The following is a 56,248-nucleotide window of genomic DNA, read 5'->3' on the forward strand; positions in this document are numbered from 1 at the left end:
CATCCGCACGACCAGCTGTGTCATCCGCACGACCAGCTGTGTCATCCGCACGACCAGCCGTGTCATCCGCGCGACCAGCCGTGTCATGCGCGCGGTTGGCAGTGTCATGTGCGGCGCCGGCTGTGTCGCGCGGGCGGGGCGCGATCGTCCAGTGGCCGTTCTCCTCGTTGCCGAGCAGTGCCGCGAAGATGGCCCCCGAGTCGAAGCGCGGCACGCACAGCCAGTCGATGCATCCGTTGCGCCCCACGAGCGCGGCCGTCTGCGTGTCCGCGATGATCGCGTAGTCCTCGATCGGCAGAGCCATAACTGACGTCGTTACCCGCGTGCGCCTCCCCTCTACCCTGGGCGGCGATGACTTCTCTCGGACAGGCCGGCCGCGGCATGGCGCTGGCGACGCTGGCCTCGCGGGCCGCCGGCTTCGCCCGCATCCTGGTGCTGGCCTCCGCGCTGGGCCTCGGCAGCCGGCTGCTCGACGCGTACAACGTCGCCAACACGCTGCCCAACGCCGTCTTCGAGCTCGTCGTCGGCGGTGCCATGGCCAGCGTGGTCGTGCCCCTGCTGGCCCGGGCCCCCGACGACTCCCACGCGCGCCGGCTGATGACCCTGATCGTGTACGCCCTGAGCGCCGTCACGGTCGCCGCCATGCTCGTCGCGCCGTGGCTGGTGTCGCTCTACGCGCCCGGGTTCTCGCCCGATCAGCGCGCCCTCGCCGCCGACTTCGCCCGCTTCTTCCTCCCGCAGATCCTGTTCTACGGCGTGAGCGCCGTCGCCGGCGCCGTGCTGAACACCCGCGGCCGTTTCGCGGCGCCCGCCTGGGCACCCCTGGTCAACAGCCTCATCGTGATCGCCGTCGGCCTGCTTTACCTGGTGTTCCCGTCGTTCACCCTGCTCGCCGCCGGCACGACAGCCGGGGTGCTCGGCCAGATGACCCTCGTGCTGTGGGCGCTCGCGCGCAGCGGCTTCTCGTTGCGCCCGCGCCTCGACCCGCGCGGCATCGGCCTGCGCCGCATCGCCCGCCTCGGCGGCTGGGTGCTGCTGTCGGTGGTCGCCGCCCAGGTCCTGCTCGCCGTCGCCACGCGCGCCGCCTCGCTGAGCGGTCCCGGCGGCGTCACCGCGTACCAGAACGCTTTGGCGATCTTCCAGATGCCGTACGCGGTGATCGCCCTGTCCGTGATGACCGCCATCCTGCCGCGGCTCAGCCGCAGCGCCGCCGACCGCAACCACCGCCAGGTCACCGAGGACCTGTCCCGCGCCGTGCGGCTCGCCGTGGTCGCCCTGGCACCGATCGCCGCCGCGATGCTGGTGCTGGGGCCGCAGATCGCCACGCTGCTGTTCGCCCACGGCCGCAGCTCCCCCGACGCGATCGCCCGGCTCGGCCTGGTCGTCGCCGCGTTCGGCCTGGCGCTGATCCCGTTCGCCGGCTACGCCATCCTCCAGCGCGGCTTCTACGCCCTTCAGGACACCCGCACCCCCGCCCTGATCACCACCGGCGTCACAGCGGTCGGCGTGCTCGGCTGCCTGGTCGCGGGCTGGACGCTGCCGAGCGCCCACGTCGTCGTCGCGGTGCCGCTGGCGTACGCGCTGGCGTACACGACCGGTCTGATCGCCTCGGCCGTGGTGCTGCGCCGCCGCCTGGGCCGCATCGACGGTCATCGTCTGCTGCGCACCCACGCCAAGGTGGCGCTGGCCGGGGGCCTCGCGGGCGCGGTGACCGCCGCGCTGGTCGTCCCCCTGCCCGGCCCGGCGCTCGTCACCTTCACCGCGGCGGCCGTCGTCGGCGCGGCCGTCTATCTGGCGGTCGCCAAGCTGGTGCACCTGTCAGAGGTGCGGCAGCTCGTCCGGCTCGCCGTCTGACGTCAGTCGTCGTCCCCGGCGTGCCGCATCGTCATCATGATGCCGGCGAGCTCCTCCCGGCCGCTGAGCGCCGCGAGGTCCTCGCGGTCCGCCAGTTCCTCGTCGTCGTCGAAGAGCCAGCGGTCGTCCTGGGCGTCGCCGATCACGCGGATTCCCGAGCTTTGCAGCTCCGCGACGAAGTCTTGTGCTTCTGGGCCCAGGATCCGCCCGAGCCCTTCGACGCGGATCCTCTTGAGGCCGCGCATGGCCTTGAGCGTCTCGGCGTCCGGAAGGCTGTTGTTGCCGAGCAGCGTCAGGTCTCGCAGGTCGCTGTCGCGCAGTGGCCACCAGTCCCCGACTGTGCTGTTCTCGACGGCGAGACTCCGCAGCGAGGAAAGGCCGTCCAGGAAGTCGATGTCGTCGAGGAAGTGGACACCCTTGAGCCTCAGCGAATGCAGCGCCTGGCAGTACCGGACGGTCATGAGGCTCTCCAGCCGGGGGCAGTCGATGATCCAGAGCCGTCGCAGTGGCAGGTCGTCGAGGCCGTCGAGCCGTCGAAGGTCGGGGCACCAGGCGAGAGTCAGCGCCGACAGGGCGGACCGGCGCCCGCCGAGCTTCCTCGTGTTCTCCAGGCCGGAGACGTCGGTGGCCAATTCCAGGCGCCGCAGCCCGGGAAGGCGGTCGAGCAGTCCGTCGAGGTCCAGGGTGATGTTCTCGGCCGAGAGGACGCCGAGCTTGCGGAGCCTGGTCAGCGACTCGCGGTCCAGCCGCACCGGGCAGTTCCTGACGGCCAGGGTGTGCAGGGTGTCCGAGTCCAGGATCGCGCCGATGTCGCGCAGGTTCGCGCACGCTTCGACGATGACCGACGTCAGCCGCCGGCCACCGGCGAGGAAGTCCAGGGAGCCGGTCTCGTCGTCGGAGCGCAGGGCGAACGCCTCGACGGTCCGGACGTCCCGCAGCGCGGCGAGCGCGCCACCCGACTCCCCGCTGAGGTCGCATCGGACCGGGCCCAGATCCGTGACGTACGGGAGTCCGCGGATCATCTCGGCCTCCGTCACGTCGACCCGCCAGCCGCCGTCCGGGTGCGGCCCGAACGCCGCCTCGGCGAACTCCACCGCGTCGAAGAATCCCCACGCGTTCTGCCGGGCCTGGCACACCGCCGGCCGCCGGTCCTCGCCGAACCGCGCGATGATCCGCAGCGCCGCGGGACCGCCCACCAGCGCCGCCGTGTAGAGCGTGGCCGCGGCCGACGCCTCGGGCAGGCCGGCGACGTCCTCCGGCAGCGCCGGCAGCACGTCCTCGCCGAGGCCGGCCAGCACGCGTGCCGCGCGCAGATTGGCGGGCGGCACGAGCTTGCCGAGGTTTCGCATGACGCGCTGGTTGACCTCCGGCGACATGCGCAGGACGACCTCGGAGCAGCTGAGCGCGAGCAGCCGCAGCCGCGCCCGCCGGGTCCACGACATGCGGCGCCGGTCGGCCCGGTCGAGCAGCGCCGTCACCAGCCGTTCCGCCTCGTGCTGCCGCGCGTAGCCCGCCGCCATCACGATGACCTCGTGGAACTCGTCGCTCTCGGCGTGCCGCAGCAGGGCCTCGATCGCGTCGCTGTCGACGAAGCGGGCGGCCGCCAGGTATTCCTGGAACGTCTTGTGGACGAAGTCGATGCGCCCCGGCGCCGGCTCGCGCAGCACCCCTGAGCGGGCCAGCAGGAAATCGTGCACGTCGTCCGCGCTCACCCCCACGTGCGGCATCGCCGTGATGATCGACGAGATCTTGGCGCGGACCCGTGCCTCGTCGGCGTCCGCCAGGCCGTTGCTGGTGAACCAGTACGCGAGGTCCTGCAGGATGGCCAGGCGGTCGTCGTACTCCAGCCCGATGTCCACCCGGTCCGAGATCTGCCGCTCGTGGTCGCGCCGGCGCAGCAGCATCTCCAGCGCCGCCCGGTAGATCTCGATCCGCCGCTGCGGCAGCTGGGTGCGCCGCTCCCAGTTGAGCGCGCACAGCAGCGCGCAGAGCAGCGGGTTGGTCGCCATCGTGCGCAGCGGCCGGCTGCGGTCGATGGACGCCACCATCGCGCGCCGGAACCGTTCGGCCTCCTCGTCGGTGACCCGGCTGCCGGCCTCCACCTTGACCGCGGCGTGCCAGTGGCGCAGGAATGCCGCGACGTGCGCCCGGGTCATCGGCAGCAGGTCGGACTGGGCGAACCCGGCCTTGTCCAGCCACTCCGGTGCGGTCGTCCCCGGCCGCGAGGTCACCACGATCCGCGCCTTCGGGTAGTCGTGGACCAGGTCGCCGATCCACTCGTGCAGCTCGGCCCGGCGGTGCTTCGGGATCTCGTCCACCCCGTCGAGCAACAGCACCCCCCGGCCGCTGGAGAGCGTGCGAGCCACCCAGCCCGCGTCCGGAACCCGCTCGATCAGCGACCGCGACAGCCCGGTCAGGATCTTGCTGGGCCCCGGGAACTCCTGGTCGGCGAAGCGGCGCAGCTCCACGAGGACGGGAACGAGGCGGTTCCACCCGGCGAGCCGCCCGTGGTGCCCGCCCAGCGCCGACCGGAGCGCCAGCCAGCGCAGCAGGGTGGTCTTGCCCGACCCCGGCAGCCCGCTGATGTAGACGCACCGGCTCGCGGAGACGACCTCGTCGATCGTGGACTCGGCCTGGTCGTCGCGGCCCGACATCAGCAGGCCGATGTAGGCCACGTCCAGCGAGTAGCGCCGGGTCGGCCCGGCCACCGTCACCCCGAACAGCTCGACCCGGTCGAACTTCCGGATGACCTCGCGCCGGTAGTCCACCTCGAACTCCGCCTCGGCCGTGCGCGCCGACAGCACCGACCGCCGCGGCATCTGCGCCAGCACCTGCCGCAACAGGTCGATGATCTCGCTGTCCCGGGCCAGCAACTCGCGCAGCGCCCGCTGCTGGAAACTGGGCAGCGTGATGATCACCTCGACCAGGTGCGCGATCGCCTCCCGCATCATCCGCGCGAAGAACGCCTCCCCCGCCTCGCTCAGCCCGAGCCGCCGCACCTGGCTCTCGGCCGCCGGCGCGACCAGCGCCAGGAGGGCGGCCTCATCCAGGTTGGCGTCGAAGAGCACGTCGTCGCCGAACTCGGTCTCCTCCAGCGCCGCCGCGACCCCTTCCAGCACGAGCTGGCGGTCGGCCGACGGCATCGCCGCCATCTCGGCGTCCACCACCGGCTGCAGCCGATCGGCGATCGTCTCGGCAAGCTGATCCATCTGCCGAAGCAACTTCCGCTGCGGCAACAGCCCCAGCCCCCGAGCCCCGGCCAGCTCCACCAGCCCCATCCGCCGCTCGGCCGCCGACCGCCGCCCCGCGATCAGCGCCTTGCCCCCGACGGTGGCCACGGTCGTCCCGATGCGCAGCAGAATCGCTTCGACCACCATGTCCCGACGGTAGTGACAGCCCACCGCCCCACGTCAACCGTCCACACGCGCCGGCGGGCACTGATCGGGCTCAGCTGTCCGGCAGCAGGGGCCGCATGAAGGTTCGGTCGTAGCGAAGCACGCAGCCCGACTCGTCGCGGATGCGGTCGGCGGCGATGAACTCCGGGTCGGTGCCGAAGCGGGCGCGGTAGCGCTCGTACGCGGCGAGGCTCTCGAAGCTGAACAGCGCCTCGGCCCGGTCGCTGGCGCCCTCGGCGGGGAGGAAGTAGCCGTGGTGGATGCCACCGTGCTTGTTGACCAGGCGCATCCATGCGCGGGCGAAGCGTTCGAACGCCTCCGTCCGCCCGGGGTCGATGACATAGTGCACGACACAGGTGATCACCTGGCCAGCGTAGGTGCCACGCCAGGAGCCGACCGCCCGGACACAAACCGGATGCGAGTCGCGGCCGGGATCGGCGATCATCACGCCGTGACGACGACGAGTGAGGTCGGCGGGTCTCGCGCCCGGTTCGAGGACAAGGCGCGCGCCCTCGTCGGCCGGCGCCTCACCGGCATCGGCTACTGGGACATCATCGGTGACGGTTCGGATCGCGACCTGTGGGACTTCGGGGACTGGCACCACGCCGTCATGGGGGTGGAGCTCGGCACCGACGCCGACCCGGTCACGGTGACCTGGACCAACACCTTCTATCCGTACGGTGTGGAAGTCTTCGACGAGCCGATCGGCCGTCACGTCGTCGAAGACCCCGACGGCGCCCGCCGGATCGGCCCGGACATCGAGGCGAGCAGCCCCTGGCATCCAGGCAGCTGACATCACGCCCTGGAATGCCTACCCCCGGTACATAAACCGGAAGCCTGACGCGGCCGAACTCGATGCCGGAGTCCAGCCGCTGGTTCAACTCCTTGACATCCTCACCGAGCTCAAGGTGATCTTGTTGCAGGGTGGTGACGCCCAGAGTGTCTGGCGACGTCTGACCCGCCGGCATGCCGGATTCGTCCTCGAGCGGCGCCTCGTGGTCATCGAGACCTACCACCCCAGCAGGCAGGCGCTGTGGTCTCCAGATCCGGATGTCCGCCGGCGACCGCGCGAGAACAGGACAATGGCGTACCGACGGGTGGCGGACATAGTGCACGGCTGAGCCGCGGCACCGCAGGGCGGCGCAATCAGTCAGAGACTGCCGTATTGCCGTTGCCTGCTACCTTGAGTGGTCCCGAACATCCCCCCGCTGCCACAGAGCGCGAAAGGTGATTTCGATGGATGCACTGACGGCTCTCGCGGCGGTTGTCTCGGCTGTTGTCGCCATTGCGGCGGCCGCTTTCTCCTATCGGAACGCCAAGGGTGCCATGCTCAGCGCCGAGGTGGCCGACCGCGGATTCCGGCGTGCCAATGTGCTGGGTCTGTTCCACGGCTTCGACGCTGCCGGTCAGGCCACGCTGCAAAATCCGCGGCTGCTCTACGACGTCTACGGGCTCGACCGGAGCGTGCCGATCGAGGAAGCTCAGAACATCGCCCATCTGAGTCACATGCTCGACGCTTTCCAAAGCTTCTACGGCGATGCGCACGACGGCGACTTCTCGCGCATGGCCGAGGAGATGAAAAGGCAGACGACATTCCTCAACAAGATCTTGTCGGTTCCCGCCAATGAGGCGCGGTGGGAGGCGGCCAAGAGCCTCTATTACGGCGAGTTCGACGCGTCGTTCGTCCGCGCCGTCGATGACATCATCGCGTTCGAGAGGGAAAGGCGCCCGCTCCCTCAGACCCCTGTGGCGTAGAGCGCGAACGGCTCGCCGTCGGCGTGCTGCTCGGTGATCGGCTCCAGGCGGAGCCGGTCGGTCAGGCGCGGGGCCGTCATCCGGCGGCGCGGGTGCGGCCGGCGGCGGCGAGGGCGACCATCTCGCTGGAGCGGGCGTCGAGGGATCGGGTCTTGTGGTGGCCCTCGAGCTCGACCCACATGGCCAGGAAGTGCTGGATGAGCTGGCCGCGCGGGTCGGAGATGACCAGCTCGCAGCGGGTGCGGGGCTCCCAGCGGCCGTCGTCGGTCTCGCGGAGCTCCTGGAGCTGCAGGATCAGGATCTTGCGATCGACGATCAGGAACTTGTACGGGAACGTGGTCGGCGTGACGCGCAGCGAGACGTCCCGGCCGGCCGCGTGCATCTCGCACATGCGCAGGCAGTGGCGCACGAACGTGTTCTCGGCCTGCAGGCCGGGCTGGTCACCGCCGAACGGCTTCGACGTGTCCGGCACCTGGCAGTAACGGCGGTAGCGGATGCCCGCCTTCTCCACGCGGTCGAGGATCGCGTCGAGGTGCCAGGCCATCACGTTCGACTGCATCTGGACGTCGGGGCGCACGCCCTCGTCGGTGACGCGGTCGAGGACCAGGATCTCGCGCTCGGCCTCCTGGAACGCCCGGACGACCAGGTCGTCGCCGGGCGCGCGGTAGCGGTTGACGTCCTGGAGCATCTGGCAGCGCACGGTGATGTCGAGGATCTGCGACAGTCCCTCGACCGCGTGCTGGGTGCTGCGGGTCATCGCCACGACGGCGGCGCTGAGCCCGATCACGGTGAGCCCGAGCAGCCCGACCGCCATCTCCAGCGGGCGCCGAGGGCCGTTGATCTCGTTTTGCACGACCGCGCCGAGGATCGCGCCGGCGAAGGCGCTGGCGAGGGTGAGCACCACGACCGACGTACGGCCCGTCTTCTTGCCTTGCAGGTCCATCCGCGCCACCTCCCGCTGCCAGCCAGAATAGGGCGGCGGTGGCCTTTCCCCCGAGTCGGAAAGCCGACCTTGCGCGGGGGTATCTCAGCGCTGCTCGACCAGCCTGCGGGCGCGCAGCAGGTGCGCCCACCACGGGCGCTTGGCGCGGGCGGCCCGCAGCGGCGGGCGGGCGGCCCGTTTGACGCTGACCCAGCCGCCGGGTCCCATGGTCACCTGCCCGATGGCGGGCCGGCGGCGCACGGCGAGCCCGGCCGACACGCCGACGACGGCCACGGCGGCTGCCACCGCCACGGCGGTCACGTCGACGACGGGGACGAATCGGGTCCCTCGCGGGGTGGTCACGTAGGCGCCGATCTCGCGGTTGCCCCGCCGAACGGGCGCCGGCTGCGTAACGGTCATGACGGCCTCCTCTCCTCAGGGGACACCGTCCGGCCGCCCGCCTCCAGGGCCGGAGGTCCCGGCGGGACAGTCCCTCGTCCTCTGCTCCCCGGCCGCGCGGCGCGGTGTGCTGAAGGCGTCACGAAGGAGGCCACCATGAGGAAGCGTCACCTGATCGCGGCGGGATACGTCGTCTCGCTGCCGCTGGGCACCGCGGCCGTGCTGGCCGCGACCGCCGCCGTCGAGGCGATGGCCCTGCGCGTCCGCCGCCGCCTCACCCGATAGCGGGAGCGCGCGGAAACCCGATAGCGAGAGCACGCGGAAACCCGAAAGCAAGAGCACGCGGAACCCGAAAGCAAGAGCACGCGGAACCCGAAAGCAAGAGCACCCGAAAAGCAGTGGACAACACCCCCGGGCAAGACGGTAGACAGAGGGCGTGCCCCTGGCAGGTGTGCGCGTGCGACCGGCCACGGCCGGCGACGCCTATCGCCTGGCCGACATCGTGCTGGCGGCGACCGAGGACCAGGGGCGGCTGCCCGCCATGAGCCTCGAGGAGCGGGCCGAGTGGCGCGAGGGCTTCGCCGAGTGGAGCCGCCGCACTGCCGAGCTCGCCGACCCGGCCAACGCACTCTCCGTCATCACCGCGGAGAAGAACGCCGGCACACCGGACGGTGAGGTCATCGGCCGGCTGCGGGTCGTCCGCGATGCCGGCGGCCTGCGGCTGGCCGGCCTCCAGCTCGTCCCCGAGGCGCAGGGCCGGGGCATCGGCACGTCCATCGTCCGCGACTTGCAGGAGAGGGCCGCACACGAGGGCGTGCCCCTGCTGCTCGGCGTCGAGAAGGACAACCCGCGGGCCCGGCGCCTCTACGAGCGCCTGGGTTTCCGCAAGACCGGGGAGGCGAACGGGGAGGATCTGCTGCGGTGGCCTACTTAGGAACGGGACGGCCCGGGCCGTACGTGGTGCCGGCGCGGTCGCGTTCGAGCCAGCCGGTGTCGACGAGCATGCGCCGCACGCCGGCCACGTCGTCGGTGACCGCGGCCAGGCGGGCGTTGATCTGGTCCTCGTCGCAGAGGCCGTCGAGCGCGAGGTAGCGGGCGAACAGCTCTCCGATCAGCTCGTACCGCTCGCCGAGGGTGGGCGGCAGGCTGGTGAGCCGTCCGTGGGCGAAGTTGCCGCGCAGCTGCGGGTAGTCGCGCAGCAGCGGGGCGAGCGGCTGGAGCGCGTCGACGGCCGCCGCGGCCTCGCGCAGGACTCCCGGGTTCGCTCGGTAGACGCCGTTGCCGGTGCCCGTGGCCAGTCCACAGCCGACCAGGCGGGCGAGGGTCTCGCCCGCCTTCTGCACCGGCACGTCGATGGTGAACGCCAGCTCCGCTATGGTCGCGCCCTCGGTGCCGCGGCGGACCAGCTCCGCGTAGGCGGCGAGGCGCTGCGGGCTGGACAGGTGGCTGAGGATGTCGGCGGCTCGGGCGGCGTCGGCGGACATGCCGACACGGTAGGACGACGCCGCCCGGGCCGCATCCCTATTTAGTGGTCGGCGACGAAGGCCGCGATCCAGGCCAGCGGCGCGTTCCAGTTGATGGTCAGCTCGTTGGTGGACCAGGACTGGATGTCGTCGATGTAGCAGAACTGCGCGACGCAGCCGGTGAGCTTGCTCTGGGCGTACGGGTCCTGGATGGCGCTGTTCGGGCCGCCCGCGAGCGTGCCGGCGGGCGGGTTGGGCAGCGCCGGGTCGAGCTGGCGCGCGTACCAGCGGCTGTGCTGGTTCTGCGAGCTGACCTCGCCGTAGCCGGTCACATAGGAGTAGTTGAGCGCGTTGCGGCCGAACATGTAGTCCAGGCCGGTCAGCACGCCGTTGCGGTAGACGTCGCGGCCGGTGATCTCGTACGCGCCGGCGAGCACCACCATGTTGTTGAGGATGATGCTGTTCGAGCCCCAGTCCCACGCGTTGTTCGGCGGGGCGTACGGAACGCCGTACGGGTGCTGCCGCTGGATGGCCAGGTACTTCTCGGCTCCCCGGACGACCGACGCCTTGACGGACGCGAGCCCGGGCAGACGGTTCGGCACCAGCGCCAGATCGAGCCGTGCCGCCGCGGCGGTGGAGGCCCAGTCGAAGGCGCCGGCGCCGAACACGTCGGCGGTGTGCTCGGGCGACGAGAGCACATCGGCCGAATACTGCCTCTCCCCCGTGGTCAGGAACAGCTCGGCGGCCGCCCAGTAGAAGTCGTCGCTGACCTTGGTGTCGTTGTACGCGCCGCCGCCGATGTTGTCGGACTCCGGCGCGAGCAGCGCGGGGTTGGCCTTCGCGGCCGTGTAGGCGGTGCGGGCCACGGCGAGCGCGCGCTTGGCGAACGCGGCGTCGTACTTCTTGTAGACGCGGGCGGCCTGCGCGGCGGTCGCGGCCAGGTTGAGCGTCGCCGCGGTCGAGACCGGGTGCAGCTCGCGCGGCTGCGGGTCGAGGTGCGGCAGCAGCGGCAGGCCGGTCCACGCCTGGTCGTGGATCTTGTGGTGGGCCATGCCGGCGTACGGCTTGCCGGCCGGCACCTGCATGCGCATCAGGAACTCGAGCTCCCAGCGCACCTCGTCGAGCAGGTCCGGGGTGCGGTTGCCGCTCTCCGGGATGGCGAGGCCGACGCCGCGCAGCCCGCCGAAGGTCTCGTACGCGCTGAGCAGCTCCCACACCGAGATGCCGCCGTTGACGACGTACTTGCCGTGGTCGCCGGCGTCGTACCAGCCGCCGCGCACGTCCAGGGTGTAGTCGCAGACACCGGCCTGGCACGGGACCGCGCCGTCGCCCTGGTTGGGCGGCACGTCGACGTGCCCGGCGGGCCGGCCGTAGCCGGGGCGCAGGTCGTCGCGGATCTCGATGCCGCTGCGCTGGGTGTAGTAGAACTTCAGGGCGTCGGTGCGGAGCTTGTCGTACGCCCGGGAGTCGATGTCGAACGGCCGGCTGGTCTCACCGTCGGCGGTGAGCGTGTAGCCCGTACCGCGCTTGGTGTAGCGACCGAAGTCGATGGTGTGCACGTTCTGCCCGGAGGACACGTCGACGCCGCGCGGGGTGGTGGTGCCGCGCGCGACGACGGTGCCGGCGGCGTTGGCGAGTTGCCACGGCAGCGCGGTGGTGGCCTCGGTCACCACGGTCGCCGCCTTCGGGCCGTCCGGCAGGTAGGCGACCTGGTTGACGCGCACGCGCGGGCCGGTGTCGGGCTCGTACACCTCGGGCGGGACCCCGCCGACGAGCGAGACGTTGTCGAGGCAGAAGCGCCACGGGTCGGGGCTGCCGCCGAGCTGGAACGCGACCTGCCCGGTCGCGGTGTCCGCCGGCGCGGTGAACGTGTATGAGTAGTGCTGCAGCTCGCCCAGCACGGGCGACTGCTCGAAGTACGTCGTGTACGGGTCGACGCTGAGCCCGGTGATCGCGCGCACGACCTTGCCGGCGTCGCCCGAGGCGTCGAAGGAGAAGCGGTACGTCTCGCCGGCGACCAGGTCGATGTCGTTCTGCCCGACCGCGACGTCCCACTTGTTGACGGTGCCGCCGGGCACGTCCACGCAGGCGCGGCCGTCGGTCAGCGCGATGGGGCCGGACGAGGACCAGAACGGGTCCGCGGTGCCGTCGAAGCCGCCGTTGACGACCTGCTCGACCTCGGCGGCGTAGGCGGGCGTGGCGAGCAGCGGGGCCACCACGAGAGACGCCGCTAACGCGACGCGGGAGCGCTCCCAAAGAGACATGCAAACATATTGATCGATGCCGTAACGGCGTGTCAACGCGCCTGTAACGGAAAAGCCCGGCCCTTTCGCGCGAAGGGGCCGGGCCGATCGGTCAGCGGTTGAGGTGGTGCTTCCAGTCGGCCGGGACGGCACCCGCGGGGCCGGGCGCCGGCTGGTCGAGCGGGTGGCTGTCGGCGGGGGCCAGCTTGGGGCCGTTGCCGGCCTCCTCGGTGCTGTAGTCCCAGAACCAGTCCTCGCCCGGCTCGAAGGACTGCACGACCGGGTGGCCGGTCTCGCGCCAGTGCGCGGTCGCGTGCTGCGACGGGGAGCTGTCGCAGCAGCCGATGTGCCCGCACTGGGCGCAGCGGCGCAGGTGGAACCACCATCCGCCGGCGTCGAGGCACTCGACACAGCCGGTGCCGGACGGGGGGACGTGGGGCTGGATCGGGTCGTCGCTCGTCACGATCAGCAACCTACCCGAGCCACGCCGGTGTCAGGCTGCATCGTCGGTCACATCGGCGAACTGCCCGCCGAGCGCCGCGACCGCCGCGTCGGCCGGCACCCGCAGGCCCACGCCGCGCTCGCCCGCGCCCAGGCTGATGGTGCGCCCGCGGGTCCGGGAGTCGGCGATCACGGGCCAGGGGCGGGCCGAGCCGAACGGGGTGATCGTGCCGCGCTCGTACCCCGTGGCGGCCTTGGCGGTCGCGGCGTCGGGCATCGACAACCGGTTGACGCCGAGCAGGGCGCGCAGCTTGGGCCACGAGATCGACCGGTCGCCCGGCACCAGCACGAGCACGTAGTCGTCGTCGGCACGCCGTACCACCAGGGTCTTGACCAGGTCCTGGACCTCGACGCCCTGGACGGCGGCGGCCTCGGCGACGCTGGCGACGGGGCCGTGGCGCAGGATCTCGGCGGGTACGCCCAGCGCGGCGGCGGCGGAGGCGGCGGGATTCGGCATGTGATCAACCGTAGACAGCGAACAGGCCACACCCGAAGTGGATGTGGCCTGTTCGACGAAGGCTCAACGACGGTTGTCCCACGGGCCGTGGTGATCGTCGTCGTCGTCGTGGTCGTCGTCGCGGTCGACCGTCAGCTTCCAGTCGCCGCGGTGCCATCCGCGGCGGACCAGATCGCAGTCGAAGTCCACCCACCAGTCGCGACGTTCACCGCGCCAGCCGGCGCGCTCGCACTGACGCCTGGTGTCGTAGTAGCCGACCACGTCATCGTCGTCGTCCCACGGGCGCACCTGGGTCTGCGTGGTGCCCTGCGAGGACGACCCGGCGGTGGCCGCCTGGGCGGGACCCGCCATCGTCACGCCCGTGACCAGGCTCAGTCCGACGATCGTCAGGATCCGCGTAGCCGCTTTCATGTCTCACCCTTCCTCGAGCCGTTGATGTTCGCCTCAAGGCCATCACGGTGGTACGCCGCATATGCGGCAACGGCGGCCTTTGGTGCTTTCGGTCGAGCGAACCTTGGATGTCCGGCCGGATTTTGGACGATCGGCTGCGCGCGGAGAAACAATGTGCAGAGGAACTGGATCATGAGCGAAGGAGCTCCCGCATGACCGGCAAGCCCGTGCTGGAACCCGGACCGGACCACCCGATCACGATCACGCCGAACCCGGCGCACATCGTCGTGACGGCCGGCGGCAAGGTCGTGGCCGACACCCGCAACGCGCTCACGCTGCAGGAGTCGACGTACCCGCCGGTGCAGTACATCCCGCTCAGCGACGTCGACCAGTCGCTGCTGGAGCGCACCGACACCGAGAGCTACTGCCCGTACAAGGGCGACGCCGGCTACTACTCGATCCCGGCCGGTGGCGAGAAGTCGGTGGACGCGATCTGGGAGTACCGCGACCCGCGGCCGGCGGTCGCCCCGATCAAGGACCACATCGCGTTCTACCCGGACCGGGTCGACTCGATCTCGATCGAGAGCTGAGGACCGGGCGCGACGGTCGCCGTGTCCCTCCGGTCGAAGCCGAACAGAGCGGACACCGAGAGCAGGACGGCGAACAGGCGCACGAGAGACACGCACCAAGGAGAAACGCTGCGGCCCGGCTTGGTGATCAAGCCGGGCCGTCGTTACCTCGAAAGGGGTCGGCTGTTGCGCTGGCCGCTGGTCAGCCGTGCGGCCACGGCCGGCTCGCGGCGACCGGCGCGCACGGCGGCCTGGGCGTCGCCGGCGAGCTGCCGCAGCGGGCTCAGCCGGGCGCGCGCGGTGAGCAGCGCCCGGGTCGCGACCACGCCGGGCGAGGGCATCGGGCGCGCCGTCGGCTCGTAGCCGAAGCGGGCCAGCCGCGAGCCGAGGACCGCCTCGCACCGCACGATCTCCTCGGGGGTCAGCCGCTGCCGCCAGCTGCGCACCCGCCGCGTGGTGACGCTCTCGTGCGTACGCGTGTGCCAGGTCTTGTACGAGGGCACGGCCACCGCCGCGAGCTCCTGCGGCCGGGCCATCGCGGGGTCGTACTCCTCGCCCAGGAACGCGCAGACGCCCCGCAGCTGCGCCTCGGGCTCGGCGACCAGGTCCTCGTAGCGCAGCTGGAGATAAACGTCGGGCCGATAGACGCGCTGCGCCCGCAGGGACGCGTCGGCCGCGCGCGCCCACGTGTCGATGAGCGCGTCGAGCGACGAGGCCGCCCAGGGCGCCTCCTTGAGCGACGCCACGCAGTCGCGCCCGTCGCGCACGATGTTGATGATCTGCGCGTCCGGGAAGAGCCGCAGCAGCTGCGGCAGGTGGCGCAGGTACGCGGGCCGCTTGTCGCCCCAGCGCGGCTTGCCGAAGCGCTCGGCGTAGAGGCGGAAGACCGTGCCGAGGGCGGAGCCGAGCGTGGGCGGCGCGCCGACGATCGCGTCGATCACGCGGCCGGCGTCGAGGCCGAGGTCGCCGAAGTTGTCCGTGGTGACGATCCAGGCGGCGAGGTCGCGGCGGCGGGCCGGGTCGCGCAGGTCGCCGAGCTCGTGCCGGCGCTGGTAGGCGGGGAGCAGGAAGCGGCTCTCCGGCGGCAGCGCGATGCGCGGGTGGGCGTGCAGCATGAGCTGGAGCATCGTCGTGCCCGACCGCGGGCACCCGACCACGAAGATCGGACGGTCACTCAGCATCGGACAAATCACCTCAGTCTGGAAAAAGCGTCGCTCCTCCCCAAACGATCACCCGTTCGTCTGGGCACGGCCTCGGAATCAGCTGGGATTCGGGAAAAAGGAGGGATCCGCACCGGTAGCGGCCCCACAGCCTGGGCAAAGCCGGTAGACAGGCGGCGCGGGCACCGTGGCCCGAGTGCGCAGAAGATCTTTCCTGCTGGGTGTGTCCGCCGCGGCCGCCGGAGCCCTCACGATGAGGGCCACGGCCGCCGGCGCCGCCGGGCGCGGCACGAGATCGGCCTCGCAGATCCTCGCGTCGGTCAAGACCTCGACCCTGACCCCGAGACAGATCACGCCGTACGTGCCGCCGGCCGGCACGGCGCCCGCCGGGGTCAACTCGGTCGGGCGCGCCGACTACCCGTTCATCCGCGACGGCCGGTCGCTGCCGACCCGGGTCTGGTATCCGGTCGGGCCGGGGCCGTACCCGCTGCTCGTCTTCAGCCACGGCATGCTGTCCCAGCCGGACGACTACGCGGCGCTGCTGGTGAGCTGGGCGCTCACCGGGGTCGTGGTGGCGGCGCCGCTCTATCCGCACACCTCGCTCGGCACGGCCGCGTTCAACGCGTACGACGTGGCGAACCAACCCCTGGACGCGTCGGCCGTGCTGACCCAGGTCGCCGCGCAGAACACGGCGAGCGGGCCGCTGCGCGGGCGGATCGACGCGTCCCGGATGGCCGCGGCCGGGCACTCCGCCGGCGGCATCACCACGGTGGGCATGTTCAGCGCCTACCGCGACGAGCGGCTCCAGGCCGGCATCGTGCTGGCCGGCACCGACTTCCTGGCCACGCCGTTCACCGGCGCCCCGGCCGCGATGCTGTTCGTGCACGGCCGCAAGGACGACACGGTCAGCTGGTCGGCCGGGCACACCGTCTTCGAGGCCGTGCCCTGGTCACGGGCGATGCTGTCGTTCACCGACGGCGGCCACCAGACCAGCACGGCCGAGTTCCCCACGGTGAGCCGCGGCGGGGCGGCCTTCCTGCGCTGGGCCCTGTACGGCGGCACGCCCGCGCTGTCCGCCGGCTCACTGGCGACGCTGGAGGATCAGCTGAGCGCGGCGCGCACGAGCGCCGGGTCGGCGTCGTAGGGCGTGTAGAGCGAGATCCGGTCGACCAGCCCGCCGAACCGCGCCCGCAGGGTCGCCGCGACGTCACCGCTCACCGCGAAGGTGTCCAGCACGTCATCGGTGATCAGGGCGGCCATCTCGGCCCACGCCTGCCGCCGGGACAGGCCGTTGAGCCGGTCGGCGAGCTCGCCCCAGCCGTGCAGCTCCAGGACCGGCCGGTACGCGGGCGTGGAGGCGTAGAAGGCGATCTGGCCGCGCACCGCCTGCTCCGCGCGCGCACGGGCCCGCTCGTCCGCGCCGAGCACCGCCATCGCCGACAGGCCCAGCGTGAAGCCGTCCAGCTCGCCGCCGCGGGCCTCGCGCAGCGCCGGGCGGGTGCGCTCGCGCAGGTAGGCGGCGCTGGTCAGCGGATGCACGAGCAGGCCGTCGCCGGCGCGCCCGGCCACCCGGGTCATCCGCTCCCCCACCGCGGCGATCAGGATCGGCGGATTGCCGTACGGGTTGGGGCCCGGGTTGAAGAAGTCGGTCATCAGGGTGTGGCGGTAGAACTCGCCCCGGAACGCCAGCCGCTCGCCGGTGCCCCACGTGTGCCAGACGGCGCGCACCGCCCGCACGAACTCCTCCATGCGCGCGGCGGGGCGGCCCCACGGCATCGCGAAGCGGCGCTCGATGTGCGCCTGCACCTGGGAGCCCAGACCGAGCTGGAACCGGCCGGCCGAGATGAGCTGAAGGTCGTTGGCGAGCACGGCGACGCTCATCGGATTGCGCGCGAACGCCACAGCGATGCCGGACTGCAGCGTGATCCGCTCGGTGGCCCGGGCGGCGAGGGCCAGCGCCGGGAACACGTCGTGCCGCGTCTCGGCGGCCGAGAACCCGTCGTATCCGTCCCGCTCCGCCGCGACGGCGGCGGCCTCCACCTCGATCGGCGTGGCCGCGACGTCGGCGGCGAAGTCAACCAGCATGATCCTTTGATAGCACCCGCGACCTGGTCCAGCTCGCACAGGTCTCGTCGACGGTGGAGAACGGCACGCCGTACGCGTCGCGGGCGGCCTGGTCGTACTCGTTGTCCTGGACGAGCACGAGCCGGACGAACGTGAACAGCCGCCCCTCGCCGTACCGCTGGGCCATGCAGTCCACGGCGAAGTGGCTGAGCCCGTAGAACGCGTCACCGGCCCGCGACGGCGCGTCCGGCCCCGGCCGGGCCGGCACCATCGACCGGGGTGGATCGGTGCGCAGCTGCCACCGCACGCTGTCGCGGCGCAGGCTGGCCTCGGCACCACGCGGCGACCAGCCGATGTATTCGGCGATGCCCTCGCTGAGCCACGTGTCCTCGGCCGCGTCGGCACGATAGGCGCCGGAGAGTGTCACGACATGGCCGAGCTCGTGCTGGAGGGCGACGCGCAGGAAACGGGGATCGTCCTCGAACTCGCTCATGCGCAGCACCACGTCGATCGCCCACATGTTGAGCGGCACGGCGAGCCCGATCGCCCAGTCGCTGGCCTCGCCGCCATACCACGAACGCCACTGCGCCTCGCCGGCCAGATAGATGCGGTAACGCGCCTGCGGCGTCCCCATCAGCGCGGCGAACCGGTCGTCGGCGCGGGCCGCGGCCTCGGCGATCGGCAGCAGCCGCGCCAGATGCCGGCGCTCGGACGGCGCGGCGAGCAGGGTGACCCGGGAGCCGCGCAGCACGGCGAGGTCGCCGCTCTCCCACGGGGCCGGGCGCCGAGGGCCCTCCGGTCCCGCGGCGACGGCGCTGATCACATACCGCTCGCCGTGGGGTTTGAAGGTGAGGCGCTGCTCGATGCGCGGCGGCTGCTGCCAGTGCGGCCCGCGACCGCCCGGGCACATCTCGGCGCCGAAGCAGTAGGAGACCTCGGCGCGGAACTCGACGGCGGCCCGGTCGCCCTTGACCGGCCGCGCCACCCCCGGCGCATAGTCGAAACGGGACACCTCGAGGGCCCGCAAGGACCGGAACATGCTGCGGTAGCGCTGCCGCAGCCCCGGCGACACGGCCGCGAGCCAGGCCGCCTCGTCACCGCGCATCAGCGCCGCCGACTGCTCGCGAAGCGAGGCGACCGCCAACTCGTAAGGAGAAGGCGGCCGCACCGGCACCACGGCAGCGGCGAACGCGGCCGTCTCACGCTCGGGCCGCGACACCACGACGGCAAGCACCAGCAGAAGCACCCCGGCGACGAGGACCGCGACTCGGTTCCGGGTGTTCCGCATGCCTCGGATCTAAGCACGAGCCTGCGACAGTTTCTGTCGGGTCAGTTCCGGGCGGCCTCACCGCCCCGCGCGGACTCCGAAGATCGGCAGGGGCAGGCTCACCACGTCCACAGTCCACCGCTGCGCCGCACCGCACCGCCGCTGCACGGCGACATCGCCCGCCAGGGTGAGGCACTTGCGGCTGTGCACGTTCCACACGCGCGCGGTCTCCCCCGTCGAGTCCCGGAGCCGCCACAGCCGCGCGGGGTGCCCGTCACAGGCGTAGAGGCCGGCCCGCGCGTTGTCGACGGTGCCGGCCCCCACCACGGACAGGCACTTCCCGGTGGCGACGTTGAGCACCTGGAGCGCGCCGCCGCTGGACGTGGTGGGCCGCAGCCGCCACCGGAACGCCTCGCCGCGCCCGCAGGCCCGCTGCACGAGACGAGCGGTCAGACACTCACGACTGCTCGCGTTGACGAGCCGAAACTCGAGCCCGACAAGGTCAACCGGCCCAGGCCCGCCCGGCGCAACGGAGACCGCGGGCCCAGCGGGCCGGGACGGCGCAGCCTGCACCGTCCCGGGCGGCGCGAGCAGGCACACTGACAGAGCGGCGGCCAGAGCAAGGCCGGCGGCAGGCATTCTCATAGTCAGCACTTTATCCGATTTGTCCGTTTCAGAAGCGCAGGGAGTCGCATGCGGGTCGCGTTCGGTGTTCTCGGCCCCGTCACGGCCTGGCCCATGTCGCCACCGGACCCATCGCCCTTATCGGACCCAGCGTCCTTGCGCGACCCAGCGTCCTCGCGTGACCCATGGCCCTCGCGTGACCCATCGCCCTCGCGTGACCCATCGCCCTCGCGTGACCCATCGCCCGCACCCGACCCACCGCCCGCACCGAACCGCCCGCCCTCCCCGGACGGCACTCCGCACGCCGCAGCGCCCACCGAGCCGCCCGCCCCACCGTTGCCGATCGCGCTCAAGGGCCCGGCGCACCGCGCGGTGCTGGCGCGGCTCATCGTGGCGCGCGGGCGTGTCGTGCCCGTCGGCCACCTCGTCGACGATCTCTGGCCGGTGGCCCCGCCGGAAGGTGCGGTGTCCGCCGTCCGGACCTTTGTGGCCGCCCTCCGCCGCGCCCTCGAGCCCGGCCGGCCGCCGCGAACACCGGCGACCTTGCTGGTCACCGAGGGACCCGGCTATGCCCTGAGGACCGACCCGGACACGGTGGACGCGTGGCGCTTCGAGCGCGTGGCGACCACCCCCGGCCCGCTCACCGAGGACACCCTGACGACCGCGCTCGGCTGGTGGCGCGGCCCGGCCTACGCCGACTTCCCCGAGGCCCCGTGGGCCCGAGCCGACCGCGCACGCCTGGCCGAGCTGCGCCTACGCGCCGTGGAACGACTCGCCGAGGTGCGCCTGGCAGCGGGCCGCCCCGCCGACGCGGTCCCCGACCTGGACGCCCACATCACCGAGCACCCGTGGCGCGAGGACGCGTGGCGCCTGCTGGCCCTGGCCCTCTACCGGGCAGGCCGCCAGGGCGACGCCCTGGCCGTGCTCCGCCGAGCCCGCGCCCACCTGGTGGACCAACTGGGCCTCGACCCCGGCCCCGCCCTGCGCCGCCTCGAAACCGACATCCTCCAGCAGTCCCCCTCCCTCCACACCGACCCGGCCACCAGCACCACCCTCACCCCACCACCCGCCGACCACACGACCACCCACCAAGCAGCCGCCGAACACACCACCGCCCACTCAACGCCCGCCGGGAACAAGGCCCACCCAACGACCGAACACACCACTGCCCACCCAGCAGCCGACCAGCACACCGCCCACCCACCGACCGAACACACCTCCGCCCACCGAGCAGCCGACCAGCACACCGCCCACCCAACGACCACTGAAGACGTCACCGCCCACCGAGCAGCCGGCGAGCAGATCACCGCCCAGTCCACTCACGCCGAGCACACCACTACCCACCCGACTCACGCCGACGACACCACCGCCCGCCCAACTCACGCCGGGAACACCACGGTCGAAGCCGGCTCAGCCCAGCCCCGCTCGATCGAGCCCCTCGCGGCCGAGCAGAGGCCGCCCGGGCACGGCGCGGGCCGAGCGGCGGGCCGAGGCGCGGACCGAGCGGCGGGCCGAGGCGCGGACGGCGGGCCGCGGGCGGCCGGGGAGTCCGTCTGGGCCGAGGTGACCGCGGACTACGACAGGCTCGTCGCGGCCGGGGCGCGGGCCAGGCTCGACTCCACGGTAGGGCTGCTGCGCGGGCTCGCGGTCACCGGCGGTGGTGGGCTCGCCGCGGCGCGGCGGCATCGGGTGGCGGCGATCGCGGCCGCCGAGGAGCTCGGCGATCCGGTGCTGACCGCGCGGGTCATCGGTGCCTACGACGTGCCGGCGATCTGGACGCGATCGGACGACCCGGCGCAGGCCGCCGCGATCGTCGCGGCCGCCGAGCGGACCCTGGCCGCCCTGCCGATCGACAGCGTGGCCGCTCGCGCCCGGCTCCTGGCGACGATCGCCGTGGAGTCGCGGGGCACGCGCGATCCGCGACCACGGCAGTGCGCCCTGGAAGCCGAGCGGCTCGCCCGAGGGCTGGACGATCCGGGGCTGCTCGCCTTCGCCCTGAACGGCGTCTTCATGCAGAGCTGCCACCGCACCGGCCTGGCCCCGGAGCGCGACGCGATCGGCGCCGAGCTGGTCGAGCTCGCCGCGACGCACGGTCTCGTCACCGCCGAGGTGCTCGGCCACCTGATCCGCCTGCAGGCCCGGTCGGCCCTCGGCGACTTCTCCACTGCCGACACGCACGCCGAAGCCGCCGACCGCCTCGCCGCCCGCCACGAGCTGCCCCTGGTCGCGGTCTTCACGACCTGGTACCGCGCACTACGCCGGGCAGCCCACCCCGACGCGGCACAGCCGACCACTCAGCACGAACCAACCCGGCAAGCCACGCACACCGAAACGGCACAGCAGGCCACCCAGGACGAGGCGGCCCAGCAGGCCGCGCACCCGCAAGCGCCCCGACGGACGGCCCAGCCCGACGTGAGCCAGCAGCCACCACAAACCGCCCAGCCCGGAGCAAGCCGGCAAGCAACCCACCCCACAACGCTCCAGGACGTCGCGGCGGCTTACGAACAAGCGGCGAAACAACTCGACGGCGCCGGCATGCCGGGCCTCGAGGACGGCCTCCTTCCCCTCGCGCTTCTCTGCCTGCACATCGGACGCGGCGAACCGGCGCCCACAACCCACGCGGACTACGGACCCTACGAGCCGTGGACCCGCCCGCTGGTGCTGCTCGCACGCGGCGACGTGATCCGCGCACGAGCAGCCCTGCGAGCGGCCCCCGAGCCACCCGCGGACCTGCTGGCCGAGGCGCTGTGGTGCCTGCTCGGCACCGCGGCCGCCGCCCTCGGCGAGCGAGCCACGGTCGAGCGGGCACGGCAAGCCCTCACCCCGGCCCGCGACGAGATCGCCGGCGCCGGCAGCGGCTTGCTCACCGCCGGCCCGGTGGCGGCGCACCTGGCCACACTGGAAGCGCCCCCTGCGGCGGCCAGCGGCCGGCAACAGAGGAAGCGCGGCTGAGCGCAACGGGAACGCGGCCGGCAACAGCGGTAGCCATGCCCGCGAGCTTCCTCGCCCCGTACGACAACAATTGCCCCTGAGACGATCACCGGAGAGCCGAAAGCCAAGCTCAGCCCCGGGATGTGCCAGTCCTAGGCCGGCGTCTCGGTGCCCGTGTAGAACGCGTACGTCCGATCCGCCCGCTCCTTGGCGTCGGCCGCGGGCGTGCCGTCGGCGATCGAGGCCTCGGCCCACGCGTCCGTGCTGAGGCGCATGAAGGCCTGGCCCTCCGGCGTCGTGTGCCAGGTGGCCATCTTCTCCTGGTCCACCGGCTTCGACGGGTCGCTCAGGTAGGTGGCCAGCCCGTACAGCCCGAGGTCCCAGCCCACGCCGGTCGCGCCGGGGCCGTACACGTCCCAGAACTCGTCGGCCACGTGGGCGACGTGCTCGAGCTCGAACCTCGTACCGCCCTGCGAAGGGCTGAGCCGCACCTCGATCCAGCTGACCTGCCCGCCGAACTCCCACGTCGCGGCATAGCCGCGAGGCTTGTCGCACTTGGAGATGGTGCCGCTCGCGTTGCCGGTGAGCTGGTAGTGGCCGCCCTCTTTGAGGTCGCCCTCGATCGGCAGGAACCAGCGCGGGATGCGCTCGGCGTTCGTGACGACGTCCCACAGGTCGTCGATGTCCGTGTCGTACACCTGGCTGATCGTCATGACGCGGGCCTCACCGGCCTCCAGGACGCGGCTTCCGAGGGTGCGGCGTACCTGGCTGATCTGTTCCTTGACGTCCACTGTCGGTTCCTTCCTGAGTCACGTCGCCGGCGAGCCGGCGCTGTCGTTTGCCGCGCGCCACCTCGGTGGCCATGGCGGCCAGATGAGGAGCCCAGAACCGTCGAAACCGCGCCAGCCAGGCGTCGGCCTCGCGCAGCGCGGTGTCGTCGACCGCGTAGAGGCGGCGCGCACCGTCGGGGCGCACGGTGGCGAAGCCGTTGTCGCGCAACACCTTGAGGTGCTGGGAGACGGCCGGCTGGGAGATGCCGAACTCGGCCTGGATCACCTGGGTGACGGCGCCGGAGGACTGCTCACCGTCGGCGAGCAGCTCCAGGATCCGCCGGCGAACCGGGTCGCCGAGAACATCGAACGCGTGCACACGGCGTACAGTATCAGAGTGGTCTTATATAAGCCAGAGCTTAAGGACTGGCGATTCTCGCGGTGGCGGCAAACGATCTCGTGAGGCATCCTGGGCGCGACGAAGAGGCGGGACGAGAGGAGGGCCGCAGTGCCCGACGTGCGAGCCAACGGCATCGATCTGCGCTACGAGACCGTCGGCGACCCGGCCGACCCCGCGATGCTGCTCATCATGGGTCTCGGCGCGCAGCTCATCGACTGGCCCCACGAGTTCTGCCAGGGTCTGGCCGCGCGCGGCTACCACGTGATCCTCTTCGACAACCGCGACGCCGGCCTGTCCACGTCGTTCGACGAGCTCGGCCAGCCGAACGTCCCCGCGATCCTCGGCGGTGACCCGTCGACGGTGCCGTACCTGCTCTCCGACATGGCCGCCGACACCGCCGGCCTGCTCAAGGAGCTCGGCGCCGAGCGCGCCCACGTCGTCGGCGCATCCATGGGCGGCATGATCGCGCAGCAGCTCACCCTCGATCACCCCGAGCTGGTCGCCAGCCTCTGCTCGATCATGTCCACCACCGGTGACCGTACCGTCGGCCGCCCCACCCCCGAGGCCGCCGCCGCGCTGTCCCGCCCGCCGGCCACCACCCGCGACGAGGTCATCGCCGGCGCCACCGCCACCTCGCGCGTGATCGGCTCGCCCGCCTACCCCGCGAGCGACGAGTGGCTGCGCGAGCGCGCCGCCGCCAAGTTCGACCGCGCCTTCAACCCCGCCGGCACCCAGCGCCAGTACGCCGCCATCCTCGCCTCCCCCGACCGCACCCCCGGCCTGCGCACGGTCGCAACCCCCACGCTCGTCGTCCACGGCGAGGCCGATCCGCTCATCGACGTCAGCGGCGGCCGCGCCACCGCCGCCGCCGTCCCCGGCAGCGAGCTGCTCGTCATCGAGGGCATGGGCCACGACCTCCCCAAGCCGCTCTGGCCCACCCTGATCGACGCGATAACCACAAATGCCAACAGATGATGTACGGGGTCTTGCGTTGACAACCGCAGAAGCACCGCCCACGCCACCCGGCTCCCCCACCCGCGGCGTGCTGCTCGACCAGCTCACCGCGCGGATCACCCCGCACACCCGGCGCGTGGCCGTCGACGGCCCGCCCGCCGGCGGCAAGACCACCCTCGCCGACGAGCTCGCCACGACGCTGCGCGCCACCGGCCGCGAGGTGATCCGCGCCTCGATCGACGGCTTCCTGTTCCCCCGCGCCCGGCGCTACCGGCGCGGCCCGTACTCGCCCGAGGGCTGCTACCACGACTCGTTCGACTTCGGCACGCTGCACCGCGCCCTGCTCGGCCCGCTGGGCCCCACCGGCGACGGCAGATATCAGGACCACTGCTACGACCGCCCCACCGACGCCGTGGTCTCCCCACCGTTGCGGACCGCCCCGCCCGGTGCCGTGCTGGTCTTCGACGGCGTCTTCCTGCTACGCCCCGAGCTCGCCGCCCACTGGGACCTGACCATCCACGTGACGGCCTCCTTCGACCGCACCCTGCAACGAGCCCGCGTCCGCGACCTGGCCCGGCTCGGCTCCACCGCGGAGATCGACCGCTTCTTCCACGAGCGGTACCGGCCGTCCCAGCAGCTCTACGCGGAGCAGGCCCGGCCCCTCGAACGAGCCGACATCGTCGTCCACAACGACACACCGGACCACCCGACCTGGCAATTCCGCACCGCCGCGCACCGCGATGGAGGCCGACACGGGACCTGACAGCGTCGGTGAGCAGCAGGCTCCGGTGCTTGTCCAGGCGATGGCGCCGCGCGAAGCGATGGCGGCGAGTGGCCCTCCGGCCGGCACGACCGGCACACCCGGAACGGCCGCTGGACAGGGACCCTCGGCCCGTACCACGGGTCCGGCGACCCTGGCGCGGGCCGGGCCTCCGGCGCAGGTTGAGGTGACGGGAACGGCTCAGAGGCAGGAGACGACGATGACCGCCATGAAGAAAGCCGCGCGCGAGTTCCTCGACTACAAGCGGGTCGCGGTCACCGGTGTGTCCCGCCATCCGCAGGGCCACGGCAGCAACGTCGTCTACAAGCGGCTGCGGGAGCGCGGCTACGAGGTGTTCGCCATCAACCCGAAGGCCGACACCGTCGAGGGTGACCGCTGCTACGAGAGCCTCGCCTCGGTGCCGGGCGGCGTCGAGGCGGTCGTGATCGGCACCCGGCCCGAAACCGCCGAGACTACGATGCGCGAGTGCATCGAGCTGGGCATCAAGCACGTGTGGATGCACCGCGGCCCCGGCGCCGGCAGCGTGTCCGAGTCGGCCGCCCTGTACGGCCGCCGGAACGGCGTGACCGTGATCGACGGGGGCTGCCCCTGCATGTACGAGCCGACCGCAGACGTCGGGCACAAGATCGCCCGCCTCGTCCTCTCCGCCACCGGCAACGTTCCCCGCGACGTCTGACCTCGGCGTGGGCGGCGCGACGAGCCCTCGGGGGACCGTTCCCCGCTCGATCGCTGGGCGGCGGATCGGCTCCGCCACCTGGACAGCCTGCGGCCCGATGTTGAGCGCCCCGCCGGTCAGGCCCCGGGCTCGGGGCACGGCAGGCTGCCACGCGATGGCAGCCGATCAGTGACGATGACGGCGGTAAGCGCTCACCCCGGCGGCGCATCCCGCAGCCGCGACAACGACGCAGGTCAGGACAACGCCGATCGTGCCCCAGGCCACCATCGACACCGAGAGCAGGGCCCAGGCCACCGCCCCCAGGACCGCGACCGCGATCAGGGCGGGGCGCGACAACCGTCGCCGTCCTGCCAGGGACGGGTAGTCGGCGGTCAGGCCGGCCACGATCTGCTCGAACTGTCGTTGTCTGTCGTCGGTTGCCATCGGATCGTCCTCCCACCTGGCTCCTGTCCGAAAGCGCAGGCGGCGGCCGGCGGCCCTTCGGGCGGCCGAAGGGCCCGGCCGAAGACGCGGTGCAGCGCCGGCGCTGGCGGCGGTGTTCGGGGATCGCGGCCCCGTGCCGTGACGCGCCGCGACCGGTCAACGTGGCCCGGTCGCGCTCAGCCCGGCCGTCACCTCGCCACCGTGCCGCGGCCGCGACCACGAACCGGCTCCACGAACCAGCACGATCGGCGGGCGGCCGTGGTGCAGCAGCGTCTGCGCCACCGAGCCGAGCAACCCGTGATAGGGCTGGTCGCCCCGGGCCCCCACGACCACGAGCGACGCGTGCCGCGACTCGCGGCACAGCACCGTGGCCGGGTCACCGGTCAGGGACCGGAGCTCGGCCTCGACGCCCCGGCCGGCGGCCCACTCGGCGACGAGATCCTCGAGCTCGTGCACCCGTTCCCGCGCCGTGCCCACATGCACGACGACGAGGCCGAGGGACCGGTGTGCGGCTTCGCCGAACGCCGTGCCGAGCGCGGCGTCCGACACGGCGGAGCCGTTCACGCCGACCACGACCGGTCCGTACGGCGCGGGCGCGGCCCGGGTGACCAGAACGTCGCTGAAGGACCGTGCCGCGAGTTGGACAGCCGTCGCGCCGGTGGGCAGGCAGACCCGGTCGTTCAGGTTGCCGTCGCCCACCACGATCAGCGCGCTCCGGCGGGACAGCCGCAGCAGCCCGTGCACCGGGTCGCCTTCGAGCAACTGGGTGGTGACCGGCAGGCCGGGCGCGATCCGCTCGGCGATGGCCGCGGCCTGGCGCAACATCGCCCGGGCGAGGTGCGGCGGGTCGACCACCCCGGGACGATAGCTCACCGCGTGGGCCAGCCGCAGCGCGCAGCCCAGGGCCGACGCCTCCCGGGCGGCCACTTTGACCGCCTGGTAACTGGCCGGTGATCCGCTCACCCCGGCGGCCACCGGCGGCTTGGACGAGATGGACATGCGCTCACTCCCTCCAGCGGCGGCGGACATCACCTCTTCGTCACGCTAGGTCGGCCGCGCCGAGAACGGACAGGGTCGATCGCCTCTGTCCGGCCGCCGGTCAGGGTCTGGTCGCCGGCGGGGCGGGTAGCTTGGGGTCCGCCCTGTACACAAAGGCTCCACTGTGTGGGCCGGCGCGCCGAGGTGGATCTGAAAGTCGGCGGCATGTGCGGGGCGATGCGGCCGAGCCGTTGCGCCGGGCCGATGGTCGCCGTCGCCGAACGTCGAGGAGTTGCCAGAAGTGGTCAACGTCCACGAGCGGCGGGGAAGGCGCCTGCCGCGTCGGGCCAGTGGATGCGGTACTTGCCCGGGGTGCCGTTGAGGCGGGCCGGGTCGCCGCCGGGCGGGGACGCGAAGCCGGACTCGACGCGGGTGCCGCCGCGCGACTCGTAGAAGGCCTGGGCGGCCGTGTTCTGCTGGAGGACCCACAGATACATGGGCCGGGAGCCGACCGTCTGGGCCGCGGCGGACAGCAGCCGGGTGCCCAGGCCGCCGCGCTTCCGGGCGTACGACACGTGGAGGTTGTCGACGAGGCTGCCCCAGCGCGGATCGTGATCGGGGATGACGTGCACGAAACCGACCAGGTCGCCGTCGCTCTCGGCCACGATGGTGCGCCCGGACGGCGGCGCGGCGAAGCGGGCGCCCCAGAAGGCCAGGCGGTCCGCGACCACGTCGCCGTCGAGGTAGGTGTCGGTGTAGGCGCCGCGGTAGTGCCGCCGCCAGCTGTCGGCGTGCAGCGCGGCGATGCCCGCCACATCAGCGCCGGTGGCGTCGCGAAGGGTGAACAGCACGGATTTTACTCCCGTCTCGTGGCTTGCCTCGTGAAAGAGGCCCGGTCGTCACCCGGGGCACCCCGCCCGCGAGGGAGGGTTGCCGGCCAGCAAGCCGGGGCTACGCGCTGACACTCATGACCGCTGTGGCGACAGCGTACGCGAAAGAAGCCGGCGGCGCGGGGCGCGGTAGGATCGCCGCGCAAGGCGTTGATGGGGACGAGTAGCGGCGCACGCGGTCGAGAGCGAACCGGGGACGGTGGGAGCCCGGTGGCGAGCACGACGCGAAAATCACCCCGGAGCCGCCGGAGGAAAGGCCCTCGCGGGCCGAGTAAAGCCGGCTGCAAGCACCTCGAGTGGGCCGGTTGAAGCAGTGAGCCGGTCAAGGAGGGTGGTACCGCGGGGCTCGGATAAAAAGGGCCTCGTCCCTCCGTTGGAAGCATGCCAGTCCGACGGAGGAAAAAACGCGATGTACCGCCCAGTGCCGGCCCGGGTCGACCTGCCCGCGCTCGACCATGACGTGCTGAAGTTCTGGCGCGAGAAGGACGTCTTCCATCGCAGCCTCGAGCAGTCCGCGGGGCGGCCCGAATGGGTTTTCTACGAGGGGCCGCCGACGGCGAACGGCATGCCGGGGGCGCACCACATCGAGGCGCGCGTCTTCAAGGACGTCTTTCCGCGATACCGCACGATGAAGGGTTACCACGTGGCCCGCAAGGCCGGGTGGGACTGTCACGGTCTGCCCGTCGAGCTGGCCGTCGAGAAGGAGCTCGGTTTCAGCGGAAAGCCGGACATCGAGAAGTACGGCATCGCCGAGTTCAACGCGAGATGCCGCGCGTCGGTGACCCGGCACACCGATGCTTTCGCCGAGCTGACCGAGCGCATGGGCTATTGGGTCGACCTGGACGACGCGTACCGGACGATGGATCCGGGTTATATCGAGTCGGTGTGGTGGTCGCTCCAGCAGATCTTCGACAAGGGGCTGCTGGTCGAGGATTTCCGGGTGGCGCCGTGGTGCCCGCGGGACCAGACGACATTGTCGGACCACGAATTGGCCCAGGGGTACGAGACCGATGTCGACCCGGCTGTCTACGTGCGTTTCCCGTTGACCGGCGGGCCGCTCGCCGGGACCACCGATCTGCTCGTGTGGACGACCACGCCGTGGACGCTGGTGTCGAACACGGCCGTCGCGGTCAACCCGAACGTCACCTACGTCGTCGTCACGGACGGCGACCAGCGGCTGATCGTCGCCGAGCAGCTGATCCCGGAGGGCTTCGAGAAGACCGGCGAGAGCTTCACCGGCCGCGAGATGGAGCGGTGGACGTACCGGCCGCCGTTCGATCTGGTCGAGGTGCCGGACGCGCACATCGTGATCCTGGCCGACTACGTGACCACGGACAGTGGCACCGGGCTGGTGCACCAGTCGCCGGCGTTCGGCGCTGACGACCTGGCGAGCTGCCGCGCCTACGGATTGCCGATGGTCAATCCGGTGCGGCGGGACGGCACGTTCTCCGAGGAGGTTCCGCTCGTCGGCGGGCTCTTCTTCCGTACGGCCAATGAGCCCTTGGTCGCGGAACTGAAGAACAAGGGACTGCTGTTCCGGCACGACGACTACGAGCACCAGTACCCGCACTGCTGGCGCTGCCACACGGCGCTCATCTACTACGCGCAGCCGTCCTGGTACATCCGCACCACCGCGGTCCGCGACGCGATGATCCGGGAGAACGAGAGGACGAACTGGCAGCCCGAGACGGTCAAGCACGGACGGTACGGCGACTGGCTCGCCAACAACGTCGACTGGGCCCTGTCGCGCAACCGCTACTGGGGCACTCCCCTGCCGATCTGGCGCTGCGAGGCCGGGCATCTGACATGTGTCGGCTCGCTCGCCGAATTGTCGGGGCTCAGCAAGTCGGACCTGTCGGATCTGGATCCGCACCGGCCCTACATCGACGAGGTCACCTTCGCCTGCCCGTCGTGCGGCGAAAAGGCCACGCGCGTGCCGGAGGTCATCGACGCGTGGTACGACTCGGGCTCGATGCCGTTCGCGCAGTTCGGTTACCCGTACAAGAACCAGGCCCTTTTCTCCAAGAGTTTTCCCGCGCAGTTCATCTCGGAGGCCATCGACCAGACCCGCGGCTGGTTCTACACGCTGATGGCGGTCGGCACGCTCGTCTTCGACCGTTCCCCGTACGAGAACGTGGTCTGCCTCGGGCACATCCTCGCCGAGGACGGCCGCAAGATGTCGAAGCACCTGGGCAACATCCTCGAGCCGATCCCGCTGATGGACACCCACGGCGCCGACGCGGTCCGCTGGTTCATGGCCGCCGTCGGCTCCCCCTGGTCGGCGCGGCGCGTCGGGCACACCACGCTGCAGGAGGTGGTGCGCAAGACGCTGCTGACGTACTGGAACACCGTCGCCTTCCAGGCGCTCTACGGGCGTACCGCCCAGTGGTCGCCCTCGGCCGCGGACCCGGCGCCGGCCGGCCGCCCGGTGCTCGACCGCTGGGTCCTCTCGGAGCTCAACGAGCTGGTCCGCCGGGTCGACGCCGCGCTCGACGCGTTCGACACCCAGGAGGCCGGCAAGCTCCTCGCCGCGTTCGTCGACGACCTTTCCAACTGGTACGTGCGCCGCAGCCGCCGCCGTTTCTGGCGCGGCGACCGGGCCGCGCTCGCCACCCTGCACGAGGCGCTGCGCACCGTCACGCTGCTGATGGCGCCGCTCACCCCGTTCATCACCGAACGCGTCTGGCAGGACCTGGTCGCCGCGGTCGACCCGGCCGAGCCCGCGTCGGTGCACCTGGCGTCGTTCCCGGTCGCCGACACGTCGCTGATCGACCCGTCGCTGTCCGCGCACGTCGCCACGACCCGCCGCCTGGTCGAGCTGGGCCGCGCCGCCCGCGCCGAGTCCGGCATGAAGGTGCGCCAGCCGCTGTCCCGCGCGCTGGCTTCCGCACCCGGTTTCGCGGCCCTGCCGGCGGAGCTGCTCGCGGAGATCGCCGCCGAGCTCAACGTCGGCACGGTCGAGCCGGTGGCGGGCTCGTTCGTCGACACCACGGCAAAGGCCAATTTCCGTACGCTGGGCAGGCGCTTCGGCAAGCGCGTGCAGGACGTGGCCCGGGCGGTCGCGGCCGCCGACGCCGCCGCCCTGAAGGACGCGCTGCGCGACACCGGCTCGGCCACCGTCGACGTGGCCGGCGAGCAGATCACGCTCACCGCCGACGAGGTCGTCATCACCGAGACCCCGCGCGAGGGCTGGGCGGTGGCCTCCGACGCCGGCGCCACCGTGGCCCTGGACCTGCACCTCACCGACGACCTGCGCCGCGCCGGCCTGGCCCGCGACGCCATCCGCCAGATCCAGGAGGCCCGCAAGACGAGCGGCCTGGACGTCTCCGACCGCATCGACCTGCGCTACCAGACCACCTCGGACGAGACGGCCCGCGCCCTGGCCGAGCACAGCACCCTGGTCGCCGAGGAGGTCCTGGCAGCCTCGTACGAGGCCGGCGCCCCCACGTGGCCGCACACGTTCACCGACGAGTCCCTCGGCCTGACGTTCTGGCTCCGCAAGGCCGCCTGACCGCAAGGCCCCACCGGCGCCGGCGATCTCAGCCGGCGCCGGATTGACAGTGTCTAGGACGAGCGTCCTAAGATGATCACTAGGACGCTCGTCCTAGACGCTGTCGCTCGGAGGGATGGTCGCGGATGGCGGGAGGTGCGACGCGGGCGCAGATCGTCGCGGCGGCGGATCGGCTCTTCTATGAGCAAGGGTTCGAGCACACGTCGTTCACGGCGATCGCCGAGGCTGTGGGGCTGTCCCGGGGCAACTTTTACTACCACTTCAAGAGCAAGGACGAGATCCTCGCGGCGGTCATCGGGTGCCGGGTGGAGGCCACCCGCGCCATGCTGCGGCAGTGGGAGGACGAGGCCGCCGGGCCCGCGGAGCGGATCCGGCGGTTCATCCGGATCGTGGAGACCAACGGGGCGGACATCCGCGACTACGGGTGTCCGGTGGGCACGCTCACCGCCGAGCTGGCGAAGCTGCGCCATCCGTCGCGGCCCGAGGCCACCGCGCTGTTCACGCTCTTCCGGGACTGGCTGCGTGCGCAGTTCACGGCGCTCGGCCGTGCGCGGGACGCGGACGAGCTCGCCCTGCACGTGCTGGCCTTCAGCCAAGGGGTCGCCGCGCTGGCCAACGCCTTCGGCGATCAGGACTTCGTACGCCGTGAGGTGGAACGCCAGGAAGCCTGGCTCGCCGCTCTGGACTCCTAGGAAGGGACTCGTATGTACATCGTGTTGCTCCGCTTCGCCGAGAACAAGGCCGCCGCGGCCGAGCACATGCCCGGCCACCAGCAGTGGATCGAGCAGGGTCTGGCGGACCGGGTCTTCCTGCTCGTCGGCGGCATTCAGCCGGGGCTCGGCGGCGCGGTGCTGGCGCACGACACGACGCCGGCCGAGCTCCAGCAGCGGGTGGCGGCGGACCCGTTCGTCGCCCACCGCGTCGTCGACGCCGAGATCCTGGAGATCGCACCGGGCATGACCGACCCGCGGCTGGAGTTCCTGATGCCGGCCCAGTGAAGGCCGGCCCAGTGAAGGTCGGCCCAGTGAAGGCCGGCCCAGTGAAGGCCGGCCCAGTGAAGGTGAGGGCCGGCCCGATGAAGGCGCCGGCCCGGGAGAGGCCGGAGTCAGGATGCGCCGAACCAGGCTGCGGCCGCGAGGCACATCGCGGCGGCCAGGGCGAGCGCGTGCCCGGAGCCGGTGCGGACGCCGCCGTGCAGGAAGGCGCCCATCGCCGCCACGCCGGCGGTAGCCCCGAGCTGGCGTACCGCGTTGAGCAGGCCCCCGGCGGCGCCGGCGACGGCGGGCGCCGCGGAGCTCAGCACGGCGGCGACCACGGCCGGCAGCACCAGCGACACGCCGACGCCGGCCAGCAGCAGGGCGGCGGCGAGCCAGACGTAGCCGGCCGCCGACCACGCCGCCACGGCCAGCCCGGCACATCCGGCGCCGAGCAGGCCCAGCCCGGCCAGCACCGGCGGGCGCGGGCCGAAGCGGCTCACCAGCCGGCCGGTCAGCGGCGGGTTGACCACGAACGGCACGGTCAGCGGCAGCAGGGCGAGTCCGCTGCCGGCGGCGTCCAGGCCGCGGTCGTGGCGCAGCAGCAACGGCAGCACGAAGAGGGTGCCGTTGAGGGCGAAGGTGACCGCCGCGCCCACGAACAGGGCCGCCGGGATGCCTGGGCTGCGCCACGCGGACCGGGGCAGCACCGGCGCGCCGCTGCCCCGTTCGACGAGGAAGAAGGCCACGGCCACCCCTGCCGCCACCGCGGCGTGCCACCACGAGGCCGAGCCGGCGGCGATCACCGCGTCGGTGCCGGCGGCCACCGCGACGACGAGGGCGGCCTGCGCCGTCCAGCTGATGCGCCGGTCGGTGGCCGGGACCGGCGCCGGCGCGCCCGCGGTCAGGGCGAGCACGACGACCGCGAGGGGCACGTTCACCAGGAAGACGGCCCGCCAGCCGGCGAGGTCCACCAGGACGCCGCCGGCGACCGGGCCGACGGCCACGGCGGCGCCGCTGATCGCCGCCCACGTGCCGACCGCTCTGGTGCGCCGGGCCGGTTCGGGATACAGCCGGGCGATCAGGGCCAGGGACGCGGGCACGCACGCGGCCGCCGCGGCGCCCTGGAGCACGCGAGCCGCGACCAGGGCCGGCACCGTCGGCGCGGCGGCGGACAGCGCCGACAGCACGCCGAACGCGGCGACGCCGGCCCGGAAGAGCCGGTCCGCGCCGTACCGGTCGGCGAGGGCACCGGCCGACAGCAGCAGCGCGCCGAAGGCCACCGTGTAGCCGGTGGTGGTCCATTGCAGGCCGGCGACCGACGCGTGCAGCGACCGGGCCAGGTCGGGTTCGGCGACGGCGAGCACCGTCATGTCGAGCAGCACCATGAAGTAGCCGAGCGAGATGCCCAGCAGCGTGAGGTCTCGGGTGGATCGAAGCACGCGGCCACTGTCGCCGGGACGCCGGGCGGGCTCCACCGGATCGCCCGAAGCACCGTTCGGAAATACCGAACGCCCGGGGCGGGTTGGCGTCGGCGTGGAGCTTCGTCATCTGCGCGTCTTCGACGCCGTCGTGCGCACCGGCACGGTCACCGACGCCGCCGTCGCGCTCGGCATGGCACCGTCGAGCGTCTCCGAGCAGGTCCGCGCGCTGGAGCGCTCGCTCGGCGTCCCGCTGTTCGAGCGCGGGGCGCGGGGCATGCGCCTGACCGGCGAGGGCCGGCGCCTGACCGGGTGGGCCCGTCAGCTGCTCGGGCTGGCCGACCGGGCGATCGCCGACGTGGCGGGCCGCCGCGACGACGTACGGCTGGGCGCCTTGGAGACCCTGGTGGCGACCTGTGTGCCCACGGTGCTGGCCCGGCTGGCCGAACGCCGCCCGCTGCTGCGCGCCGACGTGCGCCCCGCCACCGACCGGCTGGCCCTGCTGGCCGATGTGGACGCCGGACGGCTCGACGCGGCCCTGCTGCTCGACACCGGCACCGCCCTCGGCGATCTGGGTTTCGAGCCGCCGGCCGGGTCGCTGCGCTTCCTCGACCTCGACCCGGTGCCGCTCGCCCTGCTCGCCGCCCCGGGCCACGGGCCGCGGCACCGGATCGGCCCGGCGGACCTGGACGGCGAGCGGTTGCTGCTGAACGCGCCGAACTGCTCGTTCGCCCTGGCCGCCGACCGGCTGCTGGGTGCCGGACCGGAGCGGGTCTTCGTCGGCTCGGTCGCCACCGTCCGGGCGTGGGCCGAGCAGGGTCTCGGCATCGCGCTGCTGCCGGACTTCGCCGTCACCGGCGCCGTCCGGGCCGGCACGCTGGACGCCCTCGACCTCCCCCTGCCCGCGCTGGCCTTGCGCCTGGTCTGGCGCGCCGGCCGGGAGGACGACCCACGGGTCCGCGACCTCCTGTACGCCGCCAGCGGCTGACCTACGGCGCGGCGGGCGGCTGGAGCACGCAGAACTCGTTGCCGTCCGGGTCGGCCAGCACGTGCCACGTCCAGCCGTCCTCCTCGATCGGGTCGGCGGTGACCCGCCGCGCGCCCAGCGCCGCCACCCGGTCCACCTCCGCGGCCAGGTCGGCGACGCGGAAGTCGAGGTGCATGCGGTTCTTGCCGGTCTTCGGCTCGGGCACCCGCTGCAGCAGCAGCTCGACGCCCTCGCCGCCGGGCGGCAGCAGCTGCCGGTAGCGGCCCGGGGCGCTCGGGCCGGCCTCGTAGCCGAGCACGCCGGACCAGAACGCCGCGGAGCGGTCCAGGTCGGCGCAGTCCAGGACGACGACGAGTTCGTGGCTGGTCATGACGGCACGTTACGTGACCAGGCCGGCCGATGCTGGAGGCAGGCGCGCAACAGGCGGTCGAGGGCCAGCCCGATCGGCACCGCCAGCAGGACCAGCACGAGGTCGGAGTCGGCGTCGTTCACCGGCGGGTTGGCGGCCAGCACGGTGAACGTCGCACCCATCTGGAGGACGGACGCGAGCACCACGAGCGGCAGGAGCATCACCGGCAGGGCGAACGCGGTGATGGCGGCCACCGCCACCGGGGAGCCCCGGCCGGCCAGGCCCACGACCGCGACCACGAGCAGCACGGTCAGCGCGAAGACCCCGATCACCCGGCCCATCGCCGGCTCGGGTGAGGTGTAGCGCAGCGCCCACGGCGCCGCGCCGAGCAGGACCGCGATCGGCAGGGCCCGCCACGAGAAACCGACGGCGATCAGGGCCAGGAGGGAGCCGGCGAGCGCGCTGCCGAGCTGAAGCCGGGGCTCCACGTCGGTGGGCGACTCGGTCATGGTGACCAGGCCGGCCGCGACGGCGGCCACGATCGCGGCCGCGAGCAGGGCTGCCCAGCGCAGTTCCCGCGCCCAGTAGGTGTTGTTCTCGCCGAGCGCGCCGGGCCCCGACGGCTCGCTCAGCGGCTGGAACACGGTGACGCCGAGCGCCCACGCCGCCGCCGAGGCGGCTGCCGGGAGAGCGAGGGCGAGGCGGGGGAAGGAGCCCATGGCGGTACACCCTAGAGAGATGTGAAGAGCGCTACTCACCCGTGTCGGCCATTCAAGATCAGGGTATTGTTGCGCAAGCAAATAGTCTGTGTCTGAGGGAAGCGAAGCGCTGTGAGTGATCTGAATCTGCTGGTCATCGTCGCCAGCACGCGGCCGGGGCGGATCGGCCCCAAGGTCGCCGACTGGTTCGTCGACGAGGCCAAGGCGCACGGCGGCTTCCAGGTGGCGGTCGCCGACCTGGCCGAGGAGAGCCTTCCGCTGCTGGACGAGCCGCACCACCCGCGCATGCGCGACTACCAGCACGACCACACCAAGCGGTGGAGCGACAAGGTGGACGCGGCCGACGCGTTCGTCTTCGTGATGCCGGAGTACAACTACGGCATCTCGGCGCCGCTGAAGAACGCCATCGACTACCTGCACCAGGAATGGGCGTACAAGCCGGCCAGCGTGGTCAGCTACGGCGGCGTCTCGGCCGGCACGCGCTCGGCGCTCGGGCTCCAGGTTCCGGCGTACCCCCTGAAGATGTTCGTGATCCCGGAGTCGGTGAACATCCCGTTCGTGTCGAACTTCCTCGTCGACGGCGTGATCCAGCCGAACGAGACGATGCGCAAGGCCGCCACGACCCTGCTCGACGAGCTCGGCCGGGTCGCGGCGGCGCTCAAGCCGCTCCGCAAGTAGCGGCGCCTACCGAGCCACCTCGAACAGGGTGTTCAGCTGGTCGTTGAGCGAGGTCATCGACGACACGGGCGCGTCGCCGATGTAGACGGCGTCCATCCGGGGAACCATCAGCGCGGTGATGTCGGCCGCGTTGGTGGTCACCGGGAACAGGAACGTCGTCTTCTGCTTCACCTGGTCGGTGAAGGGCGTGACGTCCAGGCCGCGTTCCTCCCTGTTGTACGCGACGGCGCGCTCGGTGCCCGACGGGCGGGCCGGGAACACCACGCCGGACTCGCCGATGATGTTCTGGCACTCGGCGCCGGACAGGAACTTGACCCACTTCGCCGCGTTCTCGGGCTGCTTCGACAGCGTGGTGACCGAGTCGGCGAGGCCGTTGAACATCGACGCGCGCTTGCCGGACGGGCCGATCGGCGTCGGCGCGATGCCGACCTTCAGCTTGGTGCCCGCCGCGTCGGTGAGGTTCGTGTACGTCGAGATCTTCCACGAGCCGTCCAGCGCCATCGCCGCGAGCCCGGACTGGATCTCCTTGTCCGGCCCGACCGGGTTGTTGCCGCCGATCTCGGCGAACGACGGCATGTAGCCCTTGCGCGCCAGCCCGAAGTACCAGTCGAGGGTCTGCTGGAAGACCGGCTGGTCGAGGTTGAAGCGGCTGCCCCACGGGTTCCTGTCGGTGGCCTGCCATCCGGCGCTGCCGGTGAACGCGGACCACTGGGTCTGCCCCCAGCCCGCGCCACCGGCGCCGTCGGAGCCGAAGCCGTACTGCCGGACGTTGTCCTTGTCGAAGCCCGGCTCGTCGCCCCGGATGCCGTTGTTGTCGACGGTCAGGCGCGCGACGGTCTTCTCGAACGTGCCGCCGTCCCGCGGGTTCCAGGTCAGGCTCTGCAACGTCGCCGGGTCGATCCCGGCCTCCTCGACGGCCACGGGATCGTAGAACAGGGCGATGGTGTCCCAGTCCTTCGGGGCCCCGTACCGCTTGCCGTCCTGTCCCTTCCAGAGCTCCGCGAGCCCCTCCTGATAGTCGGCGTCGTTGAGGTCGCTGGTCGGGCCCAGCTCGTCGAGGGGGCGCAGCACGCCCAGGTCGACGAACTGCGCGAACTTCGCCAGGTGGTCGGTGAAGACGTCCGGCGCGGTGTCGGCGATGAAGCCGGCGGTCAGCTTCGACCAGTACACGTCCCAGCCGTACTGCGAGATCCGCACCCGCAGTCCCGGGTTCCGCTTCGCGAACTCGTCGGCGCACTTCTGGTAGCCCGGCTGCTGTCCCGAGTCCCACAGCCAGTATTCGATGGTGCCGCCGCCACCGGTCGCGGTGGCGTCCTCCCCGCTCCAGCCGCAACCGGCGAGCAGGGCCGCTGAGGTCAGTACCGCGAGTAGCCGTCTCATTTGATCCCACTGAATCCGATCGAGTTGACGATCCGCTTGGCGAAGACGAAGAAGAGGATGAGCATCGGCAGCGCCGCGACCAGGGTGGCCGCCATCAGGCCCGCCCAGTCCGGCCCGGTCTGCGGCGTCTGCGACTTGAAGACGCCGAGCGCCACGGTGAGCACCCGCGACCGGTCGGTGTAGCTGACCATCAGCGGCCAGAAGTACTCGTTCCACGAGGTGATGTAGGTCAGGATCGCCAGCGTCGCGATCGGCGCCGACGACATCGGCAGGATCAGCCGGAAGAAGACCCGCACCTTGGAGGCGCCCTCGACCAGCGCCGCCTCCTCCACCTCGCGCGAGATGCCGAGGAAGAACTGCCGGAGGAAGAAGACGGCGAACGGGGTCATCAGCATCGTGGGCAGCGAGATGCCGAGCAGCGTGTCGACCAGGCCGAGCTCCTTGATGAGCACGAAGTTCGGCAGCAGCGTGAAGATCGCCGGGATCATCAGGCCGGCGAGGAAGAAGCCGAACACCTTCTCGCGGTGCTTCCATCGCAGACGGGCGAAGGCGTACGCGGCCATGGCGCTGAAGAAGACCTGGCCGGCGGTGATGAGCGTGGCGACGATGACCGAGTTGGCCAGGTAGTGCCAGAAGTCGATGGGCTGCCCGGCGCCGCCCGCGTCGAGCGCCTCCTGGCCGGTCTGCAGGCCGAAGACCCGCTGGAAGCCGCCGAGCGACGGGTCGACCGGCAGCAGGCTGTCCGATCCGGCGTAGAGGGCGTTGTTGCTGGACAGGGCCGTGCGCAGCATCCAGTAGAACGGGAACAGCGACGCGAGGATCACCAGGATCATGAAGATCCAGGCGAGCAGACGGCCGATGTGGAACGGACGGCGCGGAGGCCCGGAAGTGTCCGAGATGTCGCGCACGGCGCCGGTGGCTACCGCGGTGGTCGCCATGAGAACCCCCTCAGGCCAGGTCGGACGACGAGGCCCGCGTGAGCCGGTACTGCAGGAAGGTGATGACCACGAGGACGGCCAGCAGGCCGACCGACATGGCCGAGGCGTAGCCGAACTGGAACCGGCCGAACGCCATGTCGTAGATGTAGTACTGGAGCACCCGCGAGGAGTCGACCGGCCCGCCGCGGGTCGTGATCGCGACGGTGTCGAACACCTGGAACGACCCGACCACCGTGATGATCAGCACCAGCGCGAGGATCGGGCGCAGCAGCGGCAGGGTGATGCGCCGGAACATGGTGAGCTCCGAGGCGCCGTCGACGCGCCCCGCCTCGTACATGCTCTCGGGAATGGTCTGCAGCCCGGCGAAGATGAGCAGGGCGGTGTATCCGACGTGGCGCCACACGTTGATGACCGCGATCGTCGGGATCACCCAGGCGCTGTCGGCGAGGAACGCGACGCGGTCGAGCCCGATCAGCTCGATCACCTTGTTGCCGATGCCGAGCTGGTAGTCCAGGATCCACAGGAAGATCATCGCGGCGACCACATTGGACACCAGGTACGGCGTGAGCACGATCCCGCGCAGCCAGGTGCGCTTGGTGAGCCGCTGCATCATCACCGCGATCGCCAGGGCCAGCGCGGTCTGCAGGGCGATGTTGACGACCACGTAATAGACGGTCACCTTGAGCGCGTTCCAGAACACCGGGTCCTGGACCATACGCACGTAGTTGTCGAACCCGATCCACTCGGGCGCGGTGAGCAGGTTGAACCTCGTGAACGACAGCCAGATGCCGCGCAGCGTCGGCCAGAGCATGAAGACCACGAAGCCGATCAGGGCGGGCGCGATGAACAGCAGGGCGAGCTTGGTGTCGTCGGGGGGTCTCTTCCGTACGGGGGTGACGGTGGCCATGGGGATGACTCCTAGGTCATAGGGCATCAGCTCGGTAGAGCACGACGGAATCCGGGTGCACGCGCGGACCGGCCACACCCGCGTGTTCCAGTACGGCGCCGCTGAACGACAGCTCCTCGGCCCACCACTGCGGCGGATGGTCGGCGGGGTGCAGGGGCCGCAGGCGGTAGAGCCGGCGCGGGTCGAGCCCGCGGAACCGCAGCGGCGCGCTCGGATCGGGGTACGGGCTCGCCATCGTCACCATCGCGATCAGCGCGCGGGAGCGGTCCGGCGCCACCACGCCGTGCACGAGCACGTCGTCGCCGTAGCCGTCCATGCGCACGAGGTCGCCGCCGAGCAGCAGGTCACGCCATTCCTGGAAGAAGGCGACCCAGCCGGCGAGGCCGGACAGCTCCTCGGGCGTGGCGGAGCTGATGTCCCACTCGATGCCGAGGTGGCCGAAGACGGCGGTCGCCGCGCGGAAGTCCAGGGAGTGCCGCCGCCCGGTGGTGTGCGACTGCCCGGAGGCGATGTGCGAGCCGAGGAACTCTGGCGGGACCAGCTGGGTGGTCCAGCGCAGCATGTGCTGCCGGTCGTGCGGGTCGATGTTGTCGGAGACCCAGACCCGGTCGGCACGCTGGAGCACCTCCAGGTCGACCCGGGCGCCGCCGGACGAGCACGACTCGATCTCGAGGGCCGGGTGCGCCGCGCGGATCTCGTCGAGCAGCCGGTAGAAGGCGCGGGTCTGCTCGTGCACGCCGGGCTCGCCGCCGGGCTGCCGGCCCGCGTCGATCAGGTCGCGGTTGTGGTCCCACTTGATGTAGTCGATCGGGTACTCGGCGAGGATCGCGAGGATCCGGTCCCGGATGTACGCGTACGCCTCCGGGATGCCGATGTTGAGCACCTGCTGGGTGCGCGACTCGATCGGCAGGTCCGGGCGCGCCGCCATGATCCATTCGGGGTGGGCACGGGCCAGATCGGAGTCCGGGTTGACCATCTCGGGCTCGAACCAGAGGCCGAACTGCATGCCGAGGCCCTTGACCCGCTCGATCAGCGGATGCAGCCCGTCCGGCCAGACGTCCGGCGAGACGACCCAGTCGCCGAGGCCCGAGGTGTCGTCGCGGCGCGAGCCGAACCAGCCGTCGTCGAGCACGTAGCGCTCCACGCCGACCCGGGCCGCCCGCTCGGCCAGGCCGGTGAGCCGGTCGAGGTCGTGGTCGAAGTAGACCGCCTCCCAGACGTTCATCGTCACCGGCCGGCGCGGGCCGACCGGCCGTTCGCGCCCGCGCAGGAACCGGTGGAAGCGCCGGGCCACCTCGTCCAGCCCGACGCCGTGACTGCCATAGACCCAGGGGCTGGTGTACGCGTCGCCGCGCGCGAGCCGCACCTCCCCGGGCAGCAGCAGCTCGCCGCCGCCGAGGCGCTGCTCACCGGTGAAGACCCGCTCGGCGTAATGGGTGTGGTTGCCGCTCCACGCGGTGTGCACGGCCCACACCCGTCCCGACGCGAACCCGAACCCGGGCGTGCCGGCGTGCAGCACGTACGCGCTGTCGGCGCCGGTGCGGCCCTTGCGGTTCTCGCGCAGGTGGATGCCGGTGCCGAGGGGCCGGCGCTGGGGCACCCGCTCGAGGTTGTGCCGTCCGCCGAAGTCGAGCAGCTCGGCCGCCTCGGCGGGCACGGGGAACGACAGGACCAGATCGTTGAGGGTGTACGGCTCGTCGCGCTCGTTGCGCAGCATGGCGCGCTGCCGGACGAGCCCCGAGGGCAGCATCTCGATCTCGACGCGCAGGGTGAGCCCGGCGTGCTCGTCGGCGGACTCGTGCACGACGCGCCCCGGGCCGGTCGTCACCTCGTACCGCCGGAAGAAGGGTGACCACCCCCGGCCCGCCGCCGAGCCGCTGAGACCGGGGCGGCCGGTCCAGCCGAGGCGATGCTCGGGCAGGACGGCGGCGCGCGGCACCGGGTCGACGGTGTTGGTGCCGGCGACCGGACGGGAGGCGCTCAGCAGGGCGGCGATCTGCGCATCGTCGAGCCCGGGCAGCTCGGGACCCCAGTAGGCGATCACCGGGAGGCCCGGCCCGGAGGCGTCGACGAGGAGGGTGACCCCGGCCTCGGTGAGCGCGACGACATCCTTCACCCTGGGCCGCCTTCCGGTCCGCTAAATCGATGAAAATGAGATTGCTGGGAGGTAACGGGCGTGTCAAGCACCGTTTCGCCCCTGGCGTCTGGCAAAATCGCCTGTTCCCGACTTTCCGGAATCGTACGGTAGATGCATGTCGTTCCTCGCCGATCTCAGCGTCCAAGTGAAGATCGTCATCGTCGGGGCGATCGGTGTGGTCGTGGCGGTGGTGATCGGCGCGCTCGCGCTGTTCGCGCTCGGCGACGCGGCCGACGCGGCGACGGACATCCACGAGGTGAACGTGGAGAACGTCGCCGAGGTCGGCGCGATCGAGGCGGCGCTCGGCGTGGCCCGGGTCGACCTGGCCAACCAGCTGATCTCCCGCGACGAGGCGACCACCGACAAGTACACGGCGAAGTTCCAGGACGACGTCAAGACCTTCGACGCGGCGCTCGCCGCGTACCGGGAGGGCAGCCCCGCGGCGACCGCCGACGAGATGGCGGCCGTGGAGGCGTTCTGGGCCACGTACGTCGAGCTGGCCACCACCAAGCAACTGGTCAACGGCGAGCGCAAGGCGTTCCAGGACTGGCAGACCGTGCGCGACACCGAGATCACCCCGCTCATCGCCGACCTCACCGACAGCGTCGAGGCGCTGGCCGCCGCCGAGCAGGCCGAGGCGTCCGGTTCGGCCGCGGGCGCGCGCTCGGCGTACAAAGCGAACCGGATCGAGACGATCGCCCTGGTGGTCGCCGGCGGACTGCTCACGCTCGGCCTGGGGGTCTTCATCGCGCGCGGCATCGTGCGCTCGCTCAACCGGGTGCGCGCCGTCTGCGAGGGTCTCGCCGCCGGCGACCTGACCCGCACCACCGGCCTCACCTCGGCCGACGAGCCGGGGCGGATGGGCCGCGCGCTGGACGAGGCGCTGCAGCGGCTGCGCGGCACGGTGTCGACGATCGACTCGTCGGCGCTCCAGCTGGCCAGCGCCAGCGAGGAGATGAACGGCGTGGCGGAGCAGATCGCGGCGTCGGCGGAGGAGACGTCGGTGCAGGCCCAGGTGGTGTCGACGGCGGCCGAGCACATCTCGCGCAGTGTGGACGCGGTCAGCGCGGGCAGCGACGAGATGGGCGCCGCGATCCGCGAGATCTCCCAGAACGCGAGCGAGGCGGCGCAGGTGGCGGGCGAGGCGGTGGGCCTGGCCGCGAGCACGTCGGGCACGATGAACCAGCTGGGCGCGTCGTCGTCCGAGATCGGCGACGTGATCCGCACGATCACGGCGATCGCCGAGCAGACCAACCTGCTGGCCCTGAACGCGACGATCGAGGCGGCCCGGGCCGGCGAGATGGGCAAGGGCTTCGCGGTGGTGGCGGCGGAGGTGAAGGACCTGGCGCAGGAGACGGCCCGGGCGACGGAGGACATCTCCCGCCGGGTGGAGGCCATCCAGTCCGACGCGGGCGGCGCGGTGACGGCGATCGAGGAGATCAGCCGCGTCATCGCCCGGATCAGCGACTTCCAGACGACGATCGCGTCGGCCGTGGAGGAGCAGACGGCCACGACGGCCGAGATGAACCGCAGCGTCACCGAGGCGGCGACCGGCACGAACGAGATCGCCCAGAACATCGGCGGCGTCGCGGAGGCGGCCCGGCTGACCACGGAGGGCGTGCAGCAGTCCCAGCAGGCGACGAACGAGTTGGCCCGCATGTCGTCGGAGCTGACAAGCCTGGTGTCGACGTTCCGGTATTAAGGACACGTGGATCTGCGCATAGGTCACTGGACAGGCAACGGCACCGGCGTCACGGTGGTGGTCCCGCCCCCGGGCACGATCGCGTCGGGCGAGGTACGAGGCGGCGCGCCGGCCACCCGCGAGTTCGCCCTCCTCGACCCGACCCGCCTGGTCGACCGCGTCGACGCCGTGGTCCTCTCCGGCGGCTCCGCCCTGGGCCTGGCAGCGGGCGACGGCGTGGCCCGGGCACTGTGGGAGCAGGGCCGGGGCTTCGCCACCCCCGCGGGCCCCGTCCCCATCGTGATAGGCATGTCCATCTTCGACGCCTCGGTCGCCACCACACCCCCGACCGCCGAGAGCGGGCGCTTGGCCTTGGCCGCCGCCCTCAGCCCCGACATCCCCACAGGCCACGTCGGCGCAGGCACCGACACTCCCCCAGGCATCGCCATTCCCGCAAGCCACGCTTCCGCAGGCAACGACATTCCTACAGGCCGCGCCTCCGCACGCACCGACGTCCCTACCGGCCGCGCCTCCGCACGCACCGACGTCCCTACAGGCCACGCCTCCGCACGCACCGACATCCCTACCGGCCACGCCTCCGCACGCACCGACATCCCTACAGGCCACGCCGCCGCAGGCAACGACGGACCGGCGGGCCGGACCGATGCAGGCGCCGAGATACCCACAGGCCGCGTCGGCGCAGGCACCGGCGCCACGGTGGGCAAATGGCGAGGCAGCCTCTCCCCCGGCGGCATAGGCATCGCCCGAGCCACAGCCGACGGCGCCTCCCTGCTGGCACTGGCGGTAGTCAACGCCTGGGGCGACGTGATAGCCCCGTCCGGCGAGGTCCTCAACCACCCCACGGCCCCGCCCCGAACCCCCCACTCCCCCTTCGCCGGCACCAACACCACCATCGCCGTCGTGGCAACCGACGCCCGCCTGTCCAAGACGGACTGCTTCCTGCTGGCCCAGAGCGGCCACACCGGCTACGCCCGAGCCTTGCACCCCGCCCACTCCCGCTACGACGGCGACGCCGTGGTAGCCCTCGCCACCGGCACAACGGACGCCAACCTCGACCTCCTCCGAGCCGCAGCAGCCGACCTAACCGCCGAAGCCATCCGCCGCGCCATCACCCCACCCACCTCTTGACCGCCGCCCGCCCCGCCTCTTCATCGCGCCGCACCTCCACCCGGCCATGTCCGCTCCCCCAACCGCCACCCTCGTCTCGTCGAGGCGGCGCATCAGTCTCTTTCACCCGGTCACCGCGGAAAATAAGCCGTCGACGCGACCACCGCAGCTTTCCAAAATCTTTCGTTCGCGACTTTCCCACCGCCGGCCCGCCGCCTTAAACGCATCCACTAAGCGGGCCGTCGTGACAATACCGCGCCACGCATCTGAGCCCCTTTTCGGCGCCGAAAATCGCCATGACACCGACCGCGCCCGCACGGACGCCGGCCCGGCACGAATAGCAACGCCACGCGCACATCGACCCCGGCCCGAATAGGCAACGCCGCGGGGCTGAGCGACCCGACACGAATAGCAACACCGCAGGGCTAAACGACCCGACACGAATAGCAACACCGCAGGGCTAAACGACCCGACACGAATGGCAACGCCGGACGGACGTCGGCCCGACACGGATAGCAACACCAGGCGGACACTGGTCCGGCACGAATGGCACAGCCGCACGGACGGCGACATCGCTCCAGTGGCGCGGGACCGGCATGCGCGAGGCGGATCGCAGGGGTGTCGGGGTTGCGCACCGTGGTTCGCAAGCCTCGCCCTCTCGACAGCCTGAAGCCCGCCTGTGAACCCGGCCCGCACCGCGGGTGGACCAACACAGCGAAAACACCCTGGCCCACGGAATCGGCGCCGACCGTAGAGCCGACGCCCACGGCGGAACCAACCTCCACCGCGGCGCCGCCTCCCGCAGATCGGGCTGCTGCCACCTGCATTTCCGGTGCGCCTGCCCACCTCAGCGTCTCGGCCGGCTCGCCCTCAACGGCTTCCGCTTCCACCGGCGCCCCGGCCGAGACGCGCGACTCAACCCCAGCTGCCGACTGGACAGCAGCCGAACCCTGCGCAGGGAACGTTTCCGCTGCTCTGACCGCCGCGCCGACCAAGCGCAGCGCCACCGGTCGGCGCGGCGACTGGGCGCGTTCCGCGGTCACCTCACCAGCCCGCGCCGCGGACGCGTCATCAATCCGCACCGCGGGCACGTCATCAGCCTGCGCCGCCGACGTCTCACCAATCCGGGCCACGGACGCGCCACCAGCATGCGCCGCCGACCCCTCACCATCCCACGCCACGGACCCGTCATCAGCCTGTGCCGCCGACACCTCACCAATCCGGGCCGCGGACCCGCCGCCAGCTTGCGCCGCCGACGTCTCACCAATCCGGGCCACGGGCGCGTCATCAGCTTGCGCCGCCGGCGCCGGGCGCTCGGTGTAAGTCGCCTCCTCACCCCAAATCAGCGGCGGCACCCGCTCCACCGGGTCGTGCAAACCCACCGCACCGCACTCATACGAACAGCCCCGCGCGCGGCACAGCTTCTCGGCGTGACGACGAGGGAGTCCCCAGCGCCGCCGACGCTCGTGATCGGCCCGGAACCTCTCCTGCGCCGGGGAATAACGGCGCGACTTCGTCCGGTCGCGCATCGCGGCCATCTGCGACCTGGAGAAGAGTCCGGGCTGTCTCATAAACCATTTTCCCGCACCGCAGAGATCACATGCAAAAGAAGGATCATGCCAATCCAAAGAATCATCGGCGTGCCAACCAGAAAAAGCGGCTTGCCGCGGAGAATACGCGCCTGATAGCGTTACTTCACGCCTACCAAGAAGGTCGGCTGTCAACGAAGCGGTGCGCCTTGGATGAATTCGTAATGCGGGAGCGCAGGGGGACTTCAGCCCTTCTCGCCGCGCAGATCATGGCAGGGTGAGGCGGCTCTGCCAGACACGACGCGGCCAGGCGAAAGGCGACGTGCTCACCCCGTTCACGCGGCCGGTGCGGGGTGCAAGACCCGCAGAGCAGGCCGTCGACAGGCACGAGAGGCCAAGCCGAAGTCCGGCGCCGGACTTTCCGGTGGCGGCCGACGGGTGGAGCAAGGCGGCCACGTCACGGCAAGGCCGGCACGTCGAGGGAGGACAGGGTCACGGCGTTCACAACGGAACACCGGCACGTCGCGGGGAAGGCTCGGCAGATCCAGCACATCCCGTCACCATGCGGCGGCGGCATGAGGGCGCGTCGCGGCCGGCGGGAGAGCGTGGTCAAGACACGGTGGTGTGGCCGTCAGCGGATCTCGCGCAAGGTTCGGTGGCCCGCTGTCCACGCGACGGTGGCCAAGACGGCGGCTGTGGCGACTCCGGTAACGGTGAAGACGATGGGGCTGGGCCACGACGACAGCGGCAGGTTGGGGTGGGTCAAGCCGGCCAGCGGCAGCGCCCAGCCGGTCAGCCACCAGCCCAGGGCGGCGATTCCCATGCCGGCGAGGACGGCGACCGCTACCAGGACGGGGTAGGTCCACAGCGTGGCCTGGCGCAGGGCGGCGCGGCTCAGGCCTTGCGCTCGCAGGGCCGACAGGTCCTCCACGCGGCGGGCGCGGTCGACCGACGCCGACAGGATCAGGGCGCCCGCGGCCAGGGCGGTGGCCAGGACGGCGACGATCACGTAGAACCACAGCGCTATCGCGGGGCCCTGGTTGTCGAGGCGGGCGCGGACCTGGGTGGTGCGTTCGTCGCCGGTGACCACCAGGCCGTTGGCTTCCAGGCGGGTGATGATGTCGGCGGGGGCCTTGTCGTTGAGCCACACCTGGGCGCCGCTCGTCCGGGCGCCGTCGGTGGCCAGGCGGTCGGCGTAGTCCAGGTCGGCCAGGACGGCGGGGGCGCCGCCGCCGGGGATGGCGGGCAGCGTGCGGGCCACCGTGACGGGGATGTCGCGGGCGTCGAGGCCGTTGATGCTTGTGACGGCGGTCAGGCCGGCCGTGGCGATCGGCAGCGGCCACGGTGCGGTGGCGGGTTGCACGTACAGGCCCGAGGGGAGGCCGTTCAGGCTTGTCACCTCGATCTTCAGACCGTCGGGGGTCGCGGCGGCGGTGCCACCCTCGGCGGCCCGCCACGCGGGGGACTTCAGCGTGTGTACGGTCAACCGGCCGGCCACGTCGAGGGTGCCCTGGCCGCCGGCCAGCCGCAGGGTGTTGAGTGTGCAGCCGCCGGCGCAGCCGGGCACCGGCTGGGCGTACGTGTGCCGGCCGTTGCGCACCACCCCGAAGGGCACCACCTCGTCGTCGCCGCCGTGCGAAGGCGACAGCACAACCGTGAGGGTGACCGTCTTGCCGGGGGCGAAATCGGCGGCCGTGATGTCGAGCGTGACCTTATCGCCACGGAACTCGACCGGTGGCGCGGCGGTGGGGCGCAGCGCTCCGGTGGGGACGGACGGGCCCAGGGCCACAGTGCCGAGCCGGGTGGTGTCGACGGCCAGCATCGTGGGGCGGCCCGGGTCGGTGGAGAGCCGCACGGCCGCCATGGCGTACGCGCCCGACGGGTCGGCCGTGCGGACGGCGTGCAGCAGGTTCTGCCGGCCCGTGGCGGCGACCGAGAGGACCCGGTACGCGCCGGTGCCGACCTCGGCCTGCACGGTCCGGCCGCGGGCCGCCACGTCGACCGCCGCCGAGGCGTAGCCGATCACCGCGACCGCCGCCGTGAGCAGGGCGAACAGGCGGGCCGCACCGGGGCGGCGGGAGAGCTGGAAGCCGGCCAGGGCGGCACCGAGCCGGCCGCCGCGCAGCGCGCGCCGGGCCAGCACGGTCGCCCACGGCAGCAGCAGGCGAGCGACGACCAGCGCGGCTGCGATGACGATGAGCGCGGCGGCGAACGTGCCGACGCCGAGCAGGTCGGCGGAGAGCTGCACGGTGGCCACCGCCGCGAGGAGCACCACCACGGCCTCGGCGGCGACCGCCCGGGCGCTGCCCCGCACCGCGGGCGCCCGGCGCAGCAGCTCGGCGACCGGGGTGCCGATCTGGCGGCGTTCGGCCAGCAGGGCCGTCAGGACGGCCGCCCCGGCGGCGACGGGGGCCCAGCGCAGCGAGCCGATGCCCGGGTCGGCGCCGACGCCGGGGAAGCGCCAGGCGGCGAAGGCGTTGACCAGCAGCTGCCCGGCGACGCAGCCGGCGATCGCACCGGCCACGATGGACACCACGTTCTCGCCGGTCGCCAGCCACCAGCGCTGGCCCCAGCGGGCGCCGCGCAGCGCGACCACGGCGAGCTCGGGGCGGCGGCCCTCGGTGCCGTAGCCGACCGCCAGGAAGATCGTCAGGCAGGCGAGCAGCACCAGGGCCACGGCGAGCACCGGCACGATGCGGTGCGCGGCGCGGCGGCCCTCGTCGATGCGGGTGAGCAGGCCGGGCAGGCCCGAGCGCAGCTCGACCCCGGCGCCCAGGTCGGTGACCGCGGCCTGCAACCCGGTGAGGCCGGCGCGCAGGGCGGGCAGCCGGTCGACGTCGAGGGCGCCGGGACCGGCGTACGCGTCCAGGCTCGTCTCCATGGCCCCGTGGTTCATGGCGCGCAGCGAGGCGTTGGTGACGAAGGCCGGCTCGCCGGGCCGGTCGCCGGAGTCCGGGCCGAAGTAGTTGTGCGTGCCCCAGTAGAGGGCGGTGGGGTCGGCCGGGCGGTAGAGGCCGGCCACCAGGAACTGCTTCGGCGTGCCGGCGGGCACGTAGTCGGGGGCGCGCGGGTCCGGGCGCACCGCGAAGGTCAGCGTGATGGAGTCGCCGGGAGCGAGGCGCAGCCGGCGGCCGGTCTCCTCGCCGAGCACGACGTCGCCCTCGGCGATCGCGCAGCGGCCGGCCGTCATCGTCAGGTGCGCGCAGGCGTCCTGGCGGTAGACGAACCGGGTGCGGTTGCGGTTGTCCGGCTCGATGCCGAGCGTGGGGTATTCGGCGGAGTAGACGTAGTCGAAGCCGTGCAGGCCGGTCAGCGTGGCACCGGTGCGGGTCAGGTCGACGTCGGCGGGGGTGGAGCCGGGCGCGTCCTCGCGGTGGTCGAGCAGCCGGGTGGTCAGCTCGAGCGCCCGTTCGGCCGGGCTCGACGTCTCGACCTGCCCGGCCGCGACCGCCCGGTCGGCGGCGCGCAGGTAGGCGGGGGCGGCGACCGCGGCGGCCACGCCGAACAGCGACAGCAGGGCGATGACGAGGGCCTGCCCGCGCCGGTTCCAGACCATCGCGAGGACGAGGGCGATCATGCGAGGCCTCCCCGCAGGCGGCGCGCGGAGAGCCAGGCGGTCACGCCGAGCACGGCGAGCCCGGCGACGGCGGCCACGGCGAGCGGGCCGGGGCCGAGGGCTGCCGGTGGCGGCAGGACGCGCCAGCCGTCGGCGAACGGGGGCGCGGTGACGTCGGCTACCGGGCGGGCCACGAGCGCGGCCACGACGCCGCCGCACACGCCGGCGACGACGAGGGCGGCCTGCCCGGCGTACCCGATGGCCAGCGCCGTGGCCCGCGGAAGACCCTGGGCGCGCAGCGCCCGCAGCTGGCCGAGCTGGCTCTCGCGCTCGGCCGACGAGGCGATCGCGACCAGCGTGCCGGCGACCAGCAGCGCGACGGCGACGGTGAAGAGACCGAACGGCGCGGTGACGACGCCGCCCTCCCCCGCGAGCTGCTCGGCGCGGCCGTCGGCGGTGCGGTCGGCGAGCACGGGCAGCCCGATCGCGTCGACCACCGCGGCGGGCGCGTCGCGGGTCAGCCAGACCTGGAAGGTGCCGCCCTGGTCGCCGGCGCCGGCGAGGCGGCGGGCCGCGTCGAGGTCGGTGAGCACGCCGGCGCGGCCGAGCACGGGCAGCACGCCGGTGGTGGCGACGACGCGCACGGGGGTGGCGGGGTCGCCGAAGCGGTCGAGCGACGCGTCGTCGAACTGCCAGGTGCTCGGGCGCTCGCCGGCCAGCACGATGGGCAGCGGCAGCGGGGTGTCCACCGCGTACACCTCGGTGCCCGCGTCGCCGGCCGGGCCGACGGTGAGCCGCAGGCCGTCGCCGGCGGCCCGGACCCGCAGCGCGGCGCCGGTGAAGTCGGGCCGCCAGCGCGTGACGTCGGCGAGCTGCGCTCCGGTCAGGACGGTCCGGGCGGAGTCGGCGAGGCCGCGGATGGTGAGCGAGCCGTCGTCCGACCCGGCCGGCGTGTAGAGCTGGAAGCTGACCAGGCGGCAGCCGGGGGCGGCCGCGCAGGCGGGCACGGCGGCGGTGACGCTCTGGGCGCCGCGGCGGATGCCCCGGAACTCGACCTTCACGCCCTCGCCGGTCGCCTCCTGTTGCAGCACCGCCCCGAGCAGGGTGGTCGTACGGCGCTCGCTGTCGACCCGGACCGTCAGCCGGTCCCCGGTGATCAGCGGCCACGGCGACGGGCTCGCCGAGAAGTAGGACCGGCCGCCGGTGGCCACCGCGGCGTACCGGCTCGAGTCGACGGCCAGCACGGGCGGGTTGCTCGCGGTGTCGACGACGGCGGCCATGGCGTGCCGCCCGCTCGGGTCGGCCCTGCGTACGGCGTACAGGAGCTGGGTCCTCGACTGTGCCGTCACGGTGAGCACCCGGGCGGCGCCGAGCTCGGCATCGGCCCGGTCCGACCGCTCCGCGCGCCCCGCCGCGAAGACGCCCACGGTCAGGCCCACCATGGCGATCGCCACGACCGCCAGCGCGAAGACGCGGTCGGCGCCCGGCTGGCGCGACATCTGCACCGCGGCCAGGCCGAGCCGCAGGCGCCCGGCCCGCAGCGCCACCGCGCCCACCCGGTCGGCGGTCCACCGCAGCAGCCGGGCCAGCACCAGGCCCACCGCGAGCGCCACCATCGCCGGCGCCGCCACGCCGAAGCCGCTGCCGCCGCTGCGCGCCTGGAACACGGCCCCCGCCGCGAGCGCGACCAGCGCGACGTCGACGACACCGGAGCGCCAGTCGTGCCGGTGCGAAGGCACCCGGCGCAGCAGCGCCACCACCGGCGCGCGGGTAGCGATGGCGTCCACCGCGACCAGCACGAGAAGCCCCACCAGCGTCACCGCCAGCACCGCCGCGAGCGACAGCAGGGCCGCCATCCACCACTCGGCCGGCACCGGCCGGCCCCCGGCGACCGGCCACGCGACCAGCGGCCCGGCCAGCCAGCCGAGCACGGCGCCGCCGGTCAGCGGGACGAGATGTTGCCCGGCCGCGAGACGCAGAATGCCGCCCCGGGTGCTGCCGCGCAGCTTGAGCAGGCCGGCGTCGGCGCGCCTGTCCCGCCCGGTGAAGCGCCCGGCCAGCCCGATCGCGAACCACGCCAGCAGCAGCGCCTGCCCGGCGGCGACGAGCACGCCCTCGGCCACCGCGATCCGCGACCCGCGCACCTTGTCGACCAACTCGCCGGTGGGCGCGTCCAGGTCGATCTGGGCGGCCGCGAAACTGGGCCGGGCGTCGTTGACGACCCCGTTGAGGTCGTAGCCGCCGTCGCCGCGCAGCAGCGGCACCGGCACGTCGAGACCCCAGGCCAGGACGGCCTCGTCGAGCTGCGGCGCGCGGAAGGTGTCGAGCGGGGTGAAGAACGGGTCGAGCGAGCCCTGCGACCGGAAGAGCTGGTCGGTCCAGTACGGGCCGTTCGGCTCGCGCGGCTGGTAGACGCCGGTGACGCGGAACCGCACCGGCGTGGCGGCCCGCACCGACCGGGCCTCGAACGTGTCGCCGGGTGCCAGGCCCAGCCGGCGGGCGGCGTCCGCGCTGATCGCCGCGTCGTTCGCCGCCGCCGGGCAGGTGCCGGTGAGGCGTACGTGGTCGCAGAACCCGTCCCGGTAGGCCGCGGGCATGCCGGAGGCGGCGCCCGGCTGGTCGCGGTAGATGTAGGTCATGTCGGCGGCGAGCCCGAGCACCGGGCGGCCCTCGGGCAGCCGCAGCAGGCCGCGCACGGTGGCGGCGTACGAGTCGAGGGCGCGGCGCGGATCGCCGGCGACCTCGCCCGCGCGGTGGGCGAGGATGACGTGCTGCGCGGCCGGGGCGTTGCGGACGTCGGTGTCCGCGGCGCGGGAGGCGACCGTCAGCCCGTACCAGCAGGCGGCGGACGCCACGGTGGCCGCCAGCGTGGCCAGCAGCAGCACGAGGAACGCCTGACCGGAGCGCCGTCGCACGGCACCCAAGCTCACGTCGTACATCGGCCCTGCTCCCCCGTCACCGCAATCCTCAGACACTCTCGTCCGGCGGCGAGGCCAAGCCAACCCTCGATGCGAACCCGTTACCCCCGGCGGGCGGACGCGGAGGCACTACGGTGGGCCTCATGAGCGTGAGTTTCGGGGTGTTCGTGCCGCAGGGCTGGAAGATGGACCTGGTCGAGATCGCCGACCCGGAGGAGCAGTACGAGGCGATGACCGCCGTCGCGCGGGTGGCCGACGCCGGGCCGTGGGATTCGATCTGGCTGTACGACCACCTGCACACGTGGCCCGAGCCGACCATGAACACGACCTTCGAGTGCTGGACCGCCACGTCCACGCTGGCCCGCGACACCAGCCGGGTCAACATCGGCCAGATGGTGGGCTGCAACGGCTACCGGCAGCCTTCCCTGTACGCCAAGATCGCGTCGACGGTCGACGTGGCGAGCAAGGGCCGGCTGTACGCGGGCCTGGGCGCCGGCTGGTACGAGCACGAGTGGAAGGCGTACGGCTACCGGTGGGAGGACGTGCCCACCCGGATGGCCGAGTTCCGCGAGGCCGTCGAGATCATTCACAAGATGTGGACCGAGGACCGCCCGGTCTTCCAGGGCAAGCACTACTCGATCGACGCGCCGATCAACCAGCCGCGGCGCAAGCCGTCGTTCTGGCTCGGCGGCGGCGGCGAGAAGGTCACCCTCAAGCTGGTGGCGCAGTACGCGGACGGCTGCAACGTCGGCGCCGGCGACCCGGCCCTGGTGCGGCACAAGCTCGGCGTCCTGCGCGAGCACTGCGAGCGCCTCGGCCGCGACTACTCGCGGATCCGCAAGTCGACCACCATCGAGCTGGACCTGACCCAGTCCACGAAGGACACCATCGGCCACGTCGAGCGCCTCGCCGAGGCCGGCGCCGACTACGTGCTCTTCTACATCCCGCGGGTCGCCTACGACCACAGCCACCTGCTGCGCCTGGCCGAGGAGGTCGTCCCGCAGTTCTCATAGTTCAGCGTTCGCTGTACTGTCGGGGTCATGGCGACGCTGACCCACGGCCAGGCCCTGTCCCGCTTCGGCCACGCCCTGTCGGACCCCACCCGGGCCCGGCTGCTGCTGGCGCTGCGCGAGGCGCCCGGCTACCCGGCCGACCTGGCCGAGCTGCTCGGCGTCACCCGCCAGAACCTGTCCAACCACCTCGCCTGCCTGCGCGGCTGCGGGCTGGTGGCCGCGGTCCCCGAGGGGCGCCGATCCCGGTACGAGCTGGCCTCCCCCGCGATCGGCCACGCCCTCGGGGACCTGCTCGGGCTGGTGCTCGCCGTCGACCCGGCCGTCTGCCCGGACGCCGCCGAGCGGGGCTGCTGCTGATGGCGCTCCCGCTGAACACGCCGAGCCGGCGGGCCGCGCTCACCAAGCGGGTCCGCCTGCTGGTCGCGGCGACCATCACCTACAACATCGCCGAGGCGGCCGTGGCCCTCACCGCGGGGGCGGCGGCCGGCTCCACGGCGCTGATCGGCTTCGGGCTCGACTCGGTCATCGAGGTCTCGTCGGCGGCGGCCGTGGCCTGGCAGTTCAGCGGCCGCGACCCGGCCGCCCGCGAGAAGCGGGCGCTGCGCGTCATCGCGGTCTCGTTCTTCGCGCTGGCCGCCTACGTCACGGCGGAGTCGGTGCGCGCGCTGGTCACCGGCACCGAGGCGGGCCACTCCACACCGGGTCTCGTGCTGGCCGCGGTGTCGCTGGCCGTCATGCCCGGGCTGTCGTACGCCCAGCGCCGCGCCGGCCGCGAACTCGGCTCGCGCACCGCGGTGGCCGACTCGAAGCAGACGCTGCTGTGCACGTACCTCTCGGGGGTGCTGCTCCTCGGCCTGGCCCTGAACGCGCTGCTCGGCTGGGGCTGGGCCGATCCGGTGGCCGCCCTGGTCATCGCCGCCGTCGCCGTCAAGGAGGGCCGGGAGGCCTGGCGCGGGGACGGCTGCTGCTCACCGGCGGCGCCGGCGGGCTGCCGCGGCGAGGACCACCACACCGGCGGCGGCCTCCACGACGTACGGGATCGGCTCGAGGGTCCAATGGATCACCGTGCGCCAGCCGGGAACCACACGTGCTGCGACGATGACCAGCGGCTCCAGCACCAGCAGCAGACCGGTGACCACAACGGCGGCCCGTGCCAGGGGAAAGCCGCGGCGCCGCACCCAGGCGCCGGCCGCGCCCATGACAGGGCCGCTGAGCAGCCCTGAGAAGACCCACCGGCGGTTGAGCCGCAACACCTCGGAGAGATCATCGAGGGGGAACGAGACGACCAGGTAGAACCCGAGCAGGGCGGTCAGCGTCGCGGCGAGCCCGAGCACCGCCCCGCGCGGCAGGCTGCGCGCGAACAGACCCGGCACGAACCCGGCGAGCAGCCACGGCGTGCTGAGATTGCCGATCGTGTCGCGAACACCGCCCTGGTCGCCCTTGACGAGCGCCGCCAGCACCCCGAACGCCAGCGCCCCCGCGAGGGTCACCGCCACCCGCCGCACCCGGCCTCCCTCCGCTGTGATCACGACGCTCCATGATCACGGACCCGGTCAACGGCAGGCAACGCCGCGCGCACCGGCGAGGACTACGCCACATCGCAGCCGCGCGCCGCACAACCCGGCGGCGCCTGGCGATGTCACGCTGAGCCCGCTCGGCCGGTCTGGGCGTCCAGGGCCGGGGCGAGGCCGGCGCGTTCCGTGACACCGAGTTTGCGGAAGGCCCGCGTCAGGTGGTCGGCCACCGCTTGCGGTGCGATGTAGACGCGGTCGGCTATCTCTCGGTTCGTCAGGTTTGCGGCGGCCAGCCGCGCCACCTGTAGCTCCTGGGGTGTGAGGCGGTGACCCCCATCGGGATGGGGGTGGGCTACGCCGATCTTCGTCTCGGCGATTGCTGCCCAGCGGGTGGCGCCGGCGGCATGGAGCAGAGTGGCGGCCTCGGTCAGCTGGTGGTGGGCCTCGGCACGGGCGTGGGTGCGGTGGAGCCATTCGCCGTAGGCGAGGCGGGTGCGGCCCAGGTCGAGGGGGACACCGGCGCGCCGGCCGTGGTCGACGGCGGCCTCGAAGTGGGCGCGGGCGTCGGGGGTGAGCAGGGCCTTGGTGCGCTCGACGGTGTGGGCGAGGCGGTCGGGGAACGGAGGCTGTCCAGCCTGCGCCAGCCAGCGCCGGGCGGCTTCCGGCTTGTGGGCGCGGACGGCGGCCTCGACCAGGTCGGTGCCGGCCCACAGGTGGACGGGGCCGTTGACCGCGGTGGCCTCCAGGGCGGTGAGGGCGTCAGCAGGGCGGTCCTCGTTGAGGGCGAGCACGCCCTCGGCCCAGGCCGTCATCGCCTGGACGCGGGCGAAGGACTCCGCGCCGAGCAGCCGGCGGGCCTGGTCGAGAGCCGTCGCGGCGCCGGCGTTGTCGCCCTGTAGGGCGTGGGCCAGGGCCACGGTGGCCGCCGCGATGGCGCCGACCACCGGGAGGTCGAAGTCGAGGGACAGGCGCAGGGCCTGCCCGCTGTCGGCCAGGCCATCGGTGATCGCGCCGGCGGCCAGGCGCATCGTGCCGCGGCCG

General features: G+C 72.5%; 51 protein-coding genes, 1 pseudogene and 1 riboswitch (1 of these 53 cut by a window edge). Of the genes and pseudogenes, 21 read left to right on the top strand and 31 right to left on the bottom strand.

Annotation, left to right across the window (positions count from 1 at the left end; all coding sequences use genetic code 11):
- The coding region (locus tag Ade02nite_RS08495; protein WP_239168633.1) for a trehalase-like domain-containing protein at nt 1-304 on the bottom strand (304 nt) is incomplete at its 3' end.
- A gap of 77 nt (nt 305-381) precedes the next feature.
- Between Ade02nite_RS08495 and murJ the strand changes: the two genes are divergently transcribed.
- Nucleotides 382-1,854, top strand: a complete 1,473-nt coding sequence (gene murJ, locus Ade02nite_RS08500; protein WP_203761044.1) for a murein biosynthesis integral membrane protein MurJ — start codon at nt 382-384, stop codon at nt 1,852-1,854.
- A gap of 2 nt (nt 1,855-1,856) precedes the next feature.
- Here the strand turns inward: murJ and Ade02nite_RS08505 are convergent, their stop codons facing one another.
- On the bottom strand, nt 1,857-5,231 hold the full coding sequence (locus tag Ade02nite_RS08505) for an NACHT domain-containing protein (RefSeq protein WP_203760998.1): 3,375 nt from the start codon (nt 5,229-5,231) through the stop codon (nt 1,857-1,859).
- Nucleotides 5,232-5,301: 70 nt separating this feature from the next.
- On the bottom strand, nt 5,302-5,613 hold the full coding sequence (locus tag Ade02nite_RS08510; protein WP_203760999.1) for an NIPSNAP family protein: 312 nt from the start codon (nt 5,611-5,613) through the stop codon (nt 5,302-5,304).
- 87 nt (nt 5,614-5,700) lie between these two features.
- Here Ade02nite_RS08510 and Ade02nite_RS08515 point away from each other — a divergent pair, with 87 nt between their 5' ends.
- Both Ade02nite_RS08515 and Ade02nite_RS08520 read left to right on the top strand, forming a co-directional pair.
- Nucleotides 5,701-6,042: a hypothetical protein gene (locus tag Ade02nite_RS08515; protein ID WP_203761000.1), complete on the top strand. Its 342-nt coding sequence runs from the start codon at nt 5,701-5,703 to the stop codon at nt 6,040-6,042.
- 443 nt (nt 6,043-6,485) lie between these two features.
- The gene (locus Ade02nite_RS08520) at nt 6,486-7,004 is read left to right on the top strand and encodes a hypothetical protein (RefSeq protein ID WP_203761001.1); all 519 of its coding nucleotides are present in this window, start codon (nt 6,486-6,488) and stop codon (nt 7,002-7,004) included.
- A 76-nt stretch (nt 7,005-7,080) separates the two neighbouring features.
- Here Ade02nite_RS08520 and Ade02nite_RS08525 read toward each other — a convergent pair whose 3' ends face one another.
- Nucleotides 7,081-7,947 carry a hypothetical protein gene (locus tag Ade02nite_RS08525; protein ID WP_203761002.1) on the bottom strand — a complete coding sequence of 289 codons (867 nt, stop codon included), beginning with the start codon at nt 7,945-7,947 and terminating at the stop codon, nt 7,081-7,083.
- Nucleotides 7,948-8,031: 84 nt separating this feature from the next.
- Nucleotides 8,032-8,346 (bottom strand): hypothetical protein, encoded by a 315-nt coding sequence (locus tag Ade02nite_RS08530; protein WP_203761003.1) that lies wholly within the window; start codon nt 8,344-8,346, stop codon nt 8,032-8,034.
- A gap of 135 nt (nt 8,347-8,481) precedes the next feature.
- Here Ade02nite_RS08530 and Ade02nite_RS50230 point away from each other — a divergent pair, with 135 nt between their 5' ends.
- Both Ade02nite_RS50230 and Ade02nite_RS08535 read left to right on the top strand, forming a co-directional pair.
- Nucleotides 8,482-8,610 (top strand): hypothetical protein, encoded by a 129-nt coding sequence (locus Ade02nite_RS50230; protein WP_275409891.1) that lies wholly within the window; start codon nt 8,482-8,484, stop codon nt 8,608-8,610.
- A gap of 172 nt (nt 8,611-8,782) precedes the next feature.
- Nucleotides 8,783-9,259, top strand: a complete 477-nt coding sequence (locus tag Ade02nite_RS08535; RefSeq protein ID WP_203761004.1) for a GNAT family N-acetyltransferase — start codon at nt 8,783-8,785, stop codon at nt 9,257-9,259.
- Here Ade02nite_RS08535 and Ade02nite_RS08540 read toward each other — a convergent pair.
- The 5 genes from Ade02nite_RS08540 to Ade02nite_RS08560 all read right to left on the bottom strand — a co-directional run bounded on the left by Ade02nite_RS08540 (nt 9,252) and on the right by Ade02nite_RS08560 (nt 13,400).
- The gene (locus tag Ade02nite_RS08540; protein ID WP_203761005.1) at nt 9,252-9,809 is read right to left on the bottom strand and encodes a DUF2087 domain-containing protein; all 558 of its coding nucleotides are present in this window, start codon (nt 9,807-9,809) and stop codon (nt 9,252-9,254) included. The genes Ade02nite_RS08535 and Ade02nite_RS08540 overlap by 8 nt on opposite strands.
- A gap of 41 nt (nt 9,810-9,850) precedes the next feature.
- Complete coding sequence (locus Ade02nite_RS08545; protein ID WP_203761006.1) at nt 9,851-12,052, bottom strand: glycoside hydrolase family 9 protein; 2,202 nt, start codon at nt 12,050-12,052, stop codon at nt 9,851-9,853.
- Nucleotides 12,053-12,143: 91 nt separating this feature from the next.
- Entirely contained in the window at nt 12,144-12,494 is a 351-nt protein-coding gene (locus Ade02nite_RS08550; protein ID WP_203761007.1) for a UBP-type zinc finger domain-containing protein, read from the bottom strand.
- 30 nt (nt 12,495-12,524) lie between these two features.
- Nucleotides 12,525-12,989 (bottom strand): aminoacyl-tRNA deacylase, encoded by a 465-nt coding sequence (locus tag Ade02nite_RS08555; protein WP_203761008.1) that lies wholly within the window; start codon nt 12,987-12,989, stop codon nt 12,525-12,527.
- Between the two features lie 63 nt (nt 12,990-13,052).
- On the bottom strand, nt 13,053-13,400 hold the full coding sequence (locus tag Ade02nite_RS08560; RefSeq protein WP_203761009.1) for a hypothetical protein: 348 nt from the start codon (nt 13,398-13,400) through the stop codon (nt 13,053-13,055).
- 191 nt (nt 13,401-13,591) lie between these two features.
- Here Ade02nite_RS08560 and Ade02nite_RS08565 point away from each other — a divergent pair, with 191 nt between their 5' ends.
- Nucleotides 13,592-13,969 (top strand): DUF427 domain-containing protein, encoded by a 378-nt coding sequence (locus Ade02nite_RS08565; protein ID WP_203761010.1) that lies wholly within the window; start codon nt 13,592-13,594, stop codon nt 13,967-13,969.
- Here the strand turns inward: Ade02nite_RS08565 and Ade02nite_RS50235 are convergent.
- Nucleotides 13,930-14,061: a hypothetical protein gene (locus Ade02nite_RS50235; RefSeq protein WP_275409893.1), complete on the bottom strand. Its 132-nt coding sequence runs from the start codon at nt 14,059-14,061 to the stop codon at nt 13,930-13,932. The two genes, Ade02nite_RS08565 and Ade02nite_RS50235, sit on opposite strands and share 40 nt — an antisense overlap.
- Before the next feature lie 51 nt (nt 14,062-14,112).
- Nucleotides 14,113-15,129, bottom strand: a complete 1,017-nt coding sequence (locus Ade02nite_RS08570; protein WP_203761011.1) for a sulfotransferase family protein — start codon at nt 15,127-15,129, stop codon at nt 14,113-14,115.
- Nucleotides 15,130-15,304: 175 nt separating this feature from the next.
- On the opposite strand from Ade02nite_RS08570, the gene Ade02nite_RS08575 reads away from it, so the two are divergent.
- Entirely contained in the window at nt 15,305-16,252 is a 948-nt protein-coding gene (locus Ade02nite_RS08575) for an alpha/beta hydrolase family protein (RefSeq protein ID WP_203761012.1), read from the top strand.
- Here the strand turns inward: Ade02nite_RS08575 and Ade02nite_RS08580 are convergent.
- From Ade02nite_RS08580 to Ade02nite_RS08590, 3 genes are read right to left on the bottom strand one after another with little or no spacing between them, the layout of a single operon-like run.
- A complete protein-coding gene (locus tag Ade02nite_RS08580) occupies nt 16,210-17,193 on the bottom strand; it encodes a TIGR03617 family F420-dependent LLM class oxidoreductase (protein ID WP_203761013.1) in 984 nt (327 codons plus the stop codon). The genes Ade02nite_RS08575 and Ade02nite_RS08580 overlap by 43 nt on opposite strands.
- Nucleotides 17,183-18,460 carry a hypothetical protein gene (locus Ade02nite_RS08585; RefSeq protein WP_203761014.1) on the bottom strand — a complete coding sequence of 426 codons (1,278 nt, stop codon included), beginning with the start codon at nt 18,458-18,460 and terminating at the stop codon, nt 17,183-17,185. The genes Ade02nite_RS08580 and Ade02nite_RS08585 overlap by 11 nt, the downstream gene beginning before the upstream one ends.
- 57 nt (nt 18,461-18,517) lie before the next feature.
- A complete protein-coding gene (locus tag Ade02nite_RS08590; RefSeq protein ID WP_203761015.1) occupies nt 18,518-18,877 on the bottom strand; it encodes an RICIN domain-containing protein in 360 nt (119 codons plus the stop codon).
- A gap of 522 nt (nt 18,878-19,399) precedes the next feature.
- On the opposite strand from Ade02nite_RS08590, the gene Ade02nite_RS49155 reads away from it, so the two are divergent.
- A complete protein-coding gene (locus Ade02nite_RS49155) occupies nt 19,400-22,015 on the top strand; it encodes a BTAD domain-containing putative transcriptional regulator (protein ID WP_239168634.1) in 2,616 nt (871 codons plus the stop codon).
- Nucleotides 22,016-22,146: 131 nt separating this feature from the next.
- On the opposite strand, the gene Ade02nite_RS08605 is transcribed toward Ade02nite_RS49155, so the two are convergent.
- Together Ade02nite_RS08605 and Ade02nite_RS08610 are read right to left on the bottom strand one after the other, a co-directional pair.
- On the bottom strand, nt 22,147-22,785 hold the full coding sequence (locus tag Ade02nite_RS08605; protein WP_239168635.1) for an SRPBCC family protein: 639 nt from the start codon (nt 22,783-22,785) through the stop codon (nt 22,147-22,149).
- On the bottom strand, nt 22,718-23,143 hold the full coding sequence (locus Ade02nite_RS08610; RefSeq protein WP_239168636.1) for an ArsR/SmtB family transcription factor: 426 nt from the start codon (nt 23,141-23,143) through the stop codon (nt 22,718-22,720). Before Ade02nite_RS08610 ends, Ade02nite_RS08605 begins: the two co-directional genes overlap by 68 nt.
- A gap of 129 nt (nt 23,144-23,272) precedes the next feature.
- On the opposite strand from Ade02nite_RS08610, the gene Ade02nite_RS08615 reads away from it, so the two are divergent.
- The 3 genes from Ade02nite_RS08615 to Ade02nite_RS08625 all read left to right on the top strand — a co-directional run bounded on the left by Ade02nite_RS08615 (nt 23,273) and on the right by Ade02nite_RS08625 (nt 25,575).
- Nucleotides 23,273-24,139 (top strand): alpha/beta fold hydrolase, encoded by an 867-nt coding sequence (locus tag Ade02nite_RS08615; RefSeq protein WP_203761016.1) that lies wholly within the window; start codon nt 23,273-23,275, stop codon nt 24,137-24,139.
- 16 nt (nt 24,140-24,155) lie between these two features.
- Entirely contained in the window at nt 24,156-24,881 is a 726-nt protein-coding gene (locus Ade02nite_RS08620; RefSeq protein ID WP_307871209.1) for a nucleoside/nucleotide kinase family protein, read from the top strand.
- A 226-nt stretch (nt 24,882-25,107) separates the two neighbouring features.
- Nucleotides 25,108-25,575 carry a CoA-binding protein gene (locus Ade02nite_RS08625; protein ID WP_203761017.1) on the top strand — a complete coding sequence of 156 codons (468 nt, stop codon included), beginning with the start codon at nt 25,108-25,110 and terminating at the stop codon, nt 25,573-25,575.
- Nucleotides 25,576-25,740: 165 nt separating this feature from the next.
- Here Ade02nite_RS08625 and Ade02nite_RS08630 read toward each other — a convergent pair whose 3' ends face one another.
- The 3 genes from Ade02nite_RS08630 to Ade02nite_RS08640 all read right to left on the bottom strand — a co-directional run bounded on the left by Ade02nite_RS08630 (nt 25,741) and on the right by Ade02nite_RS08640 (nt 27,827).
- The gene (locus tag Ade02nite_RS08630) at nt 25,741-25,998 is read right to left on the bottom strand and encodes a hypothetical protein (RefSeq protein WP_203761018.1); all 258 of its coding nucleotides are present in this window, start codon (nt 25,996-25,998) and stop codon (nt 25,741-25,743) included.
- Nucleotides 25,999-26,154: 156 nt separating this feature from the next.
- Nucleotides 26,155-26,997: a universal stress protein gene (locus Ade02nite_RS08635; protein WP_203761019.1), complete on the bottom strand. Its 843-nt coding sequence runs from the start codon at nt 26,995-26,997 to the stop codon at nt 26,155-26,157.
- A 284-nt stretch (nt 26,998-27,281) separates the two neighbouring features.
- Nucleotides 27,282-27,827, bottom strand: a complete 546-nt coding sequence (locus tag Ade02nite_RS08640) for a GNAT family N-acetyltransferase (protein ID WP_239168637.1) — start codon at nt 27,825-27,827, stop codon at nt 27,282-27,284.
- Between the two features lie 14 nt (nt 27,828-27,841).
- Nucleotides 27,842-27,949, bottom strand: a riboswitch (SAM riboswitch).
- 326 nt (nt 27,950-28,275) lie between these two features.
- Between Ade02nite_RS08640 and ileS the strand changes: the two genes are divergently transcribed.
- From ileS to Ade02nite_RS08655, 3 genes are all read left to right on the top strand, one after another.
- Nucleotides 28,276-31,377: an isoleucine--tRNA ligase gene (ileS, locus tag Ade02nite_RS08645; RefSeq protein ID WP_203761020.1), complete on the top strand. Its 3,102-nt coding sequence runs from the start codon at nt 28,276-28,278 to the stop codon at nt 31,375-31,377.
- Nucleotides 31,378-31,502: 125 nt separating this feature from the next.
- Entirely contained in the window at nt 31,503-32,069 is a 567-nt protein-coding gene (locus Ade02nite_RS08650) for a TetR/AcrR family transcriptional regulator (RefSeq protein ID WP_203761021.1), read from the top strand.
- A gap of 12 nt (nt 32,070-32,081) precedes the next feature.
- Nucleotides 32,082-32,375 (top strand): YciI family protein, encoded by a 294-nt coding sequence (locus Ade02nite_RS08655; RefSeq protein ID WP_203761022.1) that lies wholly within the window; start codon nt 32,082-32,084, stop codon nt 32,373-32,375.
- 107 nt (nt 32,376-32,482) lie between these two features.
- On the opposite strand, the gene Ade02nite_RS08660 is transcribed toward Ade02nite_RS08655, so the two are convergent.
- Nucleotides 32,483-33,793, bottom strand: coding sequence for an MFS transporter (locus Ade02nite_RS08660; RefSeq protein WP_239168638.1), 1,311 nt, complete (start codon nt 33,791-33,793; stop codon nt 32,483-32,485).
- Nucleotides 33,794-33,887: 94 nt separating this feature from the next.
- Here Ade02nite_RS08660 and Ade02nite_RS08665 point away from each other — a divergent pair, with 94 nt between their 5' ends.
- A complete protein-coding gene (locus Ade02nite_RS08665; protein WP_203761023.1) occupies nt 33,888-34,760 on the top strand; it encodes a LysR family transcriptional regulator in 873 nt (290 codons plus the stop codon).
- 1 nt (nt 34,761) lies between these two features.
- Here the strand turns inward: Ade02nite_RS08665 and Ade02nite_RS08670 are convergent, their stop codons facing one another.
- Together Ade02nite_RS08670 and Ade02nite_RS08675 are read right to left on the bottom strand one after the other, a co-directional pair.
- Nucleotides 34,762-35,130 (bottom strand): VOC family protein, encoded by a 369-nt coding sequence (locus Ade02nite_RS08670; protein ID WP_203761024.1) that lies wholly within the window; start codon nt 35,128-35,130, stop codon nt 34,762-34,764.
- The gene (locus tag Ade02nite_RS08675) at nt 35,127-35,828 is read right to left on the bottom strand and encodes a hypothetical protein (protein WP_203761025.1); all 702 of its coding nucleotides are present in this window, start codon (nt 35,826-35,828) and stop codon (nt 35,127-35,129) included. Before Ade02nite_RS08675 ends, Ade02nite_RS08670 begins: the two co-directional genes overlap by 4 nt.
- 111 nt (nt 35,829-35,939) lie before the next feature.
- Here Ade02nite_RS08675 and Ade02nite_RS08680 point away from each other — a divergent pair, with 111 nt between their 5' ends.
- On the top strand, nt 35,940-36,506 hold the full coding sequence (locus Ade02nite_RS08680) for an NADPH-dependent FMN reductase (RefSeq protein WP_203761026.1): 567 nt from the start codon (nt 35,940-35,942) through the stop codon (nt 36,504-36,506).
- Between the two features lie 6 nt (nt 36,507-36,512).
- On the opposite strand, the gene Ade02nite_RS08685 is transcribed toward Ade02nite_RS08680, so the two are convergent.
- The 4 genes from Ade02nite_RS08685 to Ade02nite_RS08700 are packed head-to-tail and all read right to left on the bottom strand — an operon-like array spanning nt 36,513 to nt 41,847.
- A complete protein-coding gene (locus Ade02nite_RS08685; RefSeq protein WP_203761027.1) occupies nt 36,513-37,886 on the bottom strand; it encodes an ABC transporter substrate-binding protein in 1,374 nt (457 codons plus the stop codon).
- Nucleotides 37,883-38,824: a carbohydrate ABC transporter permease gene (locus tag Ade02nite_RS08690; protein WP_239168639.1), complete on the bottom strand. Its 942-nt coding sequence runs from the start codon at nt 38,822-38,824 to the stop codon at nt 37,883-37,885. The genes Ade02nite_RS08685 and Ade02nite_RS08690 overlap by 4 nt, the downstream gene beginning before the upstream one ends.
- Nucleotides 38,825-38,834: 10 nt before the next feature.
- Nucleotides 38,835-39,731: a carbohydrate ABC transporter permease gene (locus Ade02nite_RS08695; RefSeq protein ID WP_203761028.1), complete on the bottom strand. Its 897-nt coding sequence runs from the start codon at nt 39,729-39,731 to the stop codon at nt 38,835-38,837.
- A gap of 16 nt (nt 39,732-39,747) precedes the next feature.
- Entirely contained in the window at nt 39,748-41,847 is a 2,100-nt protein-coding gene (locus tag Ade02nite_RS08700; RefSeq protein WP_203761029.1) for an alpha-galactosidase, read from the bottom strand.
- A gap of 136 nt (nt 41,848-41,983) precedes the next feature.
- On the opposite strand from Ade02nite_RS08700, the gene Ade02nite_RS08705 reads away from it, so the two are divergent.
- Nucleotides 41,984-43,570, top strand: a complete 1,587-nt coding sequence (locus tag Ade02nite_RS08705; protein ID WP_203761030.1) for a methyl-accepting chemotaxis protein — start codon at nt 41,984-41,986, stop codon at nt 43,568-43,570.
- Nucleotides 43,571-43,576: 6 nt separating this feature from the next.
- Nucleotides 43,577-44,698: a P1 family peptidase gene (locus tag Ade02nite_RS08710; protein WP_239168640.1), complete on the top strand. Its 1,122-nt coding sequence runs from the start codon at nt 43,577-43,579 to the stop codon at nt 44,696-44,698.
- Nucleotides 44,699-46,837: 2,139 nt separating this feature from the next.
- Here Ade02nite_RS08710 and Ade02nite_RS08715 read toward each other — a convergent pair.
- Together Ade02nite_RS08715 and Ade02nite_RS08720 are read right to left on the bottom strand one after the other, a co-directional pair.
- Nucleotides 46,838-49,783, bottom strand: coding sequence for an ABC transporter permease (locus tag Ade02nite_RS08715; RefSeq protein ID WP_203761031.1), 2,946 nt, complete (start codon nt 49,781-49,783; stop codon nt 46,838-46,840).
- Complete coding sequence (locus Ade02nite_RS08720; RefSeq protein ID WP_203761032.1) at nt 49,780-52,701, bottom strand: FtsX-like permease family protein; 2,922 nt, start codon at nt 52,699-52,701, stop codon at nt 49,780-49,782. Before Ade02nite_RS08720 ends, Ade02nite_RS08715 begins: the two co-directional genes overlap by 4 nt.
- A 122-nt stretch (nt 52,702-52,823) precedes the next feature.
- Here Ade02nite_RS08720 and Ade02nite_RS08725 point away from each other — a divergent pair, with 122 nt between their 5' ends.
- The 3 genes and pseudogenes from Ade02nite_RS08725 to Ade02nite_RS08735 all read left to right on the top strand — a co-directional run.
- Nucleotides 52,824-53,693: a TIGR03560 family F420-dependent LLM class oxidoreductase gene (locus Ade02nite_RS08725; RefSeq protein WP_203761033.1), complete on the top strand. Its 870-nt coding sequence runs from the start codon at nt 52,824-52,826 to the stop codon at nt 53,691-53,693.
- Between the two features lie 27 nt (nt 53,694-53,720).
- Complete coding sequence (locus Ade02nite_RS08730) at nt 53,721-54,050, top strand: ArsR/SmtB family transcription factor (protein ID WP_203761034.1); 330 nt, start codon at nt 53,721-53,723, stop codon at nt 54,048-54,050.
- Nucleotides 54,050-54,712 (top strand): annotated as a pseudogene (locus tag Ade02nite_RS08735) (cation efflux transmembrane domain-containing protein); the annotation flags it as partial. The gene Ade02nite_RS08730 and the pseudogene Ade02nite_RS08735, both read left to right, overlap by 1 nt.
- Here the strand turns inward: Ade02nite_RS08735 and Ade02nite_RS50705 are convergent.
- A complete protein-coding gene (locus tag Ade02nite_RS50705) occupies nt 54,662-55,222 on the bottom strand; it encodes a DUF6518 family protein (protein WP_369076655.1) in 561 nt (186 codons plus the stop codon). The pseudogene Ade02nite_RS08735 and the gene Ade02nite_RS50705 overlap by 51 nt on opposite strands.
- A gap of 110 nt (nt 55,223-55,332) precedes the next feature.
- Nucleotides 55,333-56,248, bottom strand: the final stretch of a protein-coding gene (locus tag Ade02nite_RS50240) for an ATP-binding protein (protein ID WP_203761035.1). It continues 1,778 nt past the right edge of the window; the window shows 916 of its 2,694 coding nt (coding positions 1,779-2,694); its start codon lies off the right edge, out of view; its stop codon occupies nt 55,333-55,335.

The sequence above is a fragment of the Paractinoplanes deccanensis genome (assembly GCF_016862115.1).
Classification (GTDB): domain Bacteria; phylum Actinomycetota; class Actinomycetes; order Mycobacteriales; family Micromonosporaceae; genus Actinoplanes; species Actinoplanes deccanensis.

Excerpts from the sequence above, each read along its gene's own strand:
- murJ (WP_203761044.1), top strand. The coding sequence starts at position 382 with ATGGCGCTGGCGACGCTGGCCTCGCGGGCCGCCGGCTTCGCCCGCATC.
- Ade02nite_RS08505 (WP_203760998.1), bottom strand. The coding sequence starts at position 5,231 with ATGGTGGTCGAAGCGATTCTGCTGCGCATCGGGACGACCGTGGCCACC.
- Ade02nite_RS08520 (WP_203761001.1), top strand. The coding sequence starts at position 6,486 with ATGGATGCACTGACGGCTCTCGCGGCGGTTGTCTCGGCTGTTGTCGCC.
- Ade02nite_RS08525 (WP_203761002.1), bottom strand. The coding sequence starts at position 7,947 with ATGGACCTGCAAGGCAAGAAGACGGGCCGTACGTCGGTCGTGGTGCTC.
- Ade02nite_RS08530 (WP_203761003.1), bottom strand. The coding sequence starts at position 8,346 with ATGACCGTTACGCAGCCGGCGCCCGTTCGGCGGGGCAACCGCGAGATC.
- Ade02nite_RS50230 (WP_275409891.1), top strand. The coding sequence starts at position 8,482 with ATGAGGAAGCGTCACCTGATCGCGGCGGGATACGTCGTCTCGCTGCCG.
- Ade02nite_RS08540 (WP_203761005.1), bottom strand. The coding sequence starts at position 9,809 with ATGTCCGCCGACGCCGCCCGAGCCGCCGACATCCTCAGCCACCTGTCC.
- Ade02nite_RS08545 (WP_203761006.1), bottom strand. The coding sequence starts at position 12,052 with ATGTCTCTTTGGGAGCGCTCCCGCGTCGCGTTAGCGGCGTCTCTCGTG.
- Ade02nite_RS08555 (WP_203761008.1), bottom strand. The coding sequence starts at position 12,989 with ATGCCGAATCCCGCCGCCTCCGCCGCCGCCGCGCTGGGCGTACCCGCC.
- Ade02nite_RS08560 (WP_203761009.1), bottom strand. The coding sequence starts at position 13,400 with ATGAAAGCGGCTACGCGGATCCTGACGATCGTCGGACTGAGCCTGGTC.
- Ade02nite_RS08565 (WP_203761010.1), top strand. The coding sequence starts at position 13,592 with ATGACCGGCAAGCCCGTGCTGGAACCCGGACCGGACCACCCGATCACG.
- Ade02nite_RS08570 (WP_203761011.1), bottom strand. The coding sequence starts at position 15,129 with ATGCTGAGTGACCGTCCGATCTTCGTGGTCGGGTGCCCGCGGTCGGGC.
- Ade02nite_RS08580 (WP_203761013.1), bottom strand. The coding sequence starts at position 17,193 with ATGCTGGTTGACTTCGCCGCCGACGTCGCGGCCACGCCGATCGAGGTG.
- Ade02nite_RS08585 (WP_203761014.1), bottom strand. The coding sequence starts at position 18,460 with ATGCGGAACACCCGGAACCGAGTCGCGGTCCTCGTCGCCGGGGTGCTT.
- Ade02nite_RS08625 (WP_203761017.1), top strand. The coding sequence starts at position 25,108 with ATGAAGAAAGCCGCGCGCGAGTTCCTCGACTACAAGCGGGTCGCGGTC.
- Ade02nite_RS08630 (WP_203761018.1), bottom strand. The coding sequence starts at position 25,998 with ATGGCAACCGACGACAGACAACGACAGTTCGAGCAGATCGTGGCCGGC.
- Ade02nite_RS08635 (WP_203761019.1), bottom strand. The coding sequence starts at position 26,997 with ATGTCCATCTCGTCCAAGCCGCCGGTGGCCGCCGGGGTGAGCGGATCA.
- ileS (WP_203761020.1), top strand. The coding sequence starts at position 28,276 with ATGTACCGCCCAGTGCCGGCCCGGGTCGACCTGCCCGCGCTCGACCAT.
- Ade02nite_RS08650 (WP_203761021.1), top strand. The coding sequence starts at position 31,503 with ATGGCGGGAGGTGCGACGCGGGCGCAGATCGTCGCGGCGGCGGATCGG.
- Ade02nite_RS08655 (WP_203761022.1), top strand. The coding sequence starts at position 32,082 with ATGTACATCGTGTTGCTCCGCTTCGCCGAGAACAAGGCCGCCGCGGCC.
- Ade02nite_RS08670 (WP_203761024.1), bottom strand. The coding sequence starts at position 35,130 with ATGACCAGCCACGAACTCGTCGTCGTCCTGGACTGCGCCGACCTGGAC.
- Ade02nite_RS08675 (WP_203761025.1), bottom strand. The coding sequence starts at position 35,828 with ATGGGCTCCTTCCCCCGCCTCGCCCTCGCTCTCCCGGCAGCCGCCTCG.
- Ade02nite_RS08685 (WP_203761027.1), bottom strand. The coding sequence starts at position 37,886 with ATGAGACGGCTACTCGCGGTACTGACCTCAGCGGCCCTGCTCGCCGGT.
- Ade02nite_RS08690 (WP_239168639.1), bottom strand. The coding sequence starts at position 38,824 with ATGGCGACCACCGCGGTAGCCACCGGCGCCGTGCGCGACATCTCGGAC.
- Ade02nite_RS08695 (WP_203761028.1), bottom strand. The coding sequence starts at position 39,731 with ATGGCCACCGTCACCCCCGTACGGAAGAGACCCCCCGACGACACCAAG.
- Ade02nite_RS08705 (WP_203761030.1), top strand. The coding sequence starts at position 41,984 with ATGTCGTTCCTCGCCGATCTCAGCGTCCAAGTGAAGATCGTCATCGTC.
- Ade02nite_RS08715 (WP_203761031.1), bottom strand. The coding sequence starts at position 49,783 with ATGATCGCCCTCGTCCTCGCGATGGTCTGGAACCGGCGCGGGCAGGCC.
- Ade02nite_RS08720 (WP_203761032.1), bottom strand. The coding sequence starts at position 52,701 with ATGTACGACGTGAGCTTGGGTGCCGTGCGACGGCGCTCCGGTCAGGCG.
- Ade02nite_RS08725 (WP_203761033.1), top strand. The coding sequence starts at position 52,824 with ATGAGCGTGAGTTTCGGGGTGTTCGTGCCGCAGGGCTGGAAGATGGAC.
- Ade02nite_RS08730 (WP_203761034.1), top strand. The coding sequence starts at position 53,721 with ATGGCGACGCTGACCCACGGCCAGGCCCTGTCCCGCTTCGGCCACGCC.